Source organism: Phytobacter sp. MRY16-398, from assembly GCF_003925915.1.
Lineage (GTDB): Bacteria > Pseudomonadota > Gammaproteobacteria > Enterobacterales > Enterobacteriaceae > Phytobacter > Phytobacter diazotrophicus.
The window spans coordinates 4,012,152-4,069,668 of record NZ_AP018756.1 but is presented as its reverse complement, the minus strand read 5'-3'; the positions used below and the strand labels follow the sequence as shown (position 1 = coordinate 4,069,668).

General features: G+C 54.4%; 49 protein-coding genes, 1 pseudogene and 1 riboswitch (2 of these 51 only partly in view). Of the genes and pseudogenes, 29 read left to right on the top strand and 21 right to left on the bottom strand.

Features of this window, described 5'->3' with window-relative positions; translation table 11 throughout:
• The 4 genes from MRY16398_RS20030 to MRY16398_RS20015 all read right to left on the bottom strand — a co-directional run.
• Window positions 1-816, bottom strand: partial view of a DUF1479 domain-containing protein gene (locus MRY16398_RS20030; protein WP_039077184.1) — the 5' portion only. It extends 441 nt beyond the left edge of the window; 816 of the gene's 1,257 nt are visible here — the first part of the coding sequence; its start codon is at window positions 814-816; the stop codon falls past the left edge of the window.
• 167 nt (window positions 817-983) lie between these two features.
• Window positions 984-1,796, bottom strand: a complete 813-nt coding sequence (locus MRY16398_RS20025) for a Cof-type HAD-IIB family hydrolase (RefSeq protein WP_125125071.1) — start codon at window positions 1,794-1,796, stop codon at window positions 984-986.
• A gap of 192 nt (window positions 1,797-1,988) precedes the next feature.
• On the bottom strand, window positions 1,989-4,421 hold the full coding sequence (locus MRY16398_RS20020) for a formate C-acetyltransferase/glycerol dehydratase family glycyl radical enzyme (protein ID WP_071195625.1): 2,433 nt from the start codon (window positions 4,419-4,421) through the stop codon (window positions 1,989-1,991).
• Between the two features lie 4 nt (window positions 4,422-4,425).
• On the bottom strand, window positions 4,426-5,325 hold the full coding sequence (locus tag MRY16398_RS20015; RefSeq protein WP_125125070.1) for a glycyl-radical enzyme activating protein: 900 nt from the start codon (window positions 5,323-5,325) through the stop codon (window positions 4,426-4,428).
• A gap of 134 nt (window positions 5,326-5,459) precedes the next feature.
• On the opposite strand from MRY16398_RS20015, the gene fsa reads away from it, so the two are divergent.
• Window positions 5,460-6,122: a fructose-6-phosphate aldolase gene (gene fsa, locus MRY16398_RS20010; RefSeq protein WP_108701764.1), complete on the top strand. Its 663-nt coding sequence runs from the start codon at window positions 5,460-5,462 to the stop codon at window positions 6,120-6,122.
• A 718-nt stretch (window positions 6,123-6,840) separates the two neighbouring features.
• On the opposite strand, the gene moeB is transcribed toward fsa, so the two are convergent.
• Both moeB and moeA read right to left on the bottom strand, forming a co-directional pair.
• On the bottom strand, window positions 6,841-7,611 hold the full coding sequence (gene moeB / locus MRY16398_RS20005) for a molybdopterin-synthase adenylyltransferase MoeB (protein ID WP_107222918.1): 771 nt from the start codon (window positions 7,609-7,611) through the stop codon (window positions 6,841-6,843).
• A gap of 1 nt (window position 7,612) precedes the next feature.
• On the bottom strand, window positions 7,613-8,845 hold the full coding sequence (gene moeA, locus MRY16398_RS20000) for a molybdopterin molybdotransferase MoeA (RefSeq protein ID WP_110295672.1): 1,233 nt from the start codon (window positions 8,843-8,845) through the stop codon (window positions 7,613-7,615).
• 203 nt (window positions 8,846-9,048) lie between these two features.
• Between moeA and iaaA the strand changes: the two genes are divergently transcribed.
• From iaaA to gsiD, 5 genes are read left to right on the top strand one after another with little or no spacing between them, the layout of a single operon-like run.
• Entirely contained in the window at window positions 9,049-9,990 is a 942-nt protein-coding gene (gene iaaA / locus MRY16398_RS19995) for a beta-aspartyl-peptidase (RefSeq protein WP_125125069.1), read from the top strand.
• Window positions 9,991-10,000: 10 nt separating this feature from the next.
• Window positions 10,001-11,872 (top strand): glutathione ABC transporter ATP-binding protein GsiA, encoded by a 1,872-nt coding sequence (gene gsiA / locus MRY16398_RS19990; protein WP_039077176.1) that lies wholly within the window; start codon window positions 10,001-10,003, stop codon window positions 11,870-11,872.
• Window positions 11,873-11,904: 32 nt separating this feature from the next.
• Window positions 11,905-13,443: a glutathione ABC transporter substrate-binding protein GsiB gene (gsiB, locus tag MRY16398_RS19985; protein WP_039077175.1), complete on the top strand. Its 1,539-nt coding sequence runs from the start codon at window positions 11,905-11,907 to the stop codon at window positions 13,441-13,443.
• Between the two features lie 47 nt (window positions 13,444-13,490).
• Window positions 13,491-14,411, top strand: coding sequence for a glutathione ABC transporter permease GsiC (gene gsiC, locus MRY16398_RS19980; RefSeq protein WP_039077174.1), 921 nt, complete (start codon window positions 13,491-13,493; stop codon window positions 14,409-14,411).
• A 2-nt stretch (window positions 14,412-14,413) separates the two neighbouring features.
• Window positions 14,414-15,325, top strand: coding sequence for a glutathione ABC transporter permease GsiD (gsiD, locus tag MRY16398_RS19975; RefSeq protein ID WP_039077173.1), 912 nt, complete (start codon window positions 14,414-14,416; stop codon window positions 15,323-15,325).
• Here the strand turns inward: gsiD and MRY16398_RS19970 are convergent.
• Window positions 15,315-16,202 carry a LysR family transcriptional regulator gene (locus MRY16398_RS19970; RefSeq protein ID WP_039077172.1) on the bottom strand — a complete coding sequence of 296 codons (888 nt, stop codon included), beginning with the start codon at window positions 16,200-16,202 and terminating at the stop codon, window positions 15,315-15,317. The two genes, gsiD and MRY16398_RS19970, sit on opposite strands and share 11 nt — an antisense overlap.
• Window positions 16,203-16,299: 97 nt before the next feature.
• Here MRY16398_RS19970 and MRY16398_RS19965 point away from each other — a divergent pair, with 97 nt between their 5' ends.
• Together MRY16398_RS19965 and MRY16398_RS19960 are read left to right on the top strand one after the other, a co-directional pair.
• Window positions 16,300-17,253 carry a 2-hydroxyacid dehydrogenase gene (locus MRY16398_RS19965; RefSeq protein WP_071196047.1) on the top strand — a complete coding sequence of 318 codons (954 nt, stop codon included), beginning with the start codon at window positions 16,300-16,302 and terminating at the stop codon, window positions 17,251-17,253.
• Between the two features lie 39 nt (window positions 17,254-17,292).
• Complete coding sequence (locus MRY16398_RS19960) at window positions 17,293-18,633, top strand: MFS transporter (protein WP_125125068.1); 1,341 nt, start codon at window positions 17,293-17,295, stop codon at window positions 18,631-18,633.
• 37 nt (window positions 18,634-18,670) lie between these two features.
• Here MRY16398_RS19960 and rimO read toward each other — a convergent pair whose 3' ends face one another.
• The 3 genes from rimO to MRY16398_RS19945 form a co-directional block, all read right to left on the bottom strand.
• Window positions 18,671-19,996 carry a 30S ribosomal protein S12 methylthiotransferase RimO gene (rimO, locus tag MRY16398_RS19955; RefSeq protein ID WP_039077169.1) on the bottom strand — a complete coding sequence of 442 codons (1,326 nt, stop codon included), beginning with the start codon at window positions 19,994-19,996 and terminating at the stop codon, window positions 18,671-18,673.
• A 156-nt stretch (window positions 19,997-20,152) separates the two neighbouring features.
• Window positions 20,153-20,512 carry a hypothetical protein gene (locus MRY16398_RS19950; RefSeq protein ID WP_125125067.1) on the bottom strand — a complete coding sequence of 120 codons (360 nt, stop codon included), beginning with the start codon at window positions 20,510-20,512 and terminating at the stop codon, window positions 20,153-20,155.
• Between the two features lie 512 nt (window positions 20,513-21,024).
• A complete protein-coding gene (locus MRY16398_RS19945; RefSeq protein ID WP_079498345.1) occupies window positions 21,025-21,648 on the bottom strand; it encodes a glutathione S-transferase family protein in 624 nt (207 codons plus the stop codon).
• 223 nt (window positions 21,649-21,871) lie between these two features.
• Window positions 21,872-21,970, top strand: a riboswitch (guanidine-I (ykkC/yxkD leader).
• Between the two features lie 57 nt (window positions 21,971-22,027).
• On the opposite strand from MRY16398_RS19945, the gene MRY16398_RS19940 reads away from it, so the two are divergent.
• From MRY16398_RS19940 to MRY16398_RS19900, 9 genes are all read left to right on the top strand, one after another.
• The gene (locus MRY16398_RS19940; RefSeq protein ID WP_039077167.1) at window positions 22,028-23,086 is read left to right on the top strand and encodes a putative urea ABC transporter substrate-binding protein; all 1,059 of its coding nucleotides are present in this window, start codon (window positions 22,028-22,030) and stop codon (window positions 23,084-23,086) included.
• A 22-nt stretch (window positions 23,087-23,108) separates the two neighbouring features.
• Window positions 23,109-23,924, top strand: a complete 816-nt coding sequence (locus tag MRY16398_RS19935; RefSeq protein WP_039077166.1) for an ABC transporter permease — start codon at window positions 23,109-23,111, stop codon at window positions 23,922-23,924.
• The gene (locus tag MRY16398_RS19930) at window positions 23,921-24,697 is read left to right on the top strand and encodes an ABC transporter ATP-binding protein (RefSeq protein WP_039077165.1); all 777 of its coding nucleotides are present in this window, start codon (window positions 23,921-23,923) and stop codon (window positions 24,695-24,697) included. The genes MRY16398_RS19935 and MRY16398_RS19930 overlap by 4 nt, the downstream gene beginning before the upstream one ends.
• 4 nt (window positions 24,698-24,701) lie before the next feature.
• Complete coding sequence (locus MRY16398_RS19925) at window positions 24,702-25,430, top strand: urea amidolyase associated protein UAAP1 (protein ID WP_039077164.1); 729 nt, start codon at window positions 24,702-24,704, stop codon at window positions 25,428-25,430.
• Between the two features lie 8 nt (window positions 25,431-25,438).
• Window positions 25,439-26,074, top strand: coding sequence for an urea amidolyase associated protein UAAP2 (locus tag MRY16398_RS19920; RefSeq protein WP_409349120.1), 636 nt, complete (start codon window positions 25,439-25,441; stop codon window positions 26,072-26,074).
• 177 nt (window positions 26,075-26,251) lie between these two features.
• Window positions 26,252-29,854, top strand: a complete 3,603-nt coding sequence (gene uca, locus MRY16398_RS19915; protein ID WP_125125066.1) for an urea carboxylase — start codon at window positions 26,252-26,254, stop codon at window positions 29,852-29,854.
• Window positions 29,851-31,650, top strand: a complete 1,800-nt coding sequence (gene atzF, locus MRY16398_RS19910; RefSeq protein WP_125125065.1) for an allophanate hydrolase — start codon at window positions 29,851-29,853, stop codon at window positions 31,648-31,650. The genes uca and atzF overlap by 4 nt, the downstream gene beginning before the upstream one ends.
• Before the next feature lie 124 nt (window positions 31,651-31,774).
• Window positions 31,775-32,158 carry a biofilm formation regulator BssR gene (locus MRY16398_RS19905; protein WP_039077160.1) on the top strand — a complete coding sequence of 128 codons (384 nt, stop codon included), beginning with the start codon at window positions 31,775-31,777 and terminating at the stop codon, window positions 32,156-32,158.
• A 108-nt stretch (window positions 32,159-32,266) separates the two neighbouring features.
• The gene (locus MRY16398_RS19900) at window positions 32,267-33,382 is read left to right on the top strand and encodes a PQQ-dependent sugar dehydrogenase (RefSeq protein WP_039077159.1); all 1,116 of its coding nucleotides are present in this window, start codon (window positions 32,267-32,269) and stop codon (window positions 33,380-33,382) included.
• A gap of 20 nt (window positions 33,383-33,402) precedes the next feature.
• Here the strand turns inward: MRY16398_RS19900 and MRY16398_RS19895 are convergent, their stop codons facing one another.
• Window positions 33,403-34,029 carry a glutathione S-transferase family protein gene (locus tag MRY16398_RS19895; RefSeq protein WP_125125064.1) on the bottom strand — a complete coding sequence of 209 codons (627 nt, stop codon included), beginning with the start codon at window positions 34,027-34,029 and terminating at the stop codon, window positions 33,403-33,405.
• Between the two features lie 229 nt (window positions 34,030-34,258).
• Between MRY16398_RS19895 and dacC the strand changes: the two genes are divergently transcribed.
• On the top strand, window positions 34,259-35,458 hold the full coding sequence (gene dacC, locus MRY16398_RS19890) for a serine-type D-Ala-D-Ala carboxypeptidase (protein ID WP_125125063.1): 1,200 nt from the start codon (window positions 34,259-34,261) through the stop codon (window positions 35,456-35,458).
• A 31-nt stretch (window positions 35,459-35,489) separates the two neighbouring features.
• Here the strand turns inward: dacC and deoR are convergent, their stop codons facing one another.
• On the bottom strand, window positions 35,490-36,248 hold the full coding sequence (deoR, locus tag MRY16398_RS19885) for a DNA-binding transcriptional repressor DeoR (protein WP_039078476.1): 759 nt from the start codon (window positions 36,246-36,248) through the stop codon (window positions 35,490-35,492).
• Window positions 36,249-36,313: 65 nt separating this feature from the next.
• A complete protein-coding gene (gene ybjG / locus MRY16398_RS19880) occupies window positions 36,314-36,922 on the bottom strand; it encodes an undecaprenyl-diphosphate phosphatase (protein WP_108701753.1) in 609 nt (202 codons plus the stop codon).
• A 279-nt stretch (window positions 36,923-37,201) separates the two neighbouring features.
• Between ybjG and MRY16398_RS19875 the strand changes: the two genes are divergently transcribed.
• Both MRY16398_RS19875 and MRY16398_RS19870 read left to right on the top strand, forming a co-directional pair.
• Window positions 37,202-38,434, top strand: a complete 1,233-nt coding sequence (locus MRY16398_RS19875) for an MFS transporter (protein ID WP_125125062.1) — start codon at window positions 37,202-37,204, stop codon at window positions 38,432-38,434.
• 253 nt (window positions 38,435-38,687) lie between these two features.
• Window positions 38,688-39,470, top strand: a complete 783-nt coding sequence (locus MRY16398_RS19870; protein ID WP_125125061.1) for a DsbA family protein — start codon at window positions 38,688-38,690, stop codon at window positions 39,468-39,470.
• A 146-nt stretch (window positions 39,471-39,616) separates the two neighbouring features.
• Here the strand turns inward: MRY16398_RS19870 and MRY16398_RS19865 are convergent, their stop codons facing one another.
• The gene (locus MRY16398_RS19865; protein ID WP_039078480.1) at window positions 39,617-39,952 is read right to left on the bottom strand and encodes a helix-turn-helix domain-containing protein; all 336 of its coding nucleotides are present in this window, start codon (window positions 39,950-39,952) and stop codon (window positions 39,617-39,619) included.
• 65 nt (window positions 39,953-40,017) lie between these two features.
• Window positions 40,018-40,806 carry a MipA/OmpV family protein gene (locus tag MRY16398_RS19860; protein WP_039078481.1) on the bottom strand — a complete coding sequence of 263 codons (789 nt, stop codon included), beginning with the start codon at window positions 40,804-40,806 and terminating at the stop codon, window positions 40,018-40,020.
• A 277-nt stretch (window positions 40,807-41,083) separates the two neighbouring features.
• Between MRY16398_RS19860 and MRY16398_RS19855 the strand changes: the two genes are divergently transcribed.
• The 4 genes from MRY16398_RS19855 to MRY16398_RS19840 all read left to right on the top strand — a co-directional run bounded on the left by MRY16398_RS19855 (window position 41,084) and on the right by MRY16398_RS19840 (window position 47,258).
• Window positions 41,084-41,779 carry a response regulator gene (locus MRY16398_RS19855; protein WP_125125060.1) on the top strand — a complete coding sequence of 232 codons (696 nt, stop codon included), beginning with the start codon at window positions 41,084-41,086 and terminating at the stop codon, window positions 41,777-41,779.
• A complete protein-coding gene (locus MRY16398_RS19850; protein ID WP_039078483.1) occupies window positions 41,776-42,951 on the top strand; it encodes a sensor histidine kinase in 1,176 nt (391 codons plus the stop codon). Before MRY16398_RS19855 ends, MRY16398_RS19850 begins: the two co-directional genes overlap by 4 nt.
• Before the next feature lie 90 nt (window positions 42,952-43,041).
• Window positions 43,042-44,193 (top strand): efflux RND transporter periplasmic adaptor subunit, encoded by a 1,152-nt coding sequence (locus MRY16398_RS19845; RefSeq protein WP_125125059.1) that lies wholly within the window; start codon window positions 43,042-43,044, stop codon window positions 44,191-44,193.
• Entirely contained in the window at window positions 44,190-47,258 is a 3,069-nt protein-coding gene (locus MRY16398_RS19840) for an efflux RND transporter permease subunit (protein ID WP_125125058.1), read from the top strand. Before MRY16398_RS19845 ends, MRY16398_RS19840 begins: the two co-directional genes overlap by 4 nt.
• Before the next feature lie 36 nt (window positions 47,259-47,294).
• On the opposite strand, the gene MRY16398_RS19835 is transcribed toward MRY16398_RS19840, so the two are convergent.
• Together MRY16398_RS19835 and MRY16398_RS19830 are read right to left on the bottom strand one after the other, a co-directional pair.
• Window positions 47,295-47,552, bottom strand: a complete 258-nt coding sequence (locus MRY16398_RS19835; RefSeq protein WP_039078486.1) for a hypothetical protein — start codon at window positions 47,550-47,552, stop codon at window positions 47,295-47,297.
• A 99-nt stretch (window positions 47,553-47,651) separates the two neighbouring features.
• Window positions 47,652-48,854, bottom strand: a complete 1,203-nt coding sequence (locus MRY16398_RS19830; RefSeq protein WP_039078487.1) for an MFS transporter — start codon at window positions 48,852-48,854, stop codon at window positions 47,652-47,654.
• A gap of 80 nt (window positions 48,855-48,934) precedes the next feature.
• Between MRY16398_RS19830 and MRY16398_RS19825 the strand changes: the two genes are divergently transcribed.
• The 3 genes and pseudogenes from MRY16398_RS19825 to tnpA all read left to right on the top strand — a co-directional run bounded on the left by MRY16398_RS19825 (window position 48,935) and on the right by tnpA (window position 50,430).
• Window positions 48,935-49,477 (top strand): TetR/AcrR family transcriptional regulator, encoded by a 543-nt coding sequence (locus MRY16398_RS19825; RefSeq protein ID WP_039078488.1) that lies wholly within the window; start codon window positions 48,935-48,937, stop codon window positions 49,475-49,477.
• A gap of 124 nt (window positions 49,478-49,601) precedes the next feature.
• Window positions 49,602-49,790 (top strand): annotated as a pseudogene (locus tag MRY16398_RS31310) (hypothetical protein); the annotation flags it as partial.
• 181 nt (window positions 49,791-49,971) lie between these two features.
• A complete protein-coding gene (gene tnpA / locus MRY16398_RS19810) occupies window positions 49,972-50,430 on the top strand; it encodes an IS200/IS605 family transposase (protein WP_038918153.1) in 459 nt (152 codons plus the stop codon).
• 892 nt (window positions 50,431-51,322) lie between these two features.
• Here the strand turns inward: tnpA and MRY16398_RS19795 are convergent.
• The 3 genes from MRY16398_RS19795 to MRY16398_RS19785 all read right to left on the bottom strand — a co-directional run bounded on the left by MRY16398_RS19795 (window position 51,323) and on the right by MRY16398_RS19785 (window position 55,937).
• Entirely contained in the window at window positions 51,323-52,138 is an 816-nt protein-coding gene (locus MRY16398_RS19795; RefSeq protein WP_125125056.1) for a HEPN domain-containing protein, read from the bottom strand.
• Window positions 52,135-53,247, bottom strand: a complete 1,113-nt coding sequence (locus MRY16398_RS19790) for a GmrSD restriction endonuclease domain-containing protein (RefSeq protein WP_125125055.1) — start codon at window positions 53,245-53,247, stop codon at window positions 52,135-52,137. The genes MRY16398_RS19795 and MRY16398_RS19790 overlap by 4 nt, the downstream gene beginning before the upstream one ends.
• A 1,004-nt stretch (window positions 53,248-54,251) precedes the next feature.
• A complete protein-coding gene (locus MRY16398_RS19785; protein ID WP_039078489.1) occupies window positions 54,252-55,937 on the bottom strand; it encodes an aspartate:alanine antiporter in 1,686 nt (561 codons plus the stop codon).
• 277 nt (window positions 55,938-56,214) lie between these two features.
• Here MRY16398_RS19785 and MRY16398_RS19780 point away from each other — a divergent pair, with 277 nt between their 5' ends.
• Window positions 56,215-56,583 carry an inner membrane protein YbjM gene (locus MRY16398_RS19780; protein ID WP_071196063.1) on the top strand — a complete coding sequence of 123 codons (369 nt, stop codon included), beginning with the start codon at window positions 56,215-56,217 and terminating at the stop codon, window positions 56,581-56,583.
• Between the two features lie 28 nt (window positions 56,584-56,611).
• On the opposite strand, the gene MRY16398_RS19775 is transcribed toward MRY16398_RS19780, so the two are convergent.
• Window positions 56,612-56,875 carry a GrxA family glutaredoxin gene (locus MRY16398_RS19775; protein ID WP_039078491.1) on the bottom strand — a complete coding sequence of 88 codons (264 nt, stop codon included), beginning with the start codon at window positions 56,873-56,875 and terminating at the stop codon, window positions 56,612-56,614.
• A gap of 172 nt (window positions 56,876-57,047) precedes the next feature.
• Here MRY16398_RS19775 and nfsA point away from each other — a divergent pair, with 172 nt between their 5' ends.
• Window positions 57,048-57,517, top strand: the 5' portion of a protein-coding gene (nfsA, locus tag MRY16398_RS19770) for an oxygen-insensitive NADPH nitroreductase (RefSeq protein WP_079498315.1). It continues 253 nt past the right edge of the window; the window shows 470 of its 723 coding nt (coding positions 1-470); its start codon is at window positions 57,048-57,050; the stop codon falls past the right edge of the window.

The following is a 57,517-nucleotide window of genomic DNA, read 5'->3' as shown; positions in this document are numbered from 1 at the left end:
CCCCTGGCCTGGGATCATATCGGAGAGCGCCGTCCAGCCCTGGAAGGTACGGAACACCGAACATTTGGTGGTGTTCTCGACGGTGTACTCTTCCACCTCGGTACGATGCGCGGCATCCCACGGATCGTATTCGTCCAGTTTGCCGTTAAAGACGTTGGCAAAGACCCGTTGATACGCCGGAAGCAGCCAGCGTTCCAGGGCGCCGGAATCGGTATGGGCACCTAAACCTTTTGACGTCGTTCCCGGCGGACGGCGACGAATACGGTCCGGGTAAATCACGCTGACATCCGGATCAAACCACGTTGTCCCTTCGCTTTCAAAGCGCCACAGGCGGTTGAGGAACGACTGCACGGCAGCCATTTCGTCGCTCTGGCGTGCCTGCATTTGTGACTGCGACCAGTAGATAGGGTAAATTTCCGGGCGAGAGGCATCGAGAGATCCAAAGAAGTTATCGCCTGGCCCTTTGTAGACATCATCAAAGTGGTTTTGCTCAAGATAGGCCATCATGTCGCGGTCCCAGCCGAGCGCCCGCTCGCGGGGGAAATGCCCTTTGATCACCGCACAGCCGCGTTGTTTAATCAGCGCACGCTGTTGCTCGCTTACCCGCCCCTGTTTTACCGCTTCAAAGGGGATCACCGGCCAGACATCCTCGCCCTGCGCCTTTAACGCGTTGATCTCTGCGACGCGCTGGCTAATCCGCGCGTGGAGTTGATTGAATACGGCTTTCACATCACCGATTTGCTGGCGCAATTCCTGCTTCATTTGCCGGATAGCCGCTTTATGGTCGACGGGTAAAGTTTCGCTGGTGAACGTCATAATGGCCTCGCAATCTTTCATTCGAAAGTAATTAAGCTTACAAGTGATAATTTAAGTTAAAAATAAGTTAATGCAAGTTTAAAAACTTGATGCAGAGCACAAAGCTGAAAGAAGGGCAGGGAAAGAGAGAAGGGGAGAGGCCGGAGCGACGACTCCGGCCGGGAAAATCACTGGAACGGGGGAGCACCGTCCAGTACCGCCTGAATCACATTCAGCGCGCCCTGGTGGTTGTTGTCATCGGTGCGATGACGGGCAATGGCTTTGATAGCGTCGCTGGCGTTATCCATGGCGAACGAAAACGCCGTCATGCGCAACATTTCGGCGTCGTTGCCGCTATCGCCAATCGTTACACATTCTTGCGGCGACAACTGCCAGCGTTTCAGCAGACGGGTAATGCCGTTGGCTTTGTGCAGACCGGGAATAATCAGGTCGACAAAACCAAAGCCGCTGGTCACAGGCTTCATGATGCCATCCAGCGAAACATGCAGTTTATCAATCAGTTGTGGGATGTCACTGTCCGGTAAATTGAGCGAGAATTTGAACAGGGTATCGTTAATCTGGTGATAGTCGCTGATGCGTTGCAGACGATGATAGTGCTTTGCCATCAGGTCGATAAAGCTATCCGGCGCGTTTTCGCTGACCCAGGCGCTTTCCAGCCCACAGGCGACGAAATTCAGCGCTTTGTCTTTCAGTAACTCGCCGATAACGACCTGGGCTTCATGACGGGTAAGTTCACCGTGAAACAGTTGCTGACCGTGTTCAAAGACCAGCGCGCCGTTTTCGGCGACAAAAGAGATCTGGTCTTTCAGTTCCGGGAAAAAGGAGATGAGCTGGTAATACTGATTGCCGCTGGCGACGACAAATTCAATATCACGCTGCCTGAGTTGGGCAAACTGTGCCATAAAACGATCGCGGTCGTATTGTTTGGCGTCGTCAAGAAAAGTTCCGTCCATATCAGTGACGATAACTTTTACAGTCATACATAAGCTCCTGGTCTGGGTACCACTCGTAACATTGTAATAACAGTGTGACCTGAAGCACAAATTTATTTCATTCGAAAGCAAGGTGAAAGCAAAACGGCAACCCCCCTGGTTGCCGTTTTTGGTGTTTGCACCCTCTCCCGTGGGAGAGGGCCGGGGTGAGGGCACCAGACCGCAGAGGTCATGCCAGGGTTAAAGCGTATGCTCGGTGCGCGCGATAATATCATCCTGCGCATCCGGTGACAGGGCGGTAAAGAAAGCGGAATACCCTGCTACACGCACCACCAGGTCGCGATATTGATCCGGGTGTTTCTTCGCTTCCAGCAACGTCTCACGGGACACAATATTGTACTGAATATGCCAGCCCTTATGATCCTCAAAGAACGTGCGCAACAGCAACATCAGTTTCTGCCTGTCACTGTCATTCTCAAGCGTTGACGGGTTTAGCTTCTGATTAAGCAACACGCCGCCGAGGATCGCCGCCGTCGGCAGTTTCCCCACTGAACCGATCACCGCTGTCGGGCCGAGATGGTCAGTGCCCGATGCCGGGCTGGCCCCTTCGGCGAGCGGCGTTTTGGCTTTACGTCCGTCCGGCGTCGCCATGGTTGCCGCACCAAATGGCACGTTGGCGGAAATAGACGATGTCCCCGCGTAATAGTTGCCGCCAATCGGGCCGCGTCCGAAACGTGGATTATGGTAATTTTTCAGTTCATCGATATAGGTCTGGTAAGCGCGTACCAGCAGCGCATCCACGCTATCATCATCATTGCCATACTTCGGCGCGTTGTTAATCAAACGCTGGCGCAACTGCTCATGCGTCAGACCGTCGAAATCAGCGGCCAGCGCCTCCGCAAGCTGCTGTTGCCCGATGGCTCCCTGTTCGAAGACCAGTTTTTTCACCGCCGCCAGGCTATTGCCGAGGTTGGCGATGCCCACCTGCAGGCCGGACACCCAGTCATATTTCGCGCCACCCTGTTTAATGCTTTTCGCCCGCTCGATACAGTCATCCACCAGCGCGGAACAGAGAATATCGTGGACATTCTCTTCGAGCATGGTGTCGACAACATACTCAATCTCAATCGATTTCCGGGTGTAGTAGCGAATCTGCGTATCCCAGTCGGCCATCACCTCGTCGAAGTGGGTGAAGTTGCCTTTCGACAACGCATGCTCCTGCGGCAGGAACACTTTGCCGCTGGTGGCATCGCGACCGCCTTCCAGCGCTGCCAGCATCACGCGGGCAAAGTTGATAAAACTCATCCCGGTGCAGCGATACCCCCATTTGCCACCGACGGCGGTTTCGATACAGCCGATCGCCGCATAGTCATACGCATCCTGTGGTTCGACGCCAAGCTTAATGAACTCAGGGATCACGATTTCATCGTTGTTAAACGCCGGCATCCCGAAGCCGCAGCGGATCACCTGTACGCAGGCGTCGAGGAAGTCGTTACTCATGCCCGCGTGGTAGCGCACGCTGAGGTTCGGCTGGGTTGAACGCAGGCGGCCACAGGATTCCAGAATCGCGTAAGAGAGCGGGTTCACGGCATCCATCGGCGCATTGTTGACCAGTTTCTGACCGCCAATGGTGACGTTCTGATACAGCGGGCTGCCCGCAGAGGCTTTGGAGTGCGAGCCGGAGCGGATTTTGTTCACTTCCAGCAATTTCAGCCAGCAGCCGTGCAGCATTTCAATGGCCTGCTCGCGGGAAAGCGACTGGTCCAGCTCCACATCGCGGCGATAGTACGGATACAGATACTGATCCATACGGCCAAAGGAGACAGAATGGCCGTTAGATTCGATTTGCAGGATCAACTGAATGAAGTAGCACAGTTGCAGTGCCTGCCAGAAGGTTTTCGGCGGCTCATGGGCTATCACATCGCAGTTTTCCGCCATCGCCAGCAGTTCATCGCGGCGACTGGTGCGGGTTTCTGCACTGGCCATTTGACGGGCGAGGTTGGCGAAACGCTCAATGTGCAGGCTGACGGCATCCAGCACGATATCAATCGCTTTCAGGAACTGCTCACCGTGCAAATCTTCCAGAACGGTAAGGTTAATACGTGAACGGCGTTCATCCACTTTATGGCGCAGGCCGTCCAGCCCTTTTTCCAGCAGTAGCGGGAAATTCACCGCCAGATGCGCATCGCCCGAGGTCATATTGCCTTCGGCCTTGATGATGCCGGTTTCCAGTAGCGCTTTTTGCTCATCGGTAAACATACCGTAGCAGCGATCCTGCACGGTCTGGCCACGCCACCACGGGCAAATGGCGTGCAGCACCTGTTTATTTTCTTCACTTACCGCAAAGCCAGCCCCTGGACGATCTGCCAGGTCATCGATCTCTTTTTCAATCCAACTGACGGTATATTCCGGGAAGATCGGCGCGGCGCGCACTTCGCTTGCCTGGTTGCCGATGATCAGCTCGTCGTGCTTGATCCAGATGGTACGCGCCGCCAGATGATGGGCCAGCGCCAGCGCGCGGCGTACCGGAATGGGCTTATCCATGTGCTGCTGATACATCTCGGTGTAGTGCTGCGCACGCTCGGTACACACCGGAGGTTTTACAATGTGCACCAGTGCGTTCTTATGCGCCTTAATACGGTCGGTCAGGGTCGAGAGTTGTAACGTCGTCATGAGATTATCCTCGTAATATCGCTGTCAGCCCTTTCTCGCAGGCGTAGTTCTGGGCGAATGCCAGTAACGCCGGTGCATCAAGCGGCTTGTCAGGGGCGGTGTAGGGTTGACTGAGTAAGGTGTATTTATTCATGCCCAGCGTGTGATAGGGCAAAAAGTGGATCTCGCGGACGTTCAGTTCGTCGGCGGCAAAATTGGTAATATCGGCAATGGATTTTTCATCGGCATTGAAGCCGGGAATCAACGGTACGCGAATGGTCATCTGCTTACCGGCTTGCGCCAGTCGTTTCAGGTTATCCAGCACGCGTCTGGCGCTGCCGTCGGTCCACTGTTTAAACGCGCCGCTATCAACATGTTTCAGGTCGGCGAGAAACAGATCCACATAGGGCACAGAGGGCTCAATGTAGCGCCATGGCACATGCAGGCAGGTTTCAACGGCAGTGTGGATCCCGTGTTCGTGGCTGGCTTTAAAAAGGGAAAAAGCCAGTTCCGGGTGCATAAACGGCTCGCCGCCGGAAAGGGTAATACCGCCGCCGCTGCGGGTATAAAAGGCTTTATCACGCAACACTGTCGCCATGATGTCCTCAACGGATTTATCTTCCCCGCAGACGGTCAGTGCCTGCGTCGGGCAGCAGTCGGTCAGAGCGTTAAGGTCGCTATCCGTCAGATTTTCACGGGCAATAAGCAGGCCGTTAAGCGCCCGGCTAATGGCTTTCGGGGCCACCTGCTGGCAAAGATCGCAGCCTTCCAGGCACAGTCTGGCGTCGAACAGCACTTCGCGTTCGCGGGCGCGGCTCTCCGGGTTCTGACACCAGCGGCAGCCTAATGAACAGCCCTTTAGAAAGACGACGGTGCGAATACCGGGGCCATCATGGGTGGAATAGCGTTGAATATTGAAAATCATAAGTTGCCCTCATCTTGCGTATGAAGATTAAATTACTTTCGAATGAAAGTTATATTGATAAAGGTCAACTCCAGGGCAGGTTGGTGCGTGTTAGTTTTAAAGCATGCTGAATCTCACATTTTGAGGGTGAAAGAATGGAACTGTATCTCGATACATCAGACGTGGCGGCGGTAAAACGGCTGGCGCGCATTTTTCCGCTGGCGGGCGTGACCACCAATCCGAGTATTGTGGCGGCAGGCAAAACGCCTGTTGAGGTGTTGCTGCCGCAACTGTACGACGCGCTGGATGGCAAAGGCCGCCTGTTTGCCCAAGTGATGGCGAACACCGCTGAGGGGATGGTGGCGGATGCCCATAAGCTGCGTGCCATTATTCCCGACCTGGTGGTGAAAGTGCCGGTGACGGCGGAGGGGCTGGCAGCCATTAAATGTCTGAAAGCGGAAGGCATTCCAACGCTTGGCACGGCGGTATACGGCGCCGGGCAGGGGTTGTTATCCGCACTCGCGGGGGCAGAGTATGTCGCGCCGTATGTGAACCGCGTGGATGCGCAGGGCGGTGACGGAGTTCAGACGGTAAATGATTTACAGCGTTTGTTGAGCCTGCATGCGCCAGGGGCGAAGGTGCTGGCGGCCAGCTTTAAGACACCACGCCAGGCGCTGGCGTGTCTGCTGGCAGGCTGTGAGTCGATTACGCTGCCGCTGGATGTGGCGCAACAGTTTATCGCCGCGCCCGCGGTAGAGGCTGCTGTCGCGAAGTTTGAGCAGGACTGGCAAGCGGCGTTTGGCCGGACATCAATTTAACCCTGTGGGGGCTACACAGGGTTCCACATCAATGTCTTTCCCGGATGGCGGCGTAAGCGCCTGATCCGGGCTACCACCGGTTTTCTCCCTCTCCCCCGGGGCTGAGGAATCCCAACAAAAAACGCGAGCACGAACGGTCCCCTCTCCTCTTTGGGGAGAGGGCCAGGGTGAGGGGGAAAATGCGGCTCGGGAGGTGGGTTCCGTTCACCTTATGTTCATGGCGAAATGGACCTCCTGAACACGTGAACGGGTAAAGGGGAACACCGCGTTCCCCTTTACAATCCCCGCGGCCCCGCAAAGAAATCGGTGCTTCGCACTGCGTTCGCCTCCCGCCCCGCTGCCTGCGGTCGGTTTGACTCGAGTTACTCGCCCCATCCCTGGGGCTCGCCCTTCGGGCCAACGCGTTGCGTTGTTCAAAATCGTTCCGGACGATTTTGTCCTGTCTCGACAAACCTCAGACCGCCATCCCTGGCGGCCTGACCTTGTCATCAGGTCTTCGTCTCACCGATTTCAGCGGGGACTTAACCCCCTCGCTGTACGCTCTGCGCCAGGGGGGGACAAAGATGTCGCTATGGTTGCTATGTGGGAAAACGAGTTAGCCGTGGCTAACAAGGTTGAAGACGTTTACAGCATCTACCGGGCAATTTACCCTGTGCGGTCTGATGCCCTCACCCCGGTCCTCTCCCACGGGAGAGGGAGCAAACACTAAAAAGGCAACTTACGTTGCCTTTTGCTGTTTACCTCCGCACACCTCACACTGGGGGTTGCGCAGCAACTTCATTTCCCGGAACTGGCAGGTCATCGCGTCATACATCACGATTTTCCCGGCGGCGGGCACGCCAAAGCGCGTCAGCACTTTAATCGCTTCCAGCGCCTGTAATGAACCCATCACCCCCACCAGCGGCGCCATCACGCCTGCTTCGACACAGGTCAGCGCGTTTTCACCAAACAGACGGCTCAGACAGCGGTAGCAGGGCTCGCCGTCCCCCCAGGTAAAGACACTGATTTGCCCCTCCATACGAATGGCGGCACCGGAGACCAGCGGAATACTCTGCGCAAAACACCCGGCGTTGAGCTGATTGCGAATGGCGACATTATCCGTGCAATCCAGCACCAGGTCGTGGGCGGCAATCTGCGCTGACAGGGCGCTTTCATCCAGCAGGGCGTTAAGGGTGTCGAGCTGAACATGCGGATTGATTCGCGCCAGGGCAGCTTTGGCGGATTCCACCTTCGGCTCGCCAATTGTCGCGTCGCTGTGCAACGTCTGGCGCTGGAGATTAGAGAGCGCCACGGTATCGAAATCCAGCAGCGTCATCTGACCAACCCCCGCCGCAGCCAGATACTGTGCGGCTGCGCAGCCAAGACCGCCTAATCCCACCACCAGCACGCGTGATGCTTTTAACCGCTCCTGGCCATCAAAATCGAAGCCGCGCAGAATAATCTGCCGGTTATAGCGCAGCATCTCTTCATCGCTCAACTCGTCTGCCATCTTAGCCTCCGAAGAGATGGTTAAAGGTTTCAACCTCGACCCATTCACCGGCTTCCACATGACCGCGCTCACGCTCCAGCACCACAAAGCAGTTGCCCTGACTAAAGGAGCTGAAAATATGTGAACCTTGCGGGCCGGTGGTGCTGACAATCAGCTCTCCGTCGCTATCACGGCTGAGGATGCCGCGCTGGAAATCAAGGCGACCCGGTGTTTTCTTAAGGCGGGTTGCCGCGCGGGCGCGCAGGCGTAGCGGCAGTGGGCTGGCGGTATTACCGCTCAGCTTCGCCAGCAGCGGCAGTACTAACTGGTAGAAGGTCAGAGCGGCAGAGACCGGGTTACCGGGTAAGCCACAGAACCAGCTATTTTTGAGATGGCCGAAGGCGAACGGTTTGCCAGGTTTGATAGCAAGCTTCCAGAAGGTGATTTCACCCAGCTCATCCAGGATAGTTTTGGTGTAATCCGCTTCCCCCACCGACACGCCGCCGGAGCTTATCACCACGTCGGCCTGCTGGTCAGCCGTGATAAAAGTTTCGCGCAGTGTGGCCGGATCGTCACGCACGATACCAAGGTTGATGACCTCACAGCCCAGTTGTTCCAGCATCAGGTGAACCGTCAGGCGATTGGTATCGTAGATTTGTCCGTCCGCCAGCGGCTGACCAGGCAGTTGCAGCTCATCGCCGGTGGAAAAGAGCGCCACGCGGATTTTACGGACGACTGGCACCTCGGCAATGCCCAGCGAGGCGAGCACCGGAAGTTCGGCGGCGGTCAGTTTCTTCCCGGCGCTGAACACGGCGGCGCCCGCGCGAATATCTTCACCCAACAGGCGGATGTTTTGCCCGGCTTTAACCTTACCGGTAAAGCGCACGCCCGCGTCGGTTTGCTCAGTCTCTTCTTGCATCACTACGGCTTCGCAGCCAGCCGGCACAGGGGCACCGGTCATGATGCGCACGCAGGTGCCTGTAGGCCACTCGCCGTGAAAGGGCTGCCCGGCGAACGCTTTTCCGGCAACCGGCAGCGGTTCACCTTTTTCGATATCGGCCAGGCGTACGGCATAACCGTCCATGGCGGCATTGTCAAAGCCCGGCACATTCAGCGGCGAAATCACATCCTGCGCCACAACGCGACCAAAACAGCTCAGCAACGGTAGGGTTTCGCTCTCGGTGAGTGGCGAAACGCGGGACAGCATTTGCGCCAGGGCTGAATCCAGCGGGATCAAGCCTGCGGTATATTCCATAATTTACTCCAGCACCACGCGTGAAAGGAGCCATTATGGCAGAAAATGAGGCCTGACTGCATGTACTCCTCAAGAGCCATAGTGAGATGCCTGCTTTACATCGCAAGATCGACTTTCTATATTCAAAAATTGTATGAAGCTGTGACGACGATAATGATATTTATAGAAAAAGCAGCAAGCTATCCTGACCGGGCGATAAAAAAATGACCAAAGCGGTAATTGCAATTCACGGTGGCGCAGGGGCCATCTCCCGCGCGCAACTGAGCCCGGAAAAAGAACGACAGTACATTGCCGCACTATCGGCCATTGTCGAAACCGGCCAGAAGATGCTCAATGCTGGTGAAAGCGCGCTGGACGTGGTGACTGAGGCCGTGCGCTTACTCGAAGAGTGTCCGCTGTTTAACGCGGGCATTGGTTCTGTTTTTACCCGCGATGAAACCCATGAGCTGGATGCCTGCGTGATGGACGGGTATTCGCTGCGCGCGGGGGCCGTCGCCGGTGTAAGCCGCTTACGTAACCCGGTGCTGGCGGCGCGTCTGGTGATGGAGCGCAGCCCCCATGTGTTGCTGGTGGGGGAAGGGGCGGAGAACTTCGCCTTTGCCGAAGGGATGGAGCCGGTGTCGCCCGAGCTTTTCTCGACGCAAGAGCGTTACGAGCAGCTTCTTGCCGCCCGTGCCGAGGGGCAGACCGTGCTGGATCATGGCGGTGCGCCGCTGGATGAAACGAAAAAAATGGGCACCGTCGGTGCGGTGGCGCTGGATAAGCAGGGAAACCTGGCGGCGGCGACTTCGACAGGCGGCATGACCAATAAATTACCGGGTCGGGTAGGGGACAGTCCGCTGCCCGGCGCGGGATGTTATGCCAACAACGCCAGCGTGGCGGTCTCCTGCACCGGAACCGGGGAGGTGTTTATTCGCACGCTGGCTGCCTATGATATCGCCGCGTTAATGGATTACGGCGGTTTAAGCCTGCACGAAGCCTGTGAGGCGGTGGTAATGGAAAAACTGCCTGCGCTGGGCGGTAGCGGCGGCCTGATTGCCGTCGATCGTGAAGGTAACATTGCACTGCCTTTTAACAGTGAAGGGATGTATCGCGCCTGGGGCTATGCCGGAGATGCGCCAAGCGTAGGGATTTATCGTGAATAAGGAGAGTAGGGTGTCGCACGGGTATGAAACAGACGCCGATGTGGTGCTGGATGTCAGCAATCTGAATGTCGCGTTTCGCCATGACAAACAGCTCACCCAGGCGGTGCGTAACCTGTCGTTTACCCTCAAACGCGGTGAAACGCTGGCGATTGTCGGGGAGTCGGGGTCCGGTAAGTCGGTCACCGCCATGTCGCTACTGCGCCTGCTGGAACAATCCGGCGGCGAGGTGAGTTGCGATCATATGCGCCTGTTGCGCCGTAACCGGGAGCGTGTCGATCTGGCGACGCTCAACGCCTCTCGCCTGCGCGGCGTGCGTGGGGCCGACATTGCTATGATTTTTCAGGAGCCTATGACCTCACTGAATCCGGTCTTTCCGGTGGGTGAGCAAATTGCCGAATCCATCCGTCTGCATCAGGGGTTGGGCAAAGAAGAGGCGATAACGGAAGCCCGGCGAATGCTGGACCTGGTGCGCATCCCTGAATCACAGGCCATTTTGTCTCGTTATCCGCATCAGCTTTCCGGCGGTATGCGCCAGCGGGTGATGATTGCAATGGCGCTCTCCTGCCGTCCGGCGGTGCTGATTGCCGATGAGCCGACCACGGCGCTGGATGTCACTATCCAGGCGCAGATTCTGCAACTTATCGCCGTGCTGCAAAAAGAGATGGCGATGGGGGTGATTTTTATCACCCACGATATGGGGGTTGTGGCGGATATTGCCGACCGCGTGCTGGTGATGTATCAGGGCGAAGCGGTGGAAACGGGCACCGTAGAAGAGATTTTTAGCGCACCGCAGCATATTTACACGAAAGCCTTGCTGGCGGCGGTGCCGCGCCTTGGCGCGATGAACGGCAGCGATCTGCCGCGTCGTTTTCCGCTGGTTTCGTTACAACATCCTGAAAATCAGGAGCCGGAAACCGAGCAGGACACCGTGGTGGCGGGCGAGCCGATTCTGCAGGTTCGCGACCTGGTGGCGCGCTTCCCGCTGCGCAGCGGGGTGTTAAATCGCGTCACCCGAGAAGTGCATGCGGTGGAAGGGGTGAGCTTCGACCTGTGGCCCGGCGAAACGTTATCGCTGGTGGGGGAGTCCGGCTGCGGCAAGTCGACGACCGGGCGGGCGCTGCTGCGGCTGGTGGAAAGCCAGAGCGGGGTGATTACCTTTAAAGGCGAGCGTATCGATACGCTTCCCGACAGTAAGTTGCAGCCACTGCGTCGGGACATTCAGTTTATTTTTCAGGATCCCTACGCCTCCCTCGACCCCCGGCAGACCGTGGGCTATTCCATCATGGAGCCGCTGCGGGTGCATGGCGTAATGAATGAAGAAGATGCCCAGCGGCGCGTGCTGTGGTTACTGGAACGTGTCGGGCTGAAACCGGAACATGCGTGGCGTTATCCCCATGAGTTTTCCGGCGGTCAGCGCCAGCGTATCTGTATTGCCAGAGCGTTGGCCTTAAACCCGCGCGTGGTGGTGGCAGACGAATCGGTTTCGGCACTGGATGTCTCGATCCGTGCGCAAATCATTAATTTGTTACTCGATTTACAACGGGAGATGGGGATTGCGTTTCTGTTTATCTCTCATGACATGGCGGTTGTGGAGCGAATCAGCCACCGTGTGGCGGTGATGTATCTCGGTCAGATTGTGGAAATTGGCCCACGTCGCGCCGTGTTTGAGAACCCGCAGCACCCTTACACCCGTAAACTTATGGCCGCCGTTCCGGTGGCCGACCCGTCTCACCCGAGGGCGCAACGGGTGTTGTTGTCGGATGAAATCCCCAGCAACATCCATAAACGCGGCGAGACGGTACAGCGTGTGCAGTTACATAACATCGGCCCGGGTCATTTCGTCGCCCGTTCGACACCGGGCAGCACACAATCACGTTTTTGACAGAAACAGGCAGGGACACTCAGGAGAACAACATGACACAACCTTTACCACGTAAATGGCAGATTGCGTTCGCAGTTGCCATCGCGCTGAGCGCCGCGCCAGCACTGGCTGCCAAAGATGTTGTGGTCGCAGTGGCGTCAAATTTCACCACTCTCGACCCCTACAATGCCAATGATACGTTGTCGCAGGCTGTCGCTAAGTCATTCTATCAGGGGCTGTTTGGCCTTGATAAAGACATGAAGCTGCATAATGTGCTCGCCGAAAGCTATACGGTGTCGGATGACGGGCTGGTATATACCATCAAGCTGCGTCAGGGTGTGAAATTCCAGGATGGCACCGACTTTAACGCCCAGGCGGTGAAGGCGAACCTCGATCGCGCGAGTAATCCGGAAAATGCGCTCAAGCGCTACAACCTCTATAAAAACATCGCCAAAACCGATGCGGTGGATGCGACAACGGTCAAAATCACCCTGAAACAGCCGTTCTCGGCCTTTATCAATATCCTGGCCCACCCGGCGACGGCGATGATCTCGCCTGCCGCGCTGGAAAAATACGGTAAGGACATTGGTTTTCACCCGGTGGGGACAGGTCCTTATGAACTGGACACCTGGAACCAGACCGACTTTGTGAAGGTGAAGAAATTCGCCGGATACTGGCAAAAAGGGCTGCCGAAACTGGACACCATCACCTGGCGTCCGGTGGTCGACAATAACACCCGAGCGGCGATGTTGCAGACGGGCGAAGCGCAGTTCGCTTTCCCGATTCCCTATGAGCAGGCGGCAGTGCTGCAGAAAAACAGCAAACTGGAGCTAGTGGCCAGCCCCTCGATCATGCAGCGCTACATCAGCATGAACGTAACGCAAAAGCCGTTCGACAACCCGAAAGTACGTGAAGCCATCAACTACGCCATTAACCGTCAGGCGCTGGTGAAAGTGGCGTTTGCCGGGTATGCAACACCGGCAACCGGCATTGTTCCACCGTCACTGGCGAATGCGCAAACCTACCAGCCGTGGCCTTACGATCCGGCAAAAGCCCGCGAACTGTTGAAAGAGGCTGGCTATCCAAACGGGTTCAGCACCACGCTGTGGTCATCGCATAACCACAGTACCGCGCAAAAAGTGCTGCAGTTTACCCAGCAGCAACTGGCGCAGGTGGGTATCAAAGCGCAGGTGACGGCGATGGATGCCGGACAGCGTGCGGCGGAAGTGGAAGCGAAAGGGCAGAAAGAGAGCGGCGTGAGGATGTTCTACACGGGCTGGTCGGCGTCGACCGGGGAAGCCGACTGGGCGTTGTCGCCGCTGTTCGCCTCGCAGAACTGGCCGCCAACCCTCTTCAACACGGCGTTCTACAGCAACCCGCAGGTGGATAAAGACCTGGCCGACGCGCTGAAAACCACCAATAATGAGGAAAAAACCAGGCTCTACAAGGATGCGCAGGATATCATCTGGAAAGAGTCCCCCTGGGTGCCGCTGGTGGTGGAGAAGCTGGTTTCCGCTCACAACAAGAACCTGACAGGGTTCTACATCATGCCGGACACCGGCTTTAGCTTTGACGAGGCCGACCTGAAATAAGAGCGCATGTCCCCTCTCTTCGTGAGAGGGGAGTGACGGAAGAGACGATGCTGAATTATGTTTTGAAACGCCTTCTGGGTCTTATCCCGACGCTACTGATCGTGGCGGTGCTGGTGTTTTTATTTGTTCACCTCTTACCGGGCGATCCGGCACGGTTGATCGCCGGGCCGGAGGCCGATGAGCAGGTGATTGGGCTGGTACGCCAGCAATTAGGTCTCGACAGGCCGCTCTATATCCAGTTCGGGCACTACATTGTTAATGTGCTGCAGGGTGATTTCGGTATCTCGATGGCTTCCCGCCGTCCGGTAGTGGAAGAGATCGCCAGCCGCTTTTTCCCGACGTTCTGGTTGACCATCGCCAGTATGACCTGGGCAATGCTGTTTGGCCTGGTGGCGGGGATTGCCGCCGCGGTATGGCGTAACCGCTGGCCGGACAGGCTCGGCATGGCGCTGGCGGTGACCGGGATCTCCTTTCCGGCTTTTGCGCTGGGCATGCTACTGATGCAGGTCTTTTCCGTGGAGCTGGGCTGGTTGCCGACGGTCGGGGCCGATAGCTGGCGGCACTATATTTTGCCGTCGATAACGCTGGGGGCCGCCGTGGCCGCGGTAATGGCGCGCTTTACTCGCGCGTCCTTTGTCGATGTGCTCAATGAAGACTACATGCGTACCGCGCGCGCCAAAGGGCTCAGCGAAAAATGGGTCATACTCAAGCATGGCCTGCGCAATGCGCTGATCCCGGTGATCACCATGATGGGGCTACAGTTCGGCTTTTTGCTTGGCGGCTCGATTGTCGTCGAGAAAGTGTTCAACTGGCCCGGCCTCGGGCGTTTGCTGGTGGACTCCGTTGATATGCGCGATTATCCGGTTATCCAGGCGGAAGTTCTGCTCTTCTCGCTGGAGTTTATTCTTATTAATTTAGTGGTGGATGTGCTGTACGCCGCCATTAACCCCGCTATCAGGTACAAGTAAGGATGCGATTGTTAAACTGGCGTCGAGCGGCGATTTTAAACGCCATGCCTGGGCTGAAACCGGACCAGGTGCGTACCCCGTGGCATGAGTTCTGGCGGCGTTTTCGTCGTCAGCCCCTGGCGATGACCGCCGGGTTGTTTGTGCTGATTCTGATTTTGTTGGCTATCGTCGCCCCTTGGATTGCCCCCTTCGATGCCGAAAACTATTTCGATTACGACCGCCTTAATGACGGACCATCGCCATTGCACTGGTTTGGCGTGGATTCCCTGGGCCGCGATATCTTTAGCCGCGTGCTGTTGGGGGCGCGAATTTCGCTTGCCGCCGGGGTGCTGGCGGTACTGATTGGCGCGCTGATTGGTACCGTGCTGGGCTTGCTGGCCGGGTATTACGAAGGCTGGTGGGATCGCATCATCATGCGCATTTGCGATGTGCTGTTCGCTTTTCCCGGTATTTTGCTGGCGATTGCCGTGGTAGCGGTGATGGGCAGCGGTATGGCGAATGTCATCATTGCCGTGGCGGTTTTCTCTGTTCCGGCTTTCGCCCGGCTGGTGCGCGGCAATACTCTGGTCCTTAAACATCAGACCTTTGTCGAGTCGGCGCGCAGTATTGGCGCAAGCGATATGACCATTCTGTTTAGCCATATTCTGCCTGGTACGGTGTCGTCGATCGTCGTCTATTTCACGATGCGTATTGGCACGTCGATCATTTCGGCGGCGAGCCTCTCCTTCCTCGGACTGGGGGCGCAACCGCCCACACCGGAGTGGGGCGCCATGCTCAATGAAGCACGCGCGGATATGGTGATTGCTCCCCATGTCGCGCTGTTCCCCTCCCTGGCGATTTTCCTGACCGTGCTCGCGTTTAACCTGCTGGGCGACGGGCTCCGGGACGCGCTGGATCCCAAAATCAAAGGGTAATTAATACCTCACTCAGGGCCTTGAGAAACGCGGGAAGCACCGGGTTTGGATTGGCCTTTGAGTACACCAGGAAGTTGTGTGCCTGAATATTGACCCCTTCGATGTTCATAAAGGTGACATTGGCCATGCCCAGCGCGCGCGATGATGCAGGCACGATGGCGCATCCGAGCCCGGCATTCACCATTCCGAGGATCGTGTGGGTCTGGGCCAACTGATATTTAAAATCCGGCGTGATGTCGTTAAAGACGAACAGGTCGGTAATGCGGTCGTAAAAGTGGCGCGCTTCATCGGGGCTGTAGAGAAAAAAGGGCTCATTGTTAAAGGCGCTGAGGGGAATTTTTCGCTTGCGTGCCAGCGGGTGATCGCAGTGAAAGGCGGCGACAAATGTCTCCCCCTGCAGAGGCTGATACGCCAGCAGCGGGTTGGGTGGGACATGGCGCACAAAACCAACGTCAATACTGTTATTTTCGACAGAGCTAATTTGTTTGTGCGAGACCTGCTCAAATAGACGGAAATCCACCCCCGGTAATTTCACCGACAGCGCTTTAAGCAACTGCGGAATAAAACTCCAGGCAAATACCGCCGTAAATCCCATAGATAACGTGCCGATTTCGCCGGATGCACATTGCTGAACGGAGGATTCAAGTCGGTCTGCTAATTTCAGTATTAATCGTGACTCCGTCAGCAAATGTTGACCCATATGGGTAAGCTGCACGTGACGGTTATTCCTTTCAAACAACGCTCCGCCCAGACTCTTCTCCAGAAGCTGTATCTGGCGGCTGAGCGGCGGCTGGGTCATATGCAGGCGGGCTGCGGCGCGTCCGAAGTTCAATTCTTCAGCAACGGCGATGAAACAACGCAACTGATGTAAATCCATAATTCAATTCTTATATTAATGAATACCGGATTTATATTAGACATGAATTATTGCCCTGTCCATCATCTGGTTATTAACTACGCGACGGATGATAGATATGACGAATAATCTTGCTCAACAAAAAACACACATTTTATTAACCCAGGCGGTGCCAGCACCAATTGATGAAATATTACGACGCGATTACGAAGTGCATCGTCTTTACCAGGCGAGCGAGCCGCAAAAAATGCTGGCAGATATTGGCCCACTGATTGAAGGCGTGGTGACCGGCGGCGCAAAAGGGCTTTCCCGGGAGATAATGGAATCTCTGCCGGCGCTTAAAATTATCGCCATCAGCGGTATCGGCACAGATGCCGTCGACCTGGCGTATGCCGCAAAGCACGGTATCTATGTCACCACTACACCCGGCGTGCTGACCGATGACGTGGCGGATATGGCGCTGGGACTGTTGATTTCCACCCTGCGACAAATGAGCGAAGGTGAGCAGGTCGTCCGTGCGGGGCGCTGGCCGCAAACCAACCTGCCGCTGGCGCGCAAAGTCACTGGCACGACGGTGGGGATTATCGGCATGGGGCGTGTTGGCCAGGCCATTGCCAGACGGGTCGCCGCCTTTGACGCCCGTATTCTCTATACCGACCTCGCGCCGATTGCCGCCCTTGATTACACCTTTATTGCTGATATTCAGGCGCTGGCGCAGGAAGTAGATGTTCTGGTGCTTGCGGCCTCTGCCGATAGCGGCGAGGTGATCATCAGTGAGTCGGTGCTGGAGGCGCTGGGGCCCGAGGGCTATTTCATCAATGTGGCGCGCGGCAAGCTGGTGGATGAAGCGGCGCTGCTTGATGCCCTGACCCACAAGCGTATTGCCGGAGCCGGGCTGGATGTGTTTGCCCATGAGCCGCACGTACCGGAAGGCTTTTTCACCCTCAATAACGTCACCCTGCAGCCGCACCGCGCCAGCGCGACCGTTCAGACTCGCCTGGAGATGGGCAACATTGTGCTGGCGAATCTGGCGGCCTGTTTTAGCGGCAACGTGCCGCCACACCGGGTATAGCCATCGTTTCTGAACCCTACAAATAAAAGTGAGAAAACAATGAGCAAACAAATGGATGTCTCGCTGGAGCAGGTCAAACGGGTCGGACATCACCGCTATTGGGTGCTGGGGTTGATTTTCATCATCACCGTTATCAACTATGCCGATCGCGCGACCATGTCGATTGCTGGCACCTCGGTAGTGAAAGAGCTGGGCCTCGACCCGATGATGTTGGGGATGATCTTCTCCGCTTTCGCCTGGGCCTACGCGCTAGGGCAGATCCCCGGCGGCTGGCTACTGGACCGTTTTGGTGCCAAAAAAGTCTACGGCATGAGCCTGGTGCTGTGGTCCGTGTTCACTATGCTACAGGGTACCGTGGGCTGGATCGGGATGACCGGTAGTCTGGCGGCAATGACCCTGTTTCTGATGCGCTTTATGCTGGGCCTGGTGGAATCCCCCGCATTCCCGGCAAACTCCCGTATCGTCTCCAGTTGGTTCCCGACGCGTGAGCGTGGCGTGGCCTCGGCGCTGTTTAACTCCGGGCAATACATGGCGGTAGTGGTCTTCACGCCGATCATGGCCTGGCTGACCCATGCATGGGGCTGGGAGCATGTGTTTCTGTGGATGGGGGGAGTGGGGCTGGTGCTGGCGACCGTCTGGTTTGCGTGGTATAAGGAGCCGCATAAAGACCCGCGTCTGACAGAAGAAGAGAAAAACCTGATGCGCGAGGGCGGGGCGCTGGTGGATCTGGACAGTGAAGGGGCGGCAAAGGCGAAGAAAACCTCGCTGCGCGATGCCAAATGTCTGTTTACCAACCGCAACCTGTGGGCCATTTACCTGGGGCAGTATTGTATTACCGCGCTGACCTACTTTTTTATTACCTGGTTCCCCATCTACCTGATTCAGGGGCGTGGTATGACCATCATGCAGGCGGGGTGGGTTGCCGCACTGCCTGCCATCTGTGGCTTTACCGGCGGTCTGCTGGGGGGCTATCTGTCTGACATTCTGATTAGCCGGGGCATGCATCCTTCCCGTGCCCGTAAAACACCCTTTGTGCTGGGAATGGGGCTGTCCACTATGCTGGTATTCGCCAATTTCGTCGACAGTAACAGCGCGGTAATTTTCCTGATGGCAATGGCGTTCTTCGGTAAAGGCTTCGCGGCCGTGGGCTGGGCGGTATTGTCCGATGTTGCGCCGAAAACCATGATTGGCCTGTGCGGCGGCGTGTTTAACGGCATCGGTAATATTGCCGGGATCGTGACACCATTGGTGATCGGTTATGTGGTGACGGTGACCGGCTCGTTTAATAACGCGTTGTGGTTTGTGGCGGCGCACGGTGTGCTGGCGGTGGTGAGTTACGTAGTGATTGCGACACGCTTTGAACGTGTTGACGCGGCATAAAGAGAAAGACGCCGCCTGGAAACAGGCGGCGACAGGGTTAGACGCGGCTACCCCACAGATCGTACTCGTCGGCGTTTTCAACTTTCACGCGGATGATATCACCCGGTTTCACTTTCGTTTCCCCGTTCAGATAGACCGCGCCGTCGATTTCCGGTGCATCCGCCATGCTGCGGCCAATTGCCCCTTCTTCATCGACTTCATCGATAATGACCAGAATTTCGCGGCCCACTTTTTCCTGCAGACGCTCAGCGGAAATCTGCTGCTGGAGCTGCATAAAGCGGTTCCAGCGCTCTTCTTTGATCTCTTCCGGCACCTGATCGGCCAGTTCGTTGGCGGTCGCACCGTCTACCGGGCTGTATTTGAAGCAGCCAACGCGGTCCAGACGCGCTTCTTTGAGGAAATCGAGCAGCATCTGGAAATCTTCTTCGGTTTCGCCAGGGAAGCCGACAATGAAGGTCGAGCGCAGGGTCAGTTCCGGGCAGATTTCGCGCCACTGCTTGATGCGCGCCAGTTGACGATCCACGGAGCCAGGACGTTTCATCAGTTTCAGGATACGCGGGCTGGCGTGCTGCAACGGAATATCCAGATACGGCAGGATTTTGCCCTCTGCCATTAGCGGAATGACATCATCAACGTGCGGGTAAGGGTAGACGTAGTGCAGACGCGTCCAGATACCCAGTTTTGCCAGTTGTTCGCACAGGCCAACCATGCTGGTTTTTACCGGTTCGCCATTGTGGAAGCCCATACGGTGCTTCACGTCCACGCCATAGGCGGAGGTGTCCTGGGAGATAACGAGCAGCTCTTTCACACCCGCATCCACCAGACGTTTGGCTTCACTTAAAACGTCGCCAATAGGACGGCTTACCAGATCGCCACGCATTGAGGGAATAATGCAGAAGGTGCAGCGATGGTTGCAGCCTTCGGAAATTTTCAGATACGCGTAATGACGAGGGGTCAGTTTGACGCCCTGTTCCGGCACCAGGCTCAGGAACGGGTTGTGCTTCGGTTTCGGCACATAGTGGTGCACATGCTCAAGCACCTGCTCGTAGCTATGCGGACCGGTGATTTCCAGCACTTTCGGATGGACTTCACGAATCTGATCGACTTTGGCGCCCAGACAGCCGGTGACAATCACTTTGCCGTTTTCATTAAGGGCTTCGCCAATGGCTTCCAGCGACTCTTGTACCGCGCTGTCGATAAAGCCGCAGGTGTTGACGATAACCATATCGGCGTCGTTGTAGCTCGGTACCACGTCATAGCCTTCGGTGCGCAGTTCGGTGAGGATGCGCTCGGAGTCAACGAGGTTTTTCGGGCAACCGAGAGAAACAAAGCCGATTTTCGGCTGCAGGGTCACATTGCTCATAGTTCAAAAAATAATCAGTTAAGGGATGCTCAGGGCAGGGATTGTACAGATAACGCCGGGAGATTTATAGAGGATTCTCGGCCGGGCAGGGTGAAAAAACGACTGCCTGCCTGGCAACGGCTTCGTTATAATTTAATACGACGAAAATTGCCGCTATCAAAATTCATCAACCGTATCCCGGTCAGCATGAATAACGGTAAACGTTAAATAATCCTGAACGACATTGAAGCTGATACTGGTTTCATAAACATCTTCAATATTCATGTCCTGGCATAAATTAAAGATGAAATAGTTAATCTGATAATAAAGGACGTATGTATTGTCGTGTAGATGCTCAACCCTGCTGATAACGAAATCGTTGGTTGAGCGCGCATGCGGGCTGATGAAGGTTAAGTCCATGTTCAGAATAGGGATAAGCGCCGGATTTTGTCGGTTTTGCTCAAGATAATGCTGAAGCTGTACGGCGGAATCTGCATTGTGCTTATGAATAGCGACTGGCAGCGGAAACGTGTTCATAGCGACCCTTGTAATACGGTGTATGGCATTAACATAACACGCACTTCGTGGTTCTTCATAAACCGTTAACGGGGTATTTCGGGGTACGAAATCGGGCTGGGGGAAATACCTCTAAAGGATATCTCTGCGGATTGAATTTGCACCGAAAAGGCTCCGGTGTTTGCGTGTAAATATAAAAACCAAAAAAAAGCCGCTCGGACGAACGGCATAGAGACAACACGGAATTACGCAGAAACATAATGATTTACGAGATAAATAATAGCTTGCTAATGATATCTTGTCTGCCATATTTATCGCTAAATTTTGGCTAAATGTGCGTTGTGATGGCCGTCAACATAGTATAAAAATCAGACAGAGTATGATTTGTGCCGCTGCGCTCGTGTGAACGCCCGTGTGAAACAGTGGCGGCGTAAAGCATCATGCATTTGCATGCCCCCATGAGCAGATCCCGGATTTCATGCACATGGGGATTTTCTCTACTCTCTATATATCTCTACATAGAAAGCGTTGCATCACGGGGTACCGTTATTTCCATAGCGCAGGAAAGCAGGGCGCAGATTTAACCGTTCAAACCATGCCTCCACTGCCGGGAAATCCGGGTGTTCAAAGGGCGTCATCTTCCAGCGGTTCACCGACAATCCCAGCACGATATCGGCAAGAGTGAACGTCTCCCCGGCGGCCCAGGCGCCCGTGCGTTGCAACTGTTGGTCGAGAATACCGACGCAGTGATTCCACTCCCTGATACCGGCGGCAATCGCATTCTGATCGTTGTAGTCAGGGTTTTTACGCACCAGTGCCGGAAAAACGTAGCGCCATGCGCTATTAAAGTCGGTGGCCTGCCAGTCCATCCAGTGCTCCACATTCGCGCAAGCTCGCGGTTCGCCAGGAAGCAGATCGTCGCGGCCCGCTTTACGTGCCAGATAGCGGCAAATGGAGTTGGATTCCCACAGGATAAAGTCATCATCAAGGAGTACCGGCACCATCGCATTTGGGTTCATGGCCCGGAAGGCGTCCGTCTGCGTCGAGGCAAAGCCGCTGCCATAGTCTTCCTGTGAATACGCCAGCCCCGCTTCTTCGCAGGTCCACAACACTTTACGCACGTTAATTGAAGACGTTTTACCCAATATTTTCAGCATGACGCGAATCGCCTTTTGCGAGATTAATCGTTTAAAAACAATACACCAGCAGCGCATCACCTGGCTACAGGGCCCTTGAGCACCAGCATGGTGCGCTGCCTCATTCTGGTTCACCAAAATGGGTACGTTTGCCCTGAGTTATCGCTAAGTTACTGAAATGTCATTAATCGCAACCTGGCATAGTGCTTGCAATAACGCTAACGCAGTGCAACACACAATTTGATAAATAGCTGGCTAGGGTTCCGGTTCGCTAAGGCGGATGTCTGGTCCAAGAGCTGGCGACCTCTGAGAGGTTACACGGCGGGACAAAAACCCGGGAGACAGCAGCACCAGTGGGTGTCGCGCTGCCCCCTTTTTTTGTACCAATCAGAGGTCAATAATGAAGAAATCTCCATTACTCCGCTCTCTCGTGCTGTCGCTGGTCATGCTGACCACTCTCCCAACCTTTGCCGCCGTGAAGAAAGAGTTCAATGTCTGCTGGACCATCTACGCAGGCTGGATGCCGTGGGGCACCATCAGTAACAGCAAAATCATTGATAAATGGGCCGACAAATACGGTATTAAAATCAATATCGTACAACTCAACGACTATATCGAATCTATTAACCAGTATACCGCAGGCCAGTTTGATGGCTGCACCATGACCAACATGGATGCGCTGACCATACCGGCGGCGGGCGGCGTGGATAGCACCGCGCTTATTCTCGGCAGCTACTCCGAAGGCAATGACGGCGTGGTGATGAAAGGCGAGGGCAAAACCCTCAAGGACCTGAAAGGCCAGCAGATCTACCTGCCTGAACTGTCCGTTTCCCACTATCTGCTGGTGCGCGGCCTGGAGAAAGCCGGTCTGGCAGAAAAAGATGTCACCGTGGTGAATACCTCCGATGCCGATATCGTCTCTGCCTTCGCCACCCCGAAAGTGCAGGCGGCTGTAGCCTGGAACCCGCAACTGTCGGTTATCAAAGGCACGCCGAAAACCACCGAAGTCTTTAGCTCCTCGCAGGTACCTGGCGAGCTTATCGACATGATGGTGGTCAACACCCAGACCCTGAAAGATAACCCAGCGCTGGGCAAAGCCCTGACTGGCGCATGGTACGAAATGATGGCGCAGATGAAAGCGCAGAATAAAGAGGCGCTGAGCGCCATGGCGGCGGCGTCCGGAACCGATCTGGCGGGCTATCAGGCGCAGCTTAAAACCACCCATCTCTTCTACACCCCGGCCGATAATCTGGCGTTTATCAGCTCCCCGGATCTGGCGAAAACCATGCAGCGCGTTGCGGCATTCTCCTTTGAAAAAGGGTTGCTGGGTGACGGCGCGCAAAGTGCGGATTTCATCGGCATGGCCTTTCCGGGCAACGTTTCTGCCGGGGATGCCGCCAACGTGAAGCTGCGCTTTGACGACAGCTTCGTGAAGATGGCCGCCGACGGCAAGCTTTGAGCGAATGACAGGAACTCACGCCATGCGACACATTAACCGCCATCCGACCCGGGGCATGCGTCTGACGCTTGTTCTGCTGCCTTTCGTCATTTTGCTGGCGGCGTACTTTCTGGGCTCTGCGGTGCGGCTGGAGGCCAACCCGCAGGATAAGCTGCTGCCTGGCATGCAGCAGATGCTGGACGCAATGTCGCGAATGGCGTTCACCCCGGATAAACGCAGCGGCGACTACCTCTTCTGGATGGATACGCTGGTGAGCCTGGCGCGTCTGTTGACCGGGCTGGCGATTGCCTCGCTGATTGGTCTGTGCCTGGGCATTACCGCCGGGGTCTTTCCGATGTGGCGCGCCTCGCTCTCGCCGCTGATGACCGTGCTGTCGATGATCCCGCCGCTGGCGATCCTGCCGGTGCTGTTCATTGTCTTCGGGCTGGATGAGTTGTCAAAAGTGATGCTGATTGTGATTGGTATCACCCCGATGCTCGCCCGCGACCTTGAGCATCGCGCCTGCGAAATTCCGCCGGAAATCCTGATCAAGGCGCAAACGCTGGGCGCATCAAGCTGGACGCTGGTGCTGCGGGTGGTACTGCCGCAGCTTCTCTCCCGCCTGTTGACCTCGCTGCGCCTGCTGTTGGGATCGGCCTGGCTGTTCCTTATCTCGGCAGAGGCCATCTCCTCAACGGCAGGGCTGGGGTATCGCATTTTTCTGGTGCGCCGCTATATGGCGATGGACGTCATCATCCCCTACGTGGTGTGGATAACGTTGCTGGCATGGCTGATGGACCTCGGCCTGCGCCAGTTGCATAAAACCTGTTTTCCCTGGGCGGAAGGAGGGAAGGCATGAGTTTTATCGAAATCAACAATATCTGGCAAGAATATGGCGCCCATGTGGTGCTCGAACGCCTCAACCTGCGGGTCAATGCCGGGGAGTTTTGCTCAATGGTGGGGGCATCCGGCTGCGGGAAATCGACTTTTCTGCGTCTGTTGCTGGGCCAGGAAGCGCCGAGTCGCGGCACCATTTTGCTTGATGGCAAGCCGTTGCAGGCTGAGCCGGACCGCAGCCGTGGCGTGGTCTTCCAGCGTTACTCCGTCTTTCCCCATTTAAACGTGCTCGATAACGTCACCATTGGTCTTGAGTTGCCGAATGCGCGCTTCCTGGGACGTCTGTTTGGCGCCAGCAAACGTGAGGCACGGGAGCGTGCCGTGTGGATGCTGCAAAAAGTGGGCCTTGGGCAGGCGCTGGATAAATACCCGGCCCAGCTCTCCGGCGGTATGCAACAGCGCCTTGCTATTGCCCAGGCGTTCATTATGCAACCGCGCGTGTTGCTGCTTGATGAGCCCTTTGGCGCACTCGACCCCGGTATTCGCAAAGATATGCACGCCCTGTTGCTGCAACTGTGGGGCGAAACCCGGATGACGGTTTTTATGGTCACCCACGATCTCTCCGAGGGCTTTAACCTCGGCACCCGGCTGCTGGTGTTCGACAAGGTGCGTATCGACCCGCACGAACCCAATGCCTACGGCGCGCGCATTACTTATGACATTCCGCTCAATGAAGCGCGTCTGGCGGAAATGACCGACCCGCAGCCCGATAACGTCTACGCATTAAGGAGTTAACTTAATGACTTTATTAGATAAAGAAACATCTGTTCTGCGTGAAGAGACGCTGCCAGGCGGCGGCAGTCTCTCCTTTATTCTCAAGCGCGGGCAGATCCTGCGCATGACCGACATCGAAGGTGGGGCAAACGTCAGCCTGATGATGCTTAACCCGCATGAAAAGAGCGAACGTCTGAACCTGCCCGATACCTTAAAAGGCCAGCACACCGCGCGCCTGACGGCAGGCCACTGTTTTTACTCCGATATGGGGCGTGTGCTGGCGGGGATTATCGCGGATACCTGCGGCTGGCATGACCCGTTTGGCGGCGTGCTGAATGCCGCAGAAGTGAAGGAGAAATATGGTCAGGGGCGTTATCAGGATTTGCGTAACGGTTTTTTCCGCAACGGCGCCGACAACCTGCTCGTTGAGATGGGCAAATGGGATTTGAACCTTGAAGACCTGCTGATGGTGGTGAACTTCTTTAGCAAAGTCACGGTGGATGAGCACGGCGCTTTTACCTTCCACAGCGGTGCGTCGAAGGCTGGCAGCTACGTTGAACTGTTTGCGCCAATGGATGTGCTGGTGGTGCTCACTGCGCTGCAACACCCGATGGACCCCGCCGCAGATTATGCGCCGCGCCCGGTACAACTGGCCTGGCGACAGGCGGCAGACGAAAACGCCGCCATTGAGGCTTTGATGACGCGCCCGGAAAACACGCGTGCCTTCACCAACACCCGTTTATTTGCCCTGTAAGGAGCCGCATGATGAATATCACCAGCCAGAAGCACCCCGACGAGGCCGTTTTTCGCCATGTGATCCCGGCAGGGGAGCCGTACCTGTTTGAAGTGAAAAAGGGCCAGACCCTGCGTTTGCTCGACCTTGAAGGGAACCAGGCCGTGGATACGCTGTTTTATAACGCCGACAACCACCGGGAACGCTACGATCCGCAGCGCACGTTGCGCCGCCAGGGCAATGCGTATCTGACCACCGGCAGCGTGCTGTGGTCCAATATGGGTAACCCGTTGCTGACCATTGTCGCCGATACCTGTGGCCGCCATGACACCCTCGGCGGCGCGTGCGCCCAGGAGAGCAACACCGTGCGTTATGCGCTGGATAAACGCCATATGCATAGCTGCCGCGATAACTTCCTCTGCGCCTGCCTGCACGATGGACGTCTGCATAAGCGCGACATTGGCGCCAACATCAACTTCTTTATGAACGTTCCGGTGACCCCGGAGGGCGGACTGACCTTCGAAGATGGCATCTCTGCGCCTGGCAAATACGTTGAACTGCGTGCCGAATGCAACGTCATCGTGCTCATCTCCAACTGCCCACAGTTGAACAACCCGTGCAATGGCTGGAACCCGACCCCGGCGGAGGTGCTGGTATGGAACTGAGCCGGGGTGCGCGTCTGCGCCTTTTTATTTACCGCCTGTTTGACGTGCGTGCGAACCGTTTACCGCTCAGTCAGACGCGCCAGACACCACCGCGTCCGTAAACGACCAGCCCCTTATGGACGGCCATAAGGCGAGCCGAATTTCGGCGGGACGACCCGCCACGATTGAGTCCTGACTATGTTTACGAAACTCCTTATCGCTAACCGTGGCGCGATCGCCTGCCGTATCCTGCGCACCTTGCGCACACTCAATGTCACCGGCGTTGCCGTCTGGTCTGAGGCCGACGCCAGCAGTCTGCATATTCGTGATGCCGATGAAGCCATTAGCCTGGGCGACGGCCCGGCGGCACAGACCTATCTGGTCAGCGAAAAAATTATTGATGCGGCCCGCCAGAGCGGCGCACAGGCGATTCATCCCGGCTACGGTTTTCTTTCTGAGAACGCCGCCTTTGCCGAAGCCTGCGAAGCCGCAGGAATAGCATTTGTGGGCCCGACGCCGGAACAACTGCGGGTCTTTGGCTTAAAACATACGGCCCGCGCGCTGGCCAAATTGCATGGCGTACCGATGCTGGAAGGCACAGAGCTGCTGGCAAACCTCGATGAAGCGCAGCACGCTGCCGCGCAGGTGGGGTTCCCGGTGATGCTGAAAAGCACCGCGGGCGGCGGCGGTATCGGGATGCGGGTGTGCTATAGCGCCGATGAACTGGCCGATGCCTTTGACGCGGTAGTGCGGCTGGGCAAAAACAACTTTAGCGACGCGGGTGTGTTTATTGAGAAGTACATCGAGCGCGCGCGTCATCTGGAAGTGCAAATTTTTGGCGACGGTAAGGGTGAGGTGGTTTCCCTTGGCGTGCGCGACTGCTCGGTACAACGCCGTAACCAGAAAGTGCTGGAAGAGACCCCCGCGCCGAACCTGCCGGATGGCATGGAAGCGGCGCTGTGCTCAGCGGCCATCAAACTGGGTAAAGCGGTGAATTACCGCAGCGCCGGGACCGTTGAATTTGTCTATGACAGTGAGGCAAAACGCTTTTACTTCCTGGAAGTGAACACCCGTTTGCAGGTGGAGCATGGTGTTACTGAGCAGGTCTGGGGCGTGGATCTGGTGCGCTGGATGATTGAACTGGCCGCCGGCGATCTGCCGCCGTTGACCGAGCTGGTTGCAGGGCTTACGCCGCAGGGACATGCCGTGCAGGCGCGCGTCTATGCCGAAGATCCGGGCCGCCAGTTCCAGCCGTCGCCGGGGCTACTGACCGACGTGGCGTTTCCGGCCGACGATCGCCGCACGCTGCGCATTGACACTTGGGTGGAAGCGGGCTGCGAAGTGCCGCCGTTTTTTGATCCGATGCTGGCGAAAATCATCACCTGGCAGCCCACGCGTGCGCAGGCGATTGCCTGCCTGGATGCCGCGCTGGGCGAAACCCGTCTGTATGGCGTAGAGACCAACCGCCAGTACCTGCGCCAGATTTTAGCCTTTGCCCCGTTTGCGGAGGGCGAGCCCTGGACGCGCTGCCTGGAAGGGTTGCGCTACCAGGCCACTACCCTTGAGGTGGTGAGCGCCGGAACTCAAACCACGGTGCAGGATTACCCTGGCCGCCAGGGCTACTGGGCGGTGGGTGTGCCGCCGTCCGGCCCGATGGATGACCGCGCGCTGCGTCTGGGCAATGCGTTATTGGGAAATGCGGCAACCGATGCTGCGCTGGAAATCACGCTCAGCGGTCCGACGCTGAAATTTAATACCGACGCCGTGGCGGTAGTTACCGGGGCGAGTATCGGGGTCACGCTCGACGGTACAGCGCTTGCGATGCATACCGTGTTTACGATCTCCGCGGGCAGCACCCTGCGTCTGGGGGAGGTGAGCGGTGCCGGGGTGCGCAGCTATCTTTGCCTGCGCGGTGGCATTAATGTGCCGGATTATCTTGGCAGCAAAAGCACCTTTACCCTCGGGCAGTTTGGCGGTCACGCCGGGCGCGCGCTGCGTACCGGCGATGTGCTGCATCTCAACCCGCTGACGAACCGCGCAAGCGGTGTTGTGCTCGCGCAGGCGTTGCAGACCACACTGCCTGCCGTGCGTGAACTGCGCGTGATCTATGGGCCGCATGGGGCACCGGAATATTTCACCGGCGCGTATATCAACACCTTTTTTGCCACCGACTGGGAAGTGCACTTCAACTCAAGCCGAACTGGGATCCGCCTGATTGGGCCGAAGCCGGAGTGGGTGCGCGAGAGCGGCGGCGAGGCGGGGCTGCACCCGTCCAATATTCATGACAACCCGTATGCCATTGGCGCGGTGGATTTCACCGGGGATATGCCAGTTATCCTCGGCCCGGATGGCCCAAGCCTCGGCGGTTTTGTCTGCCCGGTGACCGTTATCGAAGCGGATTTGCACCAGCTTGGGCAACTGAAAGCGGGGGACAAGGTGCGTTTTGTCCCGGTGGACGTGGCAACGGCGCGTCGGCTGGCACAGGCCAGCCGCCAGGAAGTGGAAACACTGCAACCTGTCGCCGTCAACTGGCATCCTGCCGCGCTGGCTTCCCCTGTGGTGCTGGAGACCGGGGAAGCGGATAAGCGGCTGGTGGCGCGTCTTTCAGGCGATACCCATCTGCTGCTGGAAATAGGCGAACCGGAACTCGACCTGGTGCTGCGTTTTCGCGGCCACGCTCTGATGCAGGCGCTGGAATCCCGCGCGCTGGAGGGGGTTATCGATCTGACGCCGGGGATCCGTTCATTGCAGGTGCATTATCAGCCGGAAACCCTGGCGCTGAGCCGTTTGCTGGCGATTATTCACGATCTATGGGCCGATGTGTGCCAGCGCGAAGATCTGGATGTGCCATCCAGGGTGGTCTGGCTGCCGCTCTCCTGGGATGACCCGGCCTGTCAGAAGGCGATTGAAAAATACATGACCACCGTGCGCCGCGACGCGCCATGGTGCCCGAGTAATCTGGAGTTTATCCGCCGGATTAACGATCTGGAAAATATCGACGAGGTCTACAAAACCGTCTTTGATGCCCGTTATCTGGTGATGGGGCTGGGAGATGTTTACCTTGGCGCGCCGGTGGCGACACCGCTCGACCCGCGTCACCGTCTGGTGACCACCAAATACAACCCGGCGCGTACCTGGACGGCGGAAAACTCCGTCGGCATTGGCGGCGCATACCTCTGTGTGTATGGCATGGAAGGGCCGGGGGGATATCAGTTTGTGGGCCGCACCCTGCAAATGTGGAATCGCTATCGTGCGGTCGCTGATTTTGGCGGTAAGCCGTGGCTGCTGCGCTTTTTCGATCAGATTCGCTTTTACCCGGTCTCTGCCGATGAACTGCTCACCATCCGTCGGGACTTCCCGCTTGGCCGCTACCCGCTGCGCATCGAACAGACCACCCTGCGCCTGGCGGAATATCAACAGTTCCTGGCCGATGAAGCGCAGAGCATTGCGGCGAACCGCACCCATCAACAGCAGGCGTTTGCCGCTGAGCGCGATCGCTGGATTGCCAGCGGCCAGGCCCATTTCGACAGCAGCGATGTGATTGCCGACGAGGGGGACGATGCCTTGCTCAGGGACGGGGAAAGCGGCGTCGACAGCCCGGTTTCCGGCAACCTCTGGCAGGTCAATGTGGAAGTGGGCTCTGTGGTGAAAGAGGGCCAGACGCTGGTGGTGCTGGAGTCGATGAAGATGGAAATTCCGTTAACTGCGCCGCATGACGGCGTGGTCAGTCAGGTTCGGGTGCAGCCGGGAAGCTCCGTGCGCGCCGGGCAATGCGTAGTGGTGATGGAGAAAGCACAATGACACAGACCTTTGATTTGCGCCTCGATACACTGGCGAAACGCTACCGCAGCGGTGAGATAACGCCGCGTGCGCTTATCATGCAATTGCGCGAGCGGGCGATGGCGCTCAACCCGGAATTTCATCTGTTCATTCATATTCTGAACGAAGCCGAACTGGAACCGTATCTGTCGGCGCTGGAGCAACATCAGCCGGAGGATCTGCCGCTGTACGGCATTCCGTTCGCCATCAAAGACAATATCGATCTCGCAGGCGTTCCCACCACGGCGGCCTGCCCGGCATTTGCTTATATGGCCGGGCAGGATGCCACCCTGGTGCGCCAGTTGATTGCCCTGGGGGCGATTCCGTTGGGTAAAACCAACCTCGATCAGTTTGCCACCGGACTGAACGGCACCCGTTCGCCTTATGGCGCCTGTCGCAACAGCGTTCATCCTGAGTATCCGTCGGGTGGCTCCAGCGCCGGGTCATCGCTGGCGGTGGCGCTGGGCGTCGCCAGTTTTTCCTTAGGTACTGACACCGCAGGAAGCGGGCGCGTCCCCGCGTCGCTGAACAATCTGGTGGGGCTGAAAGCCACCAAAGGGCTGATTTCAACGGCGGGCGTCGTGCCAGCGTGCCGAACCCTGGATTGCGTCACCTTCTTTACCGCCACAGCCGCCGAGGCCAGTACCCTGCTGGCGCTGACCGCAATCCAGGACCCGGATGACGACTACAGCCGTCGCAATCCGCTGTGGAACAGCAAACAGGCGTTTGGCGTGCCGCAGGCCGGGTTCCGTTTTGGCGTGCCGGATAGGCTGGAGTTTCTGGGCTGTGCCGAGAGTGAAGCGCTCTTTTATCACGCCAAAGCGCAACTGGAGGCGCTGGGGGGAATACCGGTTGCGCTTGATTTCACGCCGTTTCTGGCGGCGGCAAAACTGCTTTATGAAGGGCCCTGGGTGGCAGAGCGCTACCATGTGGCAGGCCATTTGATTGAGCAGCAGCCGGATGCGGTGCTGCCGGTTATCCGCGATGTTCTGCAAAAAGCCCCGACCACCGATGCGGTTAGCGCGTTTGACGGTCTTTATCGGTTGCAGAGCTATAAACGGCAATGCGATGCCTTGCTCGATGCGCTGGATTGCGTACTGACGCCGACCTACCCGCGTCCGGTAACGCTGGCTGAACTGCGCGATGAGCCGGTGAAGCGCAATTCTGATCTCGGGTACTACACCAATTTCATGAACCTGCTCGATTACGCGGCCGTTGCGGTTCCGGTCGGGTTTATGTCCAATGGACTCCCCTCGGGCGTGACCCTGTTTGGCCGCGCCTTTACCGATCAGTATCTGCTGAGCGTGGCGGATGCCTTGCAGCGTGTGAATCCGCTGAGCCTGCCTGGGGGCACGACCATCGGGGCTGATGCCTCCACGCATGCTGCGGTAAATGACCGGGTAAACGTGGTGGTCTGCGGTGCGCATCTTGACGGTCTAGCGCTCAATTATCAGTTGCGCCAGCGTCAGGGACATCTGATGGAGGCGACGCTAAGTGCACCTGCTTACCGCCTGTATGCGCTGGCGGATGGCAAGCGTCCGGGGATGGTTCGCGTTAGCGAAGGCGGCAGGGCCATTGCCGTTGAGGTGTGGGCGCTGCCGTCCAGTGAATTGGGATCATTTCTGGCGGGGATCCCGGCACCGCTCGGGTTAGGCAAAGTGGAGCTCGAAGAGGGGCAGTGGATGACCGGATTCATTTGTGAAAATAATGGATTAGAGGGCGCAACGGACATCACAGAATATGGCGGCTGGCGCGCGTGGCTTGCCAGTCGGGGATAATGTTAAGCAGCCCTAAAGTGTAAAGAAGTTTCGTCTGCGTTTAATAATTGAAGTTGCGCATGCTTTCGCTCAAAAAACAGCCATACTATAAGTTGTGCCTGATGGCTGACAAGGGGGGGAACGTATGACCGTTGACGAACTTACACAATGTCTGTTGGACAAACTGGTCGATGCCAGAGCTGATCTTGCGACCTATATCCAGATGCGAAAAGCGAAAGGGTATATGTCAGTCAGCGAAAACGATCAATTACGCGAGCACTTCTTCGATCTTGCCAGGGAAATACGCGATAACGGTGTGCAACTGAACACATTGCAGGATGCCGATACCCGAGGGGCACTATATCGCGCGGAGGAGGCTATCTCCTCTGTGGCGGTGTGCCTGTTAAGCGGGCGCCAGGATTGCCCAACCTATATAGCGGTGAACGTCGAAAAACTGGAAAGAGCCTTTAACGTGCTGAATTTCAGTATCAAGTATCTTTCCGAACATGTATCGCTTGCCGAAATCTAAACGCGGGGGAGGCCACTCCCCCCTTTCTTTTTAAGCTTTTGTAAAAATCCCCTTTCGCCTTGCCGTGCTGGCTAACCTTTATGCAAACCATGAATAAAGGAGTGGGTCATGCATCGTTCCGCCGCGTTTATTATTCCTGCGATATTCCTTTCAGCCTCTGTCATCGCAGCCCCCGCGCCCGTGAAGGTTGAGGTGTTACAAACCAAACTCGACCACCCCTGGTCTCTGGCTTTTTTGCCAGGCGATCAGGGCATGCTGATAACGATGCGCGGCGGTCAGTTGCGACAATGGCAGCCGGGGAACGGCCTTTCTGACCCGATAACCGGCATTCCGAAGGTCTGGGCTAACGGGCAGGGAGGTCTGTTGGATGTGGTGCTGGCCCCGGACTTTGCTAAGTCTCGACGGGTCTGGCTGAGCTACGCCGAAGCCGGGCAGGACGGCAAAGCGGGCACAGTCGTGGGGTATGGCCGCCTTAGTGATGATGCAAAACACCTTGAGGCTTTCCAGGTGGTTTTTCGCCAGCAGCCCAAATTGTCGACCGGCAATCACTTTGGCGGACGCATGGTGTTTGACGGTAAAGGCTACCTGTGGATTGCGCTGGGGGAAAATAACCAACGCCCCACTGCACAAGACCTCGACAAATTACAGGGCAAACTGGTTCGTCTGACCGACCAGGGTAAAGTCCCGCCGGATAACCCCTTCGTTGGGAAAGCCGGAGCACGGCCTGAAATCTGGGCATACGGGCTTCGTAACCCACAGGGGATGGCGATGAATCCGTGGAGTCACACCCTGTGGATGCATGAGCATGGCCCGCGCGGCGGTGATGAAATCAATATTGCCGGGAAAGGAAAAAATTACGGCTGGCCGCTGGCGACCTGGGGGATAAATTACAGCGGATTACCCATTCCCGAGGCGAAAGGGGGGAGGGTCGAGGGGACCGAACAGCCCATTTTCTACTGGAAAAAATCGCCGGCTATCAGCGGCATGGCGTTCTATAACTCCGATGTCTTCCCCGAGTGGAAAAATAAACTCTTTATCGGTGCGCTGAAAGATGAAGATGTCATTGTGATGAGCGTAAACGGCAACACCGTGACCGAAGATGGACGCATCCTTAAAGACCGCAAGGCGCGCATTCGCGATGTCCGCGTCGGGCCGGATGGTTATCTGTATGTGCTGACCGATGCGTCAGACGGTGAACTGCTAAAAGTCAGCCCGGCGCGGTAAGGGGGCACCGGGCAGGCTTATCAGGTTACCGGAATCATCACCACGTCACGAAACGCCGGGCGCTGCGTCAGCGTCTGGTACCAGCGTTCAAGATGTGGGCGTGGCGTCCAGCTCAGCCCGATGTTGTAGAGGTTGTAGATAAAGGGCGCGACGGCAATATCACCGGGGCCGAACTCCGCGCCGGAGAGCCACGGCTGTTGGGCCAGGGCGTCGTCAAGCAGGGTAAAGAGCGCTTCACAGGCATTGATACCCGCTTCAATGGCCGCATTGTCGCGTTTTTCGACGGGGGTGCGCACCAGTCCCACCAGCAAAATACCGTGTTTCGGCGCCAGCGTGGACAGCGCCCAGTCCATCCACTTTTCCCCCTGTGCGCGCACCGCGGGTTCATCGTTCCACAGGCGGCGTTGACCATACTGCGCGGCCAGGTAGCGAACAATGGTATTGGATTCCCACAGCACAACGTCAGTTTCGTCATCGCGCAGCAATGGCACCAGACCGTTGGGATTCATTGCCAGAAATTCGGCTTCGCGGTTCAGGCCAAACGCGCCGCCCGCGAGAATGTGTTCGTACGGCAGTTCAAGCTCTTCAAGTATCCAGCGCACTTTTTTGACGTTGGAGGAGTTATTCCTGCCCCATAGCGTAATCATGTTACCCCCTTGTGTTTACCACCCAGTCTGAGGCCTTCCATGTTGAGATAAAGTTAACGTTCTGGCAACGATTTACAAAATTATCCACGCGCCAGAGCACAACAATATGTTATTGCATAAACTTTACTTTCCAGTGCTTTTATTCACGCTTGTTATGCGCTATTACTCACGGCTTGTTGCTGCACGGTGGTGCGACGTTGATTTCAGAATGGATACCTGGGTGGCCTATATGACGCATTTTTCTTTATTTCCACGCGGCCTGGCGGCGGGAGCCGCATTGATCGTTCTCTTTTCACCTTCTCTGTATGCATTGGAACAAGCGCCGGAGGCTCCGCCTGTTGATGCCCGCGCATGGATCCTCATGGATTACGCCAGCGGTAAGGTGCTGGCAGAAGGGAATGCCGATGAGAAACTGGACCCTGCCAGCCTCACCAAATTGATGACCAGCTACGTTGTCGGCCAGGCGTTGAAGGCAGGGAAGATTCACCTGACCGACATCGTGACGGTAGGTAAAGATGCCTGGGCTACCGGAAACCCGGCGTTACGGGGCTCTTCACTGATGTTCCTCAAGCCGGGGGATCAGGTCTCGGTGGCTGACCTCAACAAAGGGGTCATTATTCAGTCTGGCAATGACGCCAGCATCGCCATTGCCGATTTCGTGGCGGGCAGCCAGGATTCTTTCGTCAGCCTGATGAACAGCTACTCGCAAAAGCTCGGCCTGACCAACACCACCTTCAAGACCGTCCACGGGCTGGACGCGCCGGGGCAGTTTAGTACCGCCCGCGATATGGCGTTGCTCGGTAAGGCGCTGATTCACGATGTGCCGGACGAGTACGCTATCCACAAAGAGAAAGAGTTCACCTTCAACAAAATTCGTCAGCCGAACCGCAACCGTCTGCTGTGGAGTACCAGCATGAACGTTGACGGGATGAAAACCGGGACAACGGATGGCGCTGGGTACAACCTGGTGGCGTCGGCAACAATGGGCGACATGCGCCTCATTTCCGTGGTACTAGGGGCGAAAACCGACCGCATCCGTTTTAACGAGTCGGAAAAGCTGTTGACCTGGGGCTTCCGCTTCTTCGAAACGGTCACGCCTATCAAGCCAGACGCCACCTTTGTAAATCAACGCGTCTGGTTTGGCGCGCAAAGCGAGGCAAAACTGGGCGCGGGGGAGGCCGGTTCGGTCACCATCCCGAAAGGGCAACTGAAAAACCTGAAAGCCTCTTATACCTTAAGCGAACCGCAGCTTACCGCGCCGCTTAAACAGGGGCAGGTTGTCGGCACCATTGATTTTCAGCTTAACGGACAGACCATTGAGAAGCGCCCGCTGATTGTGATGGAAGCGGTTGAAGAGGCCGGATTCTTTGGCCGGATGTGGGATTTTGTGCTGATGAAATTCCACCAGTGGTTTGGCTGGTTCGCCTGATAACGGCACACCGTGCCCCGTGGGGGCACGGTCAGAATACCAGTTTGATCTGCTCAGCTTTGGCGAACTCAACCAGCGCTTCGTCCGGGCGACAGTCGCTGACGATAGCGTCAAAATGGCTCAAATCTCCCATGCACGCCGGACGCACTTTGCCGAACTTACTGTGATCAACTACCAGGACATGAAATTGCGCGCTCGCCATCGCCCAGTGTTTTAGCGGTAACTCTTCCAGATTAAAGCAGGTAACCCCCTGCTCAATGTGAACCCCGGCGGCAGAATAAAAGGCCATATCCGGGCGCAGATAGCTCAGTGTCTCTTTGAAATTGAGCGGCTGAAAAATGGCATTACTGGCATGAAATTCGCCGCCGCTCAGGATGGCGCGGCACAGCGGCTTTTCCTGGAGGGCAAGGAACGTATTCAGGGAGTAGCACACCCCGGTGAACGGCAGGTCGGCCGGAATGGCTTCGATAATCCAGGGGGTGGTGGTGCCGCAGTCAAAAAACACCATTTGGTGTGGCTGCACCAGTTGCGCGGCTAATTCTGCCGCGCGGCGCTTTTCATCGACCAGACGGGTTTTCTGATCGCTTAGCAGATAATGGCTGGCGGTGCGCGGCTCAAGCACGATATAGCCGCCCAGTAGCACAACCGGCGCGCTGTTGGCGCTGAGATCGCGGCGAATCGTCATTTCTGAAACACCCAGAAGGGCAGCGGCCTCTTTCAGATGCAGCTTATCGCTGCGCTTGAGCGCCGACAGTAACTGGCTTATCCGTTCGTCACGTCTTGTTTCCATAATACCCCTGAATAAAAGAAAGCCCCGCGTTTAGCAGGGCGTTCATCTTACCTTTGCCGCCGGGCTTAGTCACGTACCCAGCCCCGGCGAATCGGAAAGGCAAAACAGAGGCGGTAAATATGCTGTAGCGTGCGGTGCAGCGCCGGACCGAAGATCTGCCACAGTATCTGCGCGCTCAGACAACCGCACAGACCAACAAACAGACCGCCCACCATATCGAGCGGCCAGTGTACCCCCACGTACACGCGAGACCAGGCAATCGCCAACGCAACCAGCATCAGTACCGCGCCGGACCAGGCCCGATGCCAGGCAATGAAGGCAATGGCAAACGTAAAAATCACCGTACCGTGATCGCTCGGGAATGAGTAATCCGGCGAATGGGGCAGAAAGTTGTAACCGACATGATCGACAAACGGGCGGTTATGGGGGAACAGATGCCCCAACACCAGCGAAAGACTCATGCTGATCGCCATCGCCATGGTGACTTTAATGACTAACTGGCGCTGTGCGCTAAGCTGTTTACGCGGCCCCCAGAGCCATAGTGCTACGGCAAGTAGCGGCACGATGCTGATTACATCGTTGGCGATAAACCGTGCGGCGGCAATCATCCATGCGGGGGAATCCGGTGTGGCGTTGATCATCGCGAACAGCGTGTAATTCAGATTTTCCAACATGCTCTTTATGACTCCGGGCTCTGGCTGATGTGAATGTTTGATGACAGCGCTCACCTTAAAAGCGGCGCGATAAACGGTAAAGTCGTTTCCGCTTATTTCACGGAGAGTTAGACGATTCTTAAGCCGATTATTGCATTGATGTGACACGGTACGCAGGGATGATTAAGTAAACCTTAAGGTTGAAAAAAGTGCTTTCCACGGTGCGACTGGCATAATTCGCTATCGTCGACCGACTGCTTTGATTACACTCTGCGCGATTTTTCACGTAAAAGAGATGGCATGCAAAACCCTACACTTACTGGTCGCCGCCTGGGACGGCAGGCACTGTTATTTCCCCTTTGCCTGGTCCTGTACGAATTCTCAACCTATATCGCCAACGATATGATTCAGCCCGGTATGCTGGCCGTGGTCGAGCAATATCAGGCAGGGATTGAGTGGGTGCCGACATCAATGACCGCCTACCTTGCGGGCGGCATGTTTTTACAGTGGCTGCTGGGGCCGCTGTCGGACCGTATTGGCCGTCGACCGGTTATGCTGACCGGCGTGGTGTGGTTCGTAGTGACCTGCCTTGCCACGCTGCTGGCGCAAACCATTGAACAGTTCACCCTGCTGCGCTTTTTGCAAGGGATCAGCCTGTGCTTTATTGGCGCGGTCGGCTATGCGGCCATTCAGGAATCTTTTGAAGAGGCGGTGTGCATTAAGATAACCGCGCTGATGGCCAACGTGGCGCTTATCGCACCGCTGCTCGGCCCGCTGGTGGGTGCAGCCTGGGTTCATGCCGCGCCCTGGCAGGGGATGTTTGTACTGTTTGCCGTGCTGGCGGCGGTGGCGTTTGTCGGGCTGCAACGGGCGATGCCAGAAACCGCCACCCGGTTGGGTGAGCCGCTTTCGTTAAAAGCCCTGTGGCACGACTATGCGTTGGTGATGAAAAACGTTCGCTTCGTCGCCGGGGCGCTGGCAACCGGCTTTGTCAGCCTGCCGTTGCTGGCCTGGATTGCCCAGTCACCGATTATTATTATCAGTGGCGAACAGCTCAGCAGCTATGAATATGGGTTATTGCAGGTGCCGATTTTTGGCGCGCTGATTGTCGGCAACCTTGTGCTGGCGCGGCTGACTTCGCGGCGTACCGTGCGGTCGCTGATTATTCTTGGCGGCTGGCCGATTGCTGCCGGGCTTATCCTCGCGGCCATTGCAACGGTAGCCTCTTCGCATGCATATCTCTGGATGACGGCAGGTTTGAGCCTGTACGCGTTTGGTATTGGTCTGGCTAACGCCGGGCTGGTTCGCCTGACGCTGTTTGCCAGCGATGTCAGTAAAGGCGCGGTTTCGGCGGCGATGGGCATGCTGCAAATGCTGATTTTCACCGTCGGTATCGAAGTCAGTAAACATGCGTATCTGGTCGGCGGCAATGGCCTGTTCAGCCTCTTTAATTTGCTCAACGGCCTGTTCTGGCTGGGGCTGATGGTGATTTTCCTGCGTGATAAAAGCGTCGGGAATTCGCTCGAAAGCTAAGGCTCCACGGTGGGTGAGGGGAGAGCGTCATTCGGCAATGATGCGCTTTCGTTACCCGCGTTAGCCTGCGGGCAGCGGGTATCACGCAAGCCTTGGTCACTCGTTATTCTGCCTGTGATTATATCGACATATCTGTTATCACTTCCGGCGTGTCACCTTTACTGAAAACGCGTATCTTTGATGGCGATATTGCGGAGCACGACGCACCTGCCTGTTCGCAAACTATTCAGAAAAAACGTTAGGGACACCACCGATGACCTTCAGAAAGACGCTGATTTCTTTAGTGACCACATACACTCTTTTCCATTTAAGCCCTGTGCTGGCCGCCTCTGCGCCGGCATTCACGCCTGAGCAGGAAGCGCAAATCGGTAAAATCGCCGCCGACTACCTTGTTGCCCATCCGGAGGTGCTGGTGCAGGTCAGCCAGAAATTGCAGCAGCAAGAGCAGGAGCGTCAACAGATGGCGCTTACCCAGAAGGTGATGGAGAACCAGGAAGCCCTCTTGCGTGACAAAGATACGCCGGTGATTGGTCCACAGGATGCGAAAGTGGCGGTTATCGAATTCTTCGATTATCAGTGCATTTATTGCAGCAAACTCGCCCCGGAGCTGGAGAAAGTGATGAAGACCAGTCCGGACGTACGTTATATCTTCAAAGAGTGGCCTATTTTCGCATCGCGCTGGGAGAACTCAGAGAAGGCCGCGCTGCGCGGTCTTGATGTCTGGAAGCAGAAAGGCGCTGCCGGGTATGCCATCTATCACAACAGCATTTACCATACCGGGCATAACGAAGGCCAACTGACCGTCGAGGATATCAATGCTGCCGCGAAGGCTGCCGGTGCCACGGATAAGCCGCAGGTGGATTACAGCAATATCCTTGAGAACACCAATACGCTGGCGCAGACGCTGGAACTCACCGGGACGCCTGGGCTGATTGTGATGCCGGTTAAAGGCGCAACCCCGGAGAACATCACCGTCTTCCCTGGGCTGGCGAGCGCGGAACAGATTCAGGCCGCGATTAAAAAAGCCAGCCACTGATTCGCAACATTGCCGTCGGTAAACATTACCGGCGGCAATGCCAGTTATTGGTGTGGTGACGAATTAAAAAAGTATTAAACGTAAAATGCCCTGTTAATTATTTTTATCGAAAAAGTAGCCCCAGTACTTTCGGGGGGATTTATCTGTTATTCGCCATTCTTTTTGCGCCATTGTCCGGGTGGCGCATTATGAATTTTCTTAAAAGTCTTTGAGAAGCTTTGCTGATCGTCAAATCCGTACTTAGAGGCTATTTCAATAATAGGCATACTGGTTTTTTGTAGATCTGATGTCGCTTCCATGATCTTTTTTTGTCTGATGTATCGAGCAAGGCTGAGCCCTGTATGATCTTTGAAGATTCTTTGCAGGTGCCTTTTAGAATACCCCGCTCTTTTTGCAGCGATTGCTATGGTGATGTTTTTATCCAGGTTGGCGTCAATCCACATTGTTATTTCCATGATTACCGTTGCTTGTAATTGTGGCATTTTTCTGCGCCTCGCCATTATCTCTTTTTCGTCTATCCTCACTCTCCATTTTTGAAAACGTGTAGTTAGAATGTATAGGTGATGGCACCGGTAAAAGAGAACGTATTTCGTCTGAAAACAATAGGGCTATTTGCAACATCATCATTCAGCCAGTTATAACCCGCACTTAAGGTTGTTCCCCAATGCGTGTCAATTTGGTGGTTCCACAGCAGATTTGTACTTATGCCGTATAAGCCTCCGCCAGGGGTAAATGTTTGATATCCCGTGCGATCGCTCTGTTTTTGGCTGACACCATAATGAATTTGCATATAGCGGCGATCGCCGAACATGGCTGTATTCTGCAGTGCGATAGTATCGATTTCATTCTGCAAAGGAATAAGCGTAAAGGAAGCCTGATATTCTACCCCCTGGCTATCAGTGACAGGAAGAATGGCTTTTCCTTCAATGCTTACCCAGGGCGCTATGGACCAGCCAACTGCCAGCGCAGTATTCATGGCCGCTTTAATATTGCCCATTCCTTTTAATTCATTTGCGCCATCCCGCCAGTTGGAATTACGATCAGAACGCCCCAGGCTATAACCCAGCGAGTGTTCTAAATACAGGCCGTTGTCGGCCTGCAGGTCATATCCCAGACCCTTTTCCGAATCAACAAAAAACGCGCCTTTTCGCCCCTGAATAACGGGCAAGACCTGGAAAAATTGATGATTTGACCCGCTGTAACGCGGCGCGTATTGCCCTGCAATCCCCATGGTAAACGTGTCTGTATTAGCGGCGGTATCATCTGCATTTGCAAACGACGTTACCGAGGTAAAGAGTAAACCTGCCATCAACGGTACTGTTTTTTGGGGGAACATTGAGCATCTCCGGAATCATTAAAAGCGTATTATTTCAGCGCAAGGTTTTCTGATAGTTCAGTATGAAGGGCTGTTATCAATAAACAGTCAGGGAATTGTTAAGATACTGTCAAGTTCCGCTTTTTAGCGCGCTGTCTCTGATGAATTTAATCTTCTCCGGGCGGTTTATATCATTTGTCATTTTATTAATGCGCATTGACTGTCATAAAAAGGGTATTGTATGTATTGGCGTAACTGATCGGCAATTGCTGTTCTCTAAAAAAACCAGGGTACATAAATGGTTTGTCGAAAAATATTGATAATTGAAGACGATACGGATGCTGCCGACGTACTGGAAGCCTACCTCCGTCGGGATAGTTTTGACGTATTGATAGCAGAAAACGGGACTAAAGGGCTGGAAATGGCGCGACGCCTTAAACCCGATCTCATTCTGTTGGATATTATGCTACCGGGCATAAGTGGCACCGAAGTACTGGCTTCCATTCGGCGCGACAGCGATGTCCCGGTCATTATGGTCACCGCAATGGGGGAGGCGTCGGAACGTATTGGCGCATTGCGCTATGGCGCTGACGTTTTCGTTGTTAAGCCTTATTTTCCTGGTGAAGTCGTTGCGCGAGTCCAGGCTGTATTGCGCCGCACCGCGCGCGCTGAAAAACCCGAAGAGACACTTAACTGGCAAAATCTGTCGGTCAATACGGTGGCGATTACCGCCATTGTGACCGATCGCGAAAAACCGGCGATTGTTCTGGATCTTACCCCCTCTGAATTTTCCATGCTGACGACGCTAATGCGCCATCCCACGCGCCCTTTTACGCGGCAATTCCTGCTGGAACAATGCCTTCCGGACAGCGATGCGCTAGAGCGCGTTGTGGATACACATATTTATAATTTGCGTAAAAAATTAGAGAGCGCTGGGGTCACTGGCGTTCTGGCAAACGTGCGCGGTATTGGATACAGGTTCCAGCAACTATGAAAAGTCCCGTTCATCAGTCCCTGTGGCGCTGGATTTGCGCCCGTATCCTTGCCCTTGCCATCGGGACTGTGATTATCATTGCGCTGTGCATGTGGCTACGTTATGCCGTCCAGAATTACTGGGCTTTGCATGATATGCCCGCCAGTGTCAGAGCCGAATTCCTCGCATTGAAAGACAATCCGCATGTGAACCCGGATCGCTTCCATTACATTGTCGACACGTGGTGGGGAATCAGTTACTCGACCCCCTCCATTGCCTCGACCGACTGGATCATGGTTGGCGTACTTGTTCTGGTGATGATCCCTTTTATCGTCATTATGGGTCTACGCTACGCGCGGCCTTTATCCTCTCAGTTCAGCCGGTTACGAGAGGCGGCTGATAAAGTCACACAAGGGCAATTCGGCAGCCAGGCGGAACTTATCAAGGATGCGCCTGCGGAAATGATACGTTTCGCCGTTGATTTTAACAGCATGACACAGCAACTTGCCCTGTATGAACGCGAACTGCGCGCTTCGCATGTGGCGATGGCGCATGAACTTCGCTCCCCGTTAACGGCGGCCATAGGTCGGCTGCAGGGGATGCTGGATGGCGTCTTTAGCCCTACGCAAGAGCAACTGAGTATGGTGATGAACCAGTTGCTACTCCTGAACCGTCTTACCGGGGAATTACACTTACTTTCACTGGCGGACGCCGGACAGTTGACGCTCGATCGCCATCCTCTTTGCCTTGGGGAGTTATTGCGTGAGCGTGCAGCCTGGCTAAAGCTACAGGCGGATACATCAGGCGTGAGTATTAATGTTGTTGATACTGCACCTGCGCTTTTCAATGGGGATGCGCTGCGTCTGGGGCAGGCCTTCACGATTATTATGGAAAATGCCTTGCGCTATGGCCGACAGGGTGGGCATCTAAACATTGGCATTCGTCGGGATGCTGAGGTGTTCAGCATCACTTTTGCGGATGACGGCCCTGGCGTGGACCCCGATTTCTTACCGATCATTTTCGAGCGCTTCACGCGGGCCGATGCATCGCGGGCGCGGCATTCCGGGGGCAGTGGATTGGGGCTATCCATAGCCAGGGCTATTTGCCTTGCCCACGGTGGGAATATTGCCGCGTCTTTACCTGAAAAGGGCGGTCTGTTGATAGAAATAACACTGCCGTCTGACAACAGATAAATGCATTCTTGATGAATCCTTGATGAAAAATGAAGAGAATCTCGACTTCATAAAGATGTAATGACGCCATTACCGATCAGGAGTGGCGTTATGTCAGAAGAACTCACCGTGTTATTTCGTCAAAGTGTGCATCATCTTTTTAATGCCGCGCGTCAGTTTTCTATTCTTTCTTTTTTGCCGTTCATCGCCCCGCTGGTGTTCATTTTTTTACTGACCGGCTGTGGCGAGAAGGATACGCACAAGGCTGCGCCGCCGCGGCCCGTTCGCTACGTGGTTATCCAGACGTTATCCTCTTTGCCGGTCGATGTGCGAACCGGAGAAATACGTGCCCACGATGAAACCCTGCTCGCTTTCCGACTGAGTGGCCGCATGGTGAGCCGTCTCGTTGATATCGGCGATCATGTGCATGCGGGACAAGTGCTGGCCACATTAGAAAACCAGACCGGCACAAATGAGCTTGCCAGCGCCAGCGCCGATGTGGAGAGCGCCAAAGCAGCCGAACAAGTCGCGTTGCTGAATTTGAATCGCATGCAAAAATTGTTGCCCTCCGGCGCTATCGCCCGTACTCAGCTTGATACGGCGCGCGCTGACTGGCAATCGGCGGCCTCACGCCTTAAAAGTAGTATGGCCGCGTTGCGCAATGCGCAGGATAACCTTGCCTGGACAAAACTGACTGCGCCTGCAGATGGCGTGATTACCCGCGTCAGTGTTTCTGCAGGGCAGGTCGTCAGTGCAGGACAAACGGTCTTTACCCTTGCGACCAGTGAGGCACGCGATGTGGTATTTGATATTGCTGACCCGCAGCAACTTTCCGCACCCGATGCAAAAGAGCGGGTATTTCAGGTCGCGTTGCTGTCGAATCCAGACGTAAAGACCACCGGCATACTGCGTGATATCAGCCCGCAGGCCGACCCACAAACCCGAACCTGGCAAGTCAGAGTCGCTCTTAACGACCAGCCCGCCATGGCGTTAGGGGCAAGCGCGACCATTGAAATACCGTCGTCAACATTGCCTGGTTATAGGATCCCAGCCTCCGCGCTGAGTCGCACGGGCGATAAACCCGCCATCTTTGTTATTGGTAATAACGGAGAGGCGCAGTTACGTGAGGTCACTTTATCAGGCTACTCGGCTGCTTCCGCGTTCGTTTCATCCGGCCTGCATCCCGGCGATAAAGTCATTACCGCAGGGGTGACTAAGTTACGCGATGGCGAAAAAATTATTCCGGGGGAGCGCCAGTCATGAACGCTCCCGATAAAAAGCAACGCTTCAACCTTTCCGCCTGGGCGCTTGAACATCAGCAACTGGTAAGCATGTTTATGATGCTGATTCTTGTGGCGGGGATCCTCTGTTATCAAAAGCTCCCGCGTAATGAAGATCCGGCATTTACCATAAAAACGGCGGTGGTCTCTGCGCAGTGGCCCGGCGCCAACATTGAGGATACGACCCGGCTGGTGACCGATGTGCTGGAGAAAAAACTGCAGGAGACACCCTGGCTTGATTATATAGAAAGTGAAACCCGGGCAGGCAGTAGCGTGATTTATGTGAACTTGCGAGACGACACGCCACCGCAGAACGTTCAGGGGATCTGGTATCAGGTGCGTAAAAAAATGCAGGATATCGCAACCTCGTTACCCGAGGGGGCGCAAGGGCCTGCTGTGAATGATGAATTTGATGATACGTTCGGCACTATTTATGCTTTCACTGCAGACGGTTTCACTTCGCGGGAGTTACGCGATCGCGTAGAAGCTGTCCGGCGTAATCTGATGTCGGTGAAAGATATCGGGAAGATTACGCTTCTGGGTGAACAGCAGGAGCAGATGGTTATCGCCTTTTCCCCCCGACAACTTGCCGGTATGGGATTAGATGTTCAGCAGGTGAGCGAGGCATTAAAGGCCCAGAATGCCGTTGAACCCTCCGGAACGATTCGTACCGGAAACGATAACGTTGCCTTGCGTGTGAGCGGTGCGTTGACCTCAGAAGAGAGTCTTCGCGGTGTCACACTGCATATCAATGATCGCTACATTCCCCTGACGGATATTGCGACCGTCACGCGTCAAATTGCCGAGCCCGCCACCCCTGTTTTTCGGGTAAACGGACAGCCTGCGATAGGGCTTGCGATTTCGATGGCCTCAACCGGCAACATGTTGCTTTTCGGTAAGACGCTTAACGCCAGAATGGAGGAGGTCAAAAACCAGTTACCGCATGGTATTGAAATGGTAAAAGTTGCCGATCAGTCTGTGGTCGTGAGCGATGCAGTCAGCAGCTTTGTCCGCGTGCTTATCGAAGCCGTTCTGATCGTTCTGGCTGTTTCATTTATCTCGCTCGGTATGCGCGCCGGGCTGGTCGTTGCTGCGGCAATACCTCTGGTACTGGCAATGACATTTGTCGGCATGATGCTAGCCAATATTGGCTTGCAGCGCATCTCTCTGGGCGCGCTCATTATTGCGCTCGGGCTTCTGGTCGATGATGCGATGATAACAGTTGAAGCTATGGTGGCGCGGCTTGAGGCGGGCGACTCGCGTAAAAACGCCGCCACTTATGCGTTCAAAACCACGGCTTTTCCCATGTTGACGGGCACCCTGGTGATGATAGCGGGGTTTATTCCTGTCGGCTTTGCGGCGTCGAGTGCCGGAGAATATTGCTTCTCACTGTTTGCCGTTGTCCTGATTGCGCTACTTTGCTCCTGGGTCGTCGCCATCCTGTTCTCGCCACTGACCGGTACCTGGTTACTTCCTGCGCATGTTAAGCATCATGGCGGGAGCGCAGGCAGGCTTTCTCAGGCCTATCGTGCGTTACTGGATCGCGTGTTGCGTTATCGGTTGAGGACAATCGGAATTGCCCTGATGGCGCTTATTTTGTCAGGCGTTGGGGCGACCTACATGCAAGGGGAATTTTTCCCGGCATCGGATCGGCCCGAACTGCTGGTCAGTCTCTCGCTCCCGGCGAATACGTCACAACCCGAAACAGAACGGCAGGCCGAGCGTCTCGAAAAAGCGATAAGCGGTAATGAAAATATTGATCACTACACGACCTATGTCGGATCGGGCGCCGTACGTTTTTATTTGCCGATGGAAGTCTTGCTGGATAATGAAAACACTGCGCAACTCGTTATCGTCGCCAAGGATTTAGCGGCAAGAGACCGTTTACAACGGCAACTCGCGGCTCTGTTAGCCAGCCAGTTTGGCGAGCTGACGACGCGGGTATCCCCCCTCGAATTAGGGCCGCCAGTAGGCTGGCCGATAAAATATCGCGTGAGCGGGCCTGACTATGCCCAGGTGCGCTTAATCGCCAACCGTGTTGCCGCTAAAACGGGAGCATCGCCTTTCACTCGCGAAGTTAACCTGACCGCGGGCGAACCGGAAAGAGTGATCACCTTTAATGTTAACCAGACTGCTGCACGGGCGGCAGGCGTCTCCTCAGAGGATATTGCTCAAACGCTTAATACGGTCTGGTCTGGTCGGACCGTCACCACCGTGCGGGATAATGATCGCCTCGTGGATGTGGTGCTACGTGCAAACGATAAGGAGCGTCTGGATATCAGCACGTTATCGTCACTGGTGCTGACAACCTCGGCGGGAAAGAAAATTCCCCTTAGCGAAGTCGCCACGCCCGTATGGGGCGTTGACGATCCGGTTATCTGGCGTCGCCAACGGCTGCCTTTCATTACCGTGCAAACAGACCTGGCGCCGGGCCTTAATGCACAGACCGTGTCGTCTGCTCTGCGTGCGGATATCGATACATTACGCGCGCAACTGCCCGCGGGATATCACATCGAAGAAGGGGGCACGGTCGCGGAATCGGAGAAGGGAAATAGCTCCGTTTTCGCGGTGTTACCTGTGACGCTCATCGCCATGCTGGTTCTGTTAATGATTCAGTTGCAGCGTTTCTCCCGCATGTTGCTGGCACTCTTTATGGCGCCTTTTGGCTTGCCTGGCATCGTATTAGCCATGCTGCCGACAGGTACGCCGATGGGGTTTGTGGCATTGCTGGGCGTGATCGCGCTGGCAGGGATGATTATTCGCAATGCGGTCATCCTGATAAGCGAAGTGGACAGTAACCTGGCGCAGGGGATGGCTTCGCGCGACGCTATCGTTGCGGCAGCGGAACATCGTTCACGTCCCATTGTTTTAACGGCCTGCGCGGCAATACTGGGGATGATCCCCATATCACATCAGGTTTTTTGGGGGCCGATGGCCTATGCCATTATCGGGGGGCTTCTTGTGGCCACGCTGGTAACACTGACGGTATTACCTGCTTCATTGAGCCTGCTGCTAGCCAGAGAAGAGAGGACAACTAAACAGAAATAAATAAGAAAATGCGCGCGCGTTATTTCTGTTGAAGGGTTAGTGATGATCGTCAATCTGATGTTCGATGATCATCCCTTCACCGACGCTTGCCAGATGGCGGGCACGAGGTGCAACGCGGACCACAGGCGCAGGGGCAACGACCTGCGGCGCAACATAGGTTGTTTGCGCTGTCGGGGTGTTGATGGGGACTAACTCGATTTTGTAACCGTCCGGGACATTGACCGTCACGTTTTGCGCCAGAGCGCCGATGGAGAGCGTACTAAACAGCAGTGCCGTTAACAGTTGAATTTTCATTTTCGCCTCGATAATTGACGGTGGCTGGCAGAGCGCCAGCCACGCAGTGGGGCGAAGTATGCGTAATCGATCCCGGCAATGTGTTGCCGCGTGTGCGCATTACTCGGTTGCGGATTGCATGTCGCGCTCCGGCTTTGCTACCGCTTTAGCAACCAGTGCGGCAACCAGTACGAGGCCTAAGACTACCAGCATCGCGCTGCGCAATCCGTAGTGTTCCCCTAAGAAACCAAGCAGCGGCGGCCCCACCAGAAACGCCAGATAACCCGTAGTGGCGACTACGCTGACGCGGGTTGGCGCATCGGGGCCGGTATCGCTGGCGGCAGAAATGGTCAGCGGGAAGCCCAGCGATGCTCCCAGTCCCCAGAAGATCACCGACATTCCGGCAATCCATGCATTATCGACAAAAATAATCAGCCCAATACCCAATGCCCCCATCATTGCGCTGGCGCGAACCACGGCGACGCGGCTGTAGCGGTCGATAAACCAGCCGCCGGTAAAGCGCCCGACCGTCATGCCGAGGGTAAAACCGGCATAGATCAACGAGCCGGAGGTGGGGTTAAACCCGTGTCCGTCGACCATCAGTAGCGGCAGCCAGTCATTGGCAGAACCTTCGGCAAAGGCCATTGCCAGCACCACCACCCCAATCAGCAGCAGTTGAATATCGCGATAAAAGGGCAGGCCCGCTTTGTTACGTGCTTTATCTTCCGGCGTGTCTTTTCCCGTCCCTTCGGGGATGGCAGAAATAGCCAACACGATAGGCGTAATGGCGACCACGGCCGCCAGCAGAATGTGCAAGGTTGCCGGCGTACCCAATGCGGTCAGGGTCATACCAACCCCTGCGCCAGCCAGCGTGCCGAGGCTGTAGAAGCCGTGCATCATCGGCAGAACGGTTTTGTTCATTTCGCGCTCGACCACCGCGCCTTCAATATTTATCGCCACTTCGCCTGCCCCCATACTGCCGCCAAAAAACGCCAGTCCAACGGCAAACAGCAACGGGGAAGCCAGCCACAGGGCGAGACTTAACACCAGCATGCCGGCGATGGCGGCAGCCATACTGGCACGAATGACTTTGCGCGTACCAAAGCGTTTCACCAGCCAGCCGGATGAGAGGATGCCACTCATGGAGCCCACGGAGAGGCCAAACAGCACGGCACCCATCTCCGCCGTTGAGACAGATAAGATGTCGCGGATGGCTGGGGTACGGGTCGCCCACGACGCCATCAACAGTCCCGGGATGAAGAAGAAGGTAAAAAGCGCCCAGAGCCGGTGTTTTAGCGCATTACGATGTGAGGTGACTGGCATTACGTCGCATCCTGCAAGGAAAAGAGAGGACAACACTAGCAAGCATGTGTACATTTGTACACATCTGATTGCGAGGATTTATGAGCCGACGACCGAACGACCCGCAGCGGCGTGAACGCATCCTGGATGCCACGCTGGAGACCATTGCGCAGCACGGTATTCATGCCGTCACCCACCGAAAAATTGCCAGTTGTGCCGATGTGCCGCTCGGTTCTATGACCTACTATTTTACCGGCATTGATGCGCTGCTGGATGAAGCTTTTACCCGCTTTACGCAGCAAATGTCCGCGCAATATGCGGCCTTTTTTACTCAGGTTGATAGCGCCGCAACCGCCTGTGATGCCGTTACTGAGCTGATTTTCAGTGCTCAGGTGACGACACCGCACAATATGGAGTTGATGTATCAGCTTTATGCCCTGATGAGCAAAAAACCGATGCTGAAAAGCGTAATGCAAAACTGGATGCGCACCAGTCAGACCACGCTGGAGCGATGGTTCGATCCGGTAACCGCCCGTGCGCTGGATGCCTTTATCGAAGGGATGACGCTGCATTTTGTGGTGGACCGGGAACCGCTGAGCCGTGCAGATATTCGCGCGATGGTGGGCAGGATTGCGGGTGAGTGAGAGTATGGCACAGAACGTGGACAAGCTGTCCGCGCGCAAGCGCGATAGAGGTTTTGTCCATTACCCACAAAAACTACCCACAAAAACTGGAAGTAGCAATCATTGCAGAACTTCAAACTGTCCTGTCGGCACCGAAAAGACCAATGCCCTGACCATGCTACTGGACACTATCGACCTGCTGGCGGAGTTGGCCAGTCAGTGTGCCAGCCATACACACCCCGGAACGGGCGCGCCTGTGCAGTCTGGCGCGTTTACGCAGACGGCGACAAAAGCAGGAACAACCAAGGGAAAATACGCCGCTATCATTGCCTGAATGAAATCATCTTAGCCCGCCAGTGTGCGGGCTTTTTTGTCTATAGAAAACCCCCAGCTAGGCTGGGGGTTCCGGAAAGCTTTCAGCTTTAAGCCAGTTATTAAAACCCCTTTTGATTTGTTAAAACAGCTTGCGGTCTGGCAACTGCAAAAGTTCAACAAGAAATCAAAAGGGGGTCCCGATGGGGGACGAAAAGAGCTTAGCGCACACCCGCTGGAACTGTAAATATCACATAGTTTTTGCGCCGAAATACCGAAGACAGGCGTTCTACGGAGAGAAACGTCTGGCGATAGGCAGCATTTTAAGAAAGCTGTGTGAGTGGAAAAACGTACGGATCCTGGAAGCTGAATGCTGTGCAGATCATATCCATATGCTTGTGGAAATCCCGCCCAAAATGAGCGTATCCGGCTTTATGGGATATCTGAAAGGGAAAAGCAGTCTGATGCTTTATGAGCAGTTCGGAGATCTGAAATTCAAATACAGGAACAGGGAGTTCTGGTGTCGGGGATACTACGTGGATACGGTAGGGAAGAACACAGCGAAGATACAGGAATACATAAAGCACCAGCTTGAGGAGGATAAAATGGGTGAGCAGTTGTCGATCCCTTATCCGGGCAGCCCGTTTACGGGCCGTAAGTAAGGAAGTTTGATGCAAATGTCAGATCGTATGCGCCTGTTAGGGCGCGGCTGGTAACAGAGCCTTACAGGCGCATCTGAAAAACCTCCGGCTATGCCGGAGGATATTTATTATGCCCCTTCGCCAGACGCACCACAATGCGCTGTGAGCACCTCTCCAGGCAGAACATCCAGTGAGTAATCCCCCGAAACGATCAAACGCACCCCGGCAGGCTGGCGCAGCCATACCCCAACAAAATAAAGACGCCGCAGAGAAAAACGGTGCTACACCGCACCCGCCTGCGGTTTTTGGATCAGGTAATTTTTTCAGTTTTATTTTTCTTCAAACCGTATCGCCAGACCGCGTCATTGCTGGCGGCTTGCGGGAGTTCGCAAACTGAAAACATTGAAAAGAATTTCAGTGTTTTCCAGTTTTCAGGGTTGTAAAAGGATCTCCTTGTAATTTCATAAGTATGTTAAACAAAGTTTTTTAATATTACTCCACCCCTTTGGATCTACTGGAATGAGTACGGGCTCGTCGCGGAAAACGCAAAAGGACAGCAACGGCGTGTGTTACCGGCTGGTTTACAATTCTGGTGCTACTGAAAAATCTGCGCTCTGTTATACTGGTTTTATATGCAGTAGTTATTCTTGCGGGGGGGCAACGAAAGTGAGGAGGGTTTCCATCAATGGCGCAGTTTTTATCTTTCTGACCAGAGATGGGGAGAGAGGTTGGTCATATATGTAACAAAATACGCATTGGCATGAAGTAGCATTGTCTATGAGAAAAGGAAAATGACCTTGTGCGTAGAAGGATGCTGTGAATAATGATTGGAATGTTATGATAAACCTGCCTGATCAGTATTCAGTTCGCCAAAGGTCATCCAATGGACAACCTTTGGAATAATACTTTCTTGTCAGATTTTATTTTTTTTTAAAGCAGATATGCTTTGTGCGGATAAAATTATATTTTCCAGTTCTTCTTGTGCCGATCTTACTAATTTTATAGACTCAGTGCATGTGGCATCTTTTAATTGCAATAGTATTTCATTTAGCTTCTCCATGCTATAACTTGATGATTTTAAATGGTGTTCACAGTCCTGTATTGTCTTTTCTGTTAGTTTTCCCACAGCTAGCAGAGACTTAGACGCTTGAAAATTTGTTTCAGATGTGGCATGTATTTTGTTAGATTGATCATAAGTTGATATTACAAGCTTTTTATTTTCCTCCAAAACATTTCCAATAAGAGCCTCCTCAAAGGCGTACAAAACATATTTACCAATCCTATGGTTTTTATAAGCCGCTTCAAGAGAAGTTATTACTTTATTCGCATGCGCGTAACTATGCCTAGATGTGATTAATTGCTCATAGTTTTTTACAATATCACTACGCATTTTTATGTCATAGTATTTTATTTTTTTATCAAAGTGATTCGAGCTTCCATCAAAATGAACAAGGTATTCAACAAGGGACGTTCTTTTTATCTTGCTGTTTAAGTAGCTATATTTATTTTCTATCTGTCTGGAAAATTTTTCATGAAAAAGATCTGCATAACCGATTAATACTTTTTTAACGCAGTTCTCGTATATGGCTGCTAATGATACAACCAATAAACCAGCGAACTCGCTTCGAATCTCCCTTGTTTCTTTTTTCCCCAAAGGTGCTAACCGATCCAGATCGGCATAAAGCTTATCGATTTTTGATAAATCATCTTTTATGCAGCTTGCTTTCATCTTCCAAAATACTCCCTTGCCAAGCGGAATCTTTCATGAAGTACTACTACGTCTGCTGTAGATATTGACGTATTATTTATGAACAGTTGATCATTCAAAAGGGCTTCATAATTTTGTTTAAGTTTGTCGACAGAAAAATTCGGATTTTCCAGTAAGGCAACCATTATTGAATCCATTACAGCTATGTTCATAACACTTCTGGGTCTAAATGGTTTTTCTATGTTATCAGCGATAGATTTAAAAATGTGAGGTAATCGCTCTTTGAATTTAACGGCTCTCTCGGAATCAAAATTCCTTTCTTCGGACATGTTTTCGTTTAAGAATCGAAGCATTGGCTTTTCATAATTTTGCCAATTTTCAAAAAGAGATAAAATTCTTAAGAGGAATTCAATATCCTTTTGATTCTTCTCGTTTGTTTTAATATTTAGTATTTTTTTCCAATTTTGATCATTATTTAATTCTCTCAGGGCGGTAACTATTTCACCTCTGTAAACAGCATTTCTTATCTCCTGAGGTTTCAACTGAGTTCCGCCTGTGTTTAGTCGCTCAAAAATATGAAATACACTATCATTTCTTTGGCTTGGCTTTAATTGTTTAATGTGAATTGCACGTAATGTTGAATTTCTTATTTTCCTCTGATCTTTCGGTGATAGGTCTGAGAACTTCTTCCCATTATATTCCGAACGTTCTGATAAGCCTTTCAGCTTAAAGAGTTGTCTTTTTCCGTTAACTTCCTCGCCAAAAAAACCTTCCATGAAATATTTAACTGACATTATTCTCTGCTGCCCATCAATTACTTCAAGTAAATCCTCATCATTGACATAAAGGAATATTTGTGGTACAGGTAATCCCATCAAGAAAGACTCAATTAGCCTAGATGCTTGCTCTATTTTCCATACGTATCTTCTTTGATAGAACGGAATAATTATGTCTCCTCTTTCGATCTGTGATGCGAGAAGCTCTAATGTGGGGTCAGCAGGAGATACTGAAATATCGAAGTCTACAAAAGGAATGTCATCTTTTTCTTCTTCTGTTTTTATCCCTTCTTCTGGTTGAGGTACGGCTTCCTGAGTAGAAAGCTCATCTTCAGGGGTGTTAGAAATTTCCATATTTAATCCTTTTAATTATTAACTATTAGAAATAGGGCTGCATTCTTCAAGCTTTGGGTTTGAAATTAGTATCTTTCCTATAACTGGTTTGACCATATAGCATTATCGCATATAAGAGATCAGAATATGGCAATTGTCTGATCTATGATGACTGGCTCTTGCGAGGTGCAGTCTCTTAATCGGCTTTCCAGTTTAGCCTCAATTGAGATTTAACTTCAACAAATGCAGCCACATAATTCTCTTCGTTAACCTGTATAGCAATAGTAGCCACTGCGGCGTTAGGTCGGATGCAAGAGAGCAAACAACTGAACAAGCTGTGATAGTCTGGCTGAACGGGGTTTATAAAACCACAGTGAAGAGGTAGATCCATTGCATGATGATAAAGCTGAAATGAAATTGGGTAGCTTTGTTGGGTTTGAATTAACAGCCAATCGATTATGGGTAACGCTTTTCGCCTTTGTTGGCAACCATCTGTCGCCACTTTGCCGCCATAATCAATAAAAAGGGCTATGTTTTCTCGTAACCACTTGTTTTATTGATGCTGGCGGGAGCTAAAAGCTCGTCTGAAATTCCTACATCCTCAATTGTTCGAAAACGCCAATCGCGGTTTTTCCTTGGGAGGGGGGCGAAAAGGGGGCAGTGACTTCTGAAAACAAAAAAGCCACTTAGATGCAAGTGGCTTTATCGTATGATTTTAAAGCTAAAATTTGGTGGCCCCTGCTGGGTTTGAACCAGCGGCCAAGCGATTATGAGAAGCATGGCTGAAAGTAAGAATATTTGCTCTGTCGACATTTTGTCGCCAGTGATAGTAGCAAGTCATGCTAACTTTATGTTTTATTGATGTTTATTTTTAAGGCAACAAAAAACCCATCAACCTTGAACCGAAATGGCGGGGTTGATGGGCTCCACAAATTGGGGACATCAAAGAAAAGCAGTGGCACTAGTTATGACTAATGCTGAGAAAAAAAGTTCTCCAGGTGTTAATTATTTTTTTAAGTTAGGAGTTATCCTAAGCCCGGCCAGACAATGATTATCAGCGTCCCCGCCAGCGTAAGCAGTACGTTCGCTATCGCATAGGTGCCCGCGTAACCCAGTGCCGGAATGTTACTGCGCGCGGTATCGCTGATAATCTCCATCGCTGGCGCACAGGTACGTGCCCCCATCAGCGCGCCAAACAGCAGTGCGCGGTTCATTTTCAGCACCCAGGCACCGAACAAGAAACAGATCATTACAGGCACCAGGCTGACAATCAGGCCCGCGATCAGCATCTGTCCGCCCACTTCACCCAGGCTGTTACCAATGCCGCTACCGGCGCTTAAGCCGACACCTGCCATAAAGACCATCAGACCAAACTCTTTCACCATATTCAGCGCACCCTGAGGGATGTAGCCAAAAGTCGGGTGGTTGGCGCGCAGAAAGCCGAGCATGATCCCGGCAAACAGCAGGCCCGCCGCGTTGCCAATACCAAAGCTGAAGGTGCTGAACTGAAAAGTGATCATGCCGATCATCAGGCCAACAATAAAGAAAGCGCAGAAGGCGAGCAGGTCCGTGACCTGACTATGAATAGAGATAAAGCCGATGCGGTCAGCGATGGCTTTCACACGACGGGCATCACCACTCACCTGCAAGACATCCCCTTTATTAAGCAGGATGTTGTCGTCAATCGGCATCTCAATCTGGCTGCGGATAACGCGGTTGAGGAAACAGCCATGGTCGGTCAGCTTAATCTGAGCCAGACGGCGCCCCACCACATTGTGGTTTTTCACCACCACCTCTTCGGTGACAATGCGCATGTCGAGCAGGTCGCGGTCGAACACCTCTTTTCCGTTACGGAAACTGGGGTCGAGACGCGCATGCGCATCCGGATAACCAACCAGCGCAATTTCGTCGCCCATTTGCAGTACCGCATCGCCGTCCGGGTTCGCGAGAATACCGTTACGACGAATACGCTCGATATAACAGCCCGTCTGGCGATAAATACCCAGCTCACGCAGATTTTTGCCGTCCGCCCAGGCCACCAGCTCCGGGCCGACGCGATAGGCGCGAATGACCGGCAGATAGACCTTCCGGTTGGTGTCGGTGTCCAGCCCACGCTCACGGGCGATCTGTTGGGCGCTGGTCTGCAGATCCTGATGCTGCAACTTTGGCATATAGCGAGCGCCGACAATCAAACTGACCAGGCCAATAAGGTAGGTCAGGGCGTAGCCGAGGCTTAAGTGATCGAGTGCTTGTGAAAGCTGGGTACTGTCCATACCCGAATGACGTAGCGTATCACCGGCACCCACCAGTACAGGCGTGGACGTCATTGCGCCTGCCAGCATCCCCGCTGTCAGACCAATATCCCAGCCGAACAATTTGCCGAGCCCAAGGGCAATCAACAATGCGCTGCCGACTAATACCAACGCCAGCATCAGGTAATTTTTGCCGTCGCGGAAAAAAATAGAAAAAAAGTTTGGCCCAGCTTCCACTCCTACGCAAAAAATAAACAGCATAAAACCTAAATTGAGGGCATCAGTGTTTATGCTGAAATGTTGCTGACCTAATAATAAGGAAACCACTAAAACGCCAATGGAATTACCGAGTTGTACAGAACCCAGGCGTAATTTCCCCAGACAGAGTCCGAGCGCCAGAACAACAAATAATAACAGTATGTAATTCCCGTTTAACAAATCTGCGACGTTTATATTCACGGAGGCTAACTTCTTGTTTACTTGTAAGCTATTGAAAGAATGGGTTATTTGGGCTACTGTTTTGCGAAGAATCTGAGTTAGAAAAACGCACTAGTGCGTCTTTATTCCCGGCAACACAATAACTGGCCGCTAGTTTAATCGTATTGAATTGCAACGGCTAGTAAGAATCATCTATTCGCGCGGGGGGTTTTCGGCAGGGAGTGCCATAACGCTTTATCTGACCGTTCGTTCATTGCAACGGATGAAGAGTTTGATAGAGAAAAGTCAGGAGGATTGTTTGAAACATAAACGCGGACTTGCAGGCATCATTTGTTGTTTTTTACTTTTCATTGTCGTCTGTTTTTTAGAAGTGACGAATATGAAAGGTGCCTTTCGTGCGTCCGGGCATCCTGAACTGGGGTTGCTGTTTTTTACGTTACCGGGCGCTGTTGCCAGTATTTTTTCACGTCGCCGTAAAGTGATGTTGCCACTGTTTGGCGCGATCCTCGCCGCACCGCTCTGCTTTGTCGTCATGCGTCTGTTTTTTACCCCGGTACGTTCTGTGTGGCAGGAGCTGGCGTGGCTGTTTAGTGCGGTATTCTGGTGTGCGCTGGGCGCGCTCTGTTATCTGTTTATCAGCAGTTTCTTTGGCAACGGGACGCGTTAAGGCCAGCGTCGCCCCGGTTGTTGCCTGTTTACTTTATTCTACCGAACTGTTTACGAACGAACTTATCGAACTCGGTAAAGCTGCCAATGTGTTTTTGATCGACAAAAATTTGCGGCACCGTTTCGATGGGTTTGCCTGCGGCTTGTTCGAGCGCCGCGCGGGTAACACCGTCCGCATGGATATCAACATAGCGCCACTCAAAATTATCCTGTGTTTTGCTGACTTTTTCAGCCAACTCTTTTACGCGTGCGCACTGTGGACAACCTGCGCGACCAAATATCACTGTGTACATGAATCCTCCTTAAACCAGACGGTAAGCAGGGATATAATGCGGCTTTTGCGACCATGCATAAAACAGGTTGTGCCTGTTATGTTAATTTCCGCAACCTTTCAACACATTTTGGCGAGCATTTCCGGCCTGAGTGTTCGCTATAATGGGGGTTTTGTTTCCAGGGAAAACGACCATGACTCCAGTTATCGATCTGCTCCGCGCCCACCGCTCTATCCGCCATTTCACCCAGGAACCCATTACCGCAGCGCAGCGTGAAGCGATTATCGCCGGTGCCCAGGCCGCCTCCAGTTCCAGCTTTTTACAGTGCAGTTCAATTATTCGCGTGACCGACCCGGCGTTACGCCAACAACTGGTTACGCTAACCGGCGGTCAACAACATGTGGCTGAAGCCGCTGAATTTTGGGTGTTTTGCGCCGATTTTAATCGCCATCTGCAAATTTGCCCGCAGGCGCAACTGGGGCTGGCGGAACAACTGCTTCTCGGTGTCGTCGATACGGCCATGATGGCGCAAAATGCCATGACGGCTGCGGAATCACTCGGACTTGGCGGTGTGTATATCGGTGGGATCCGTAACAGCATTGAGGCGGTGACCGAATTACTTCATCTGCCTCAGCATGTTTTGCCACTCTTTGGGCTCTGTCT

What these genes read in the sequence shown, in the direction of transcription:
- MRY16398_RS19900 (WP_039077159.1), top strand. Translation starts at nt 32,267, where the DNA reads ATGCATCGTTCCGCCGCGTTTATTATTCCTGCGATATTCCTTTCAGCC.
- rimO (WP_039077169.1), bottom strand. Translation starts at nt 19,996, where the DNA reads ATGAGCAATGTGACCCTGCAGCCGAAAATCGGCTTTGTTTCTCTCGGT.
- MRY16398_RS19775 (WP_039078491.1), bottom strand. Translation starts at nt 56,875, where the DNA reads ATGTACACAGTGATATTTGGTCGCGCAGGTTGTCCACAGTGCGCACGC.
- MRY16398_RS19930 (WP_039077165.1), top strand. Translation starts at nt 23,921, where the DNA reads ATGAGTTTTATCGAAATCAACAATATCTGGCAAGAATATGGCGCCCAT.
- MRY16398_RS19860 (WP_039078481.1), bottom strand. Translation starts at nt 40,806, where the DNA reads ATGTTCCCCCAAAAAACAGTACCGTTGATGGCAGGTTTACTCTTTACC.
- MRY16398_RS20025 (WP_125125071.1), bottom strand. Translation starts at nt 1,796, where the DNA reads ATGACTGTAAAAGTTATCGTCACTGATATGGACGGAACTTTTCTTGAC.
- MRY16398_RS19795 (WP_125125056.1), bottom strand. Translation starts at nt 52,138, where the DNA reads ATGAAAGCAAGCTGCATAAAAGATGATTTATCAAAAATCGATAAGCTT.
- fsa (WP_108701764.1), top strand. Translation starts at nt 5,460, where the DNA reads ATGGAACTGTATCTCGATACATCAGACGTGGCGGCGGTAAAACGGCTG.
- moeA (WP_110295672.1), bottom strand. Translation starts at nt 8,845, where the DNA reads ATGGAATATACCGCAGGCTTGATCCCGCTGGATTCAGCCCTGGCGCAA.
- moeB (WP_107222918.1), bottom strand. Translation starts at nt 7,611, where the DNA reads ATGGCAGACGAGTTGAGCGATGAAGAGATGCTGCGCTATAACCGGCAG.
- atzF (WP_125125065.1), top strand. Translation starts at nt 29,851, where the DNA reads ATGACACAGACCTTTGATTTGCGCCTCGATACACTGGCGAAACGCTAC.
- MRY16398_RS19855 (WP_125125060.1), top strand. Translation starts at nt 41,084, where the DNA reads ATGGTTTGTCGAAAAATATTGATAATTGAAGACGATACGGATGCTGCC.
- gsiB (WP_039077175.1), top strand. Translation starts at nt 11,905, where the DNA reads ATGACACAACCTTTACCACGTAAATGGCAGATTGCGTTCGCAGTTGCC.
- MRY16398_RS19935 (WP_039077166.1), top strand. Translation starts at nt 23,109, where the DNA reads ATGCGACACATTAACCGCCATCCGACCCGGGGCATGCGTCTGACGCTT.
- MRY16398_RS19940 (WP_039077167.1), top strand. Translation starts at nt 22,028, where the DNA reads ATGAAGAAATCTCCATTACTCCGCTCTCTCGTGCTGTCGCTGGTCATG.
- tnpA (WP_038918153.1), top strand. Translation starts at nt 49,972, where the DNA reads ATGGGGGACGAAAAGAGCTTAGCGCACACCCGCTGGAACTGTAAATAT.
- MRY16398_RS19790 (WP_125125055.1), bottom strand. Translation starts at nt 53,247, where the DNA reads ATGGAAATTTCTAACACCCCTGAAGATGAGCTTTCTACTCAGGAAGCC.
- MRY16398_RS20020 (WP_071195625.1), bottom strand. Translation starts at nt 4,421, where the DNA reads ATGACGACGTTACAACTCTCGACCCTGACCGACCGTATTAAGGCGCAT.
- MRY16398_RS19920 (WP_409349120.1), top strand. Translation starts at nt 25,439, where the DNA reads ATGATGAATATCACCAGCCAGAAGCACCCCGACGAGGCCGTTTTTCGC.
- MRY16398_RS19850 (WP_039078483.1), top strand. Translation starts at nt 41,776, where the DNA reads ATGAAAAGTCCCGTTCATCAGTCCCTGTGGCGCTGGATTTGCGCCCGT.
- iaaA (WP_125125069.1), top strand. Translation starts at nt 9,049, where the DNA reads ATGACCAAAGCGGTAATTGCAATTCACGGTGGCGCAGGGGCCATCTCC.
- MRY16398_RS19830 (WP_039078487.1), bottom strand. Translation starts at nt 48,854, where the DNA reads ATGCCAGTCACCTCACATCGTAATGCGCTAAAACACCGGCTCTGGGCG.
- MRY16398_RS19865 (WP_039078480.1), bottom strand. Translation starts at nt 39,952, where the DNA reads ATGCCACAATTACAAGCAACGGTAATCATGGAAATAACAATGTGGATT.
- MRY16398_RS19950 (WP_125125067.1), bottom strand. Translation starts at nt 20,512, where the DNA reads ATGAACACGTTTCCGCTGCCAGTCGCTATTCATAAGCACAATGCAGAT.
- MRY16398_RS19925 (WP_039077164.1), top strand. Translation starts at nt 24,702, where the DNA reads ATGACTTTATTAGATAAAGAAACATCTGTTCTGCGTGAAGAGACGCTG.
- MRY16398_RS19905 (WP_039077160.1), top strand. Translation starts at nt 31,775, where the DNA reads ATGACCGTTGACGAACTTACACAATGTCTGTTGGACAAACTGGTCGAT.
- dacC (WP_125125063.1), top strand. Translation starts at nt 34,259, where the DNA reads ATGACGCATTTTTCTTTATTTCCACGCGGCCTGGCGGCGGGAGCCGCA.
- MRY16398_RS19840 (WP_125125058.1), top strand. Translation starts at nt 44,190, where the DNA reads ATGAACGCTCCCGATAAAAAGCAACGCTTCAACCTTTCCGCCTGGGCG.
- MRY16398_RS19835 (WP_039078486.1), bottom strand. Translation starts at nt 47,552, where the DNA reads ATGAAAATTCAACTGTTAACGGCACTGCTGTTTAGTACGCTCTCCATC.
- MRY16398_RS19870 (WP_125125061.1), top strand. Translation starts at nt 38,688, where the DNA reads ATGACCTTCAGAAAGACGCTGATTTCTTTAGTGACCACATACACTCTT.
- MRY16398_RS19895 (WP_125125064.1), bottom strand. Translation starts at nt 34,029, where the DNA reads ATGATTACGCTATGGGGCAGGAATAACTCCTCCAACGTCAAAAAAGTG.
- MRY16398_RS19965 (WP_071196047.1), top strand. Translation starts at nt 16,300, where the DNA reads ATGACGAATAATCTTGCTCAACAAAAAACACACATTTTATTAACCCAG.
- MRY16398_RS20015 (WP_125125070.1), bottom strand. Translation starts at nt 5,325, where the DNA reads ATGATTTTCAATATTCAACGCTATTCCACCCATGATGGCCCCGGTATT.
- gsiD (WP_039077173.1), top strand. Translation starts at nt 14,414, where the DNA reads ATGCGATTGTTAAACTGGCGTCGAGCGGCGATTTTAAACGCCATGCCT.
- MRY16398_RS19970 (WP_039077172.1), bottom strand. Translation starts at nt 16,202, where the DNA reads ATGGATTTACATCAGTTGCGTTGTTTCATCGCCGTTGCTGAAGAATTG.
- MRY16398_RS19845 (WP_125125059.1), top strand. Translation starts at nt 43,042, where the DNA reads ATGTCAGAAGAACTCACCGTGTTATTTCGTCAAAGTGTGCATCATCTT.
- MRY16398_RS19960 (WP_125125068.1), top strand. Translation starts at nt 17,293, where the DNA reads ATGAGCAAACAAATGGATGTCTCGCTGGAGCAGGTCAAACGGGTCGGA.
- MRY16398_RS19945 (WP_079498345.1), bottom strand. Translation starts at nt 21,648, where the DNA reads ATGCTGAAAATATTGGGTAAAACGTCTTCAATTAACGTGCGTAAAGTG.
- uca (WP_125125066.1), top strand. Translation starts at nt 26,252, where the DNA reads ATGTTTACGAAACTCCTTATCGCTAACCGTGGCGCGATCGCCTGCCGT.
- MRY16398_RS19825 (WP_039078488.1), top strand. Translation starts at nt 48,935, where the DNA reads ATGAGCCGACGACCGAACGACCCGCAGCGGCGTGAACGCATCCTGGAT.
- MRY16398_RS19875 (WP_125125062.1), top strand. Translation starts at nt 37,202, where the DNA reads ATGCAAAACCCTACACTTACTGGTCGCCGCCTGGGACGGCAGGCACTG.
- deoR (WP_039078476.1), bottom strand. Translation starts at nt 36,248, where the DNA reads ATGGAAACAAGACGTGACGAACGGATAAGCCAGTTACTGTCGGCGCTC.
- ybjG (WP_108701753.1), bottom strand. Translation starts at nt 36,922, where the DNA reads ATGTTGGAAAATCTGAATTACACGCTGTTCGCGATGATCAACGCCACA.
- gsiC (WP_039077174.1), top strand. Translation starts at nt 13,491, where the DNA reads ATGCTGAATTATGTTTTGAAACGCCTTCTGGGTCTTATCCCGACGCTA.